Annotated in this window: 52 protein-coding genes and 12 pseudogenes; 33 read left to right on the top strand and 31 right to left on the bottom strand. The window is 38.9% G+C overall.

All coding sequences use genetic code 11. The features are described from left to right. Positions 1 to 494 precede the first annotated feature (494 nt). Both AB3Y88_RS12350 and AB3Y88_RS12345 read left to right on the top strand, forming a co-directional pair. Positions 495 to 1,010 (top strand): annotated as a pseudogene (locus AB3Y88_RS12350) (hypothetical protein); the annotation flags it as partial. 13 nt (positions 1,011 to 1,023) lie between these two features. Next, the gene (locus AB3Y88_RS12345) at positions 1,024 to 1,983 is read left to right on the top strand and encodes a D-2-hydroxyacid dehydrogenase (protein ID WP_261909599.1); all 960 of its coding nucleotides are present in this window, start codon (positions 1,024 to 1,026) and stop codon (positions 1,981 to 1,983) included. A gap of 118 nt (positions 1,984 to 2,101) precedes the next feature. Here the strand turns inward: AB3Y88_RS12345 and AB3Y88_RS12340 are convergent, their stop codons facing one another. Next, positions 2,102 to 3,256 carry a cation:proton antiporter gene (locus tag AB3Y88_RS12340; protein WP_219482742.1) on the bottom strand — a complete coding sequence of 385 codons (1,155 nt, stop codon included), beginning with the start codon at positions 3,254 to 3,256 and terminating at the stop codon, positions 2,102 to 2,104. 384 nt (positions 3,257 to 3,640) lie between these two features. Between AB3Y88_RS12340 and AB3Y88_RS12335 the strand changes: the two genes are divergently transcribed. The 5 genes from AB3Y88_RS12335 to AB3Y88_RS12315 all read left to right on the top strand — a co-directional run bounded on the left by AB3Y88_RS12335 (position 3,641) and on the right by AB3Y88_RS12315 (position 9,540). Continuing rightward, a complete protein-coding gene (locus tag AB3Y88_RS12335) occupies positions 3,641 to 4,837 on the top strand; it encodes a glycine betaine/L-proline ABC transporter ATP-binding protein (protein WP_125554292.1) in 1,197 nt (398 codons plus the stop codon). Further along, a complete protein-coding gene (locus tag AB3Y88_RS12330; RefSeq protein ID WP_044010985.1) occupies positions 4,834 to 5,679 on the top strand; it encodes a proline/glycine betaine ABC transporter permease in 846 nt (281 codons plus the stop codon). The genes AB3Y88_RS12335 and AB3Y88_RS12330 overlap by 4 nt, the downstream gene beginning before the upstream one ends. 9 nt (positions 5,680 to 5,688) lie before the next feature. After that, positions 5,689 to 6,597, top strand: coding sequence for a glycine betaine ABC transporter substrate-binding protein (locus AB3Y88_RS12325; protein ID WP_125554290.1), 909 nt, complete (start codon positions 5,689 to 5,691; stop codon positions 6,595 to 6,597). A gap of 457 nt (positions 6,598 to 7,054) precedes the next feature. Beyond that, positions 7,055 to 7,842 (top strand): IS5 family transposase gene (locus AB3Y88_RS12320; RefSeq protein ID WP_261909600.1). Its coding sequence is split into 2 segments (ribosomal slippage): positions 7,055 to 7,313 and positions 7,313 to 7,842, totalling 789 coding nucleotides; the frame shifts between segments, so codons are not numbered across the junction. A 129-nt stretch (positions 7,843 to 7,971) separates the two neighbouring features. Beyond that, positions 7,972 to 9,540 carry a ClC family H(+)/Cl(-) exchange transporter gene (locus AB3Y88_RS12315; protein WP_261909702.1) on the top strand — a complete coding sequence of 523 codons (1,569 nt, stop codon included), beginning with the start codon at positions 7,972 to 7,974 and terminating at the stop codon, positions 9,538 to 9,540. A 334-nt stretch (positions 9,541 to 9,874) separates the two neighbouring features. On the opposite strand, the gene AB3Y88_RS12310 is transcribed toward AB3Y88_RS12315, so the two are convergent. From AB3Y88_RS12310 to AB3Y88_RS12300, 3 genes are all read right to left on the bottom strand, one after another. Next, on the bottom strand, positions 9,875 to 9,937 hold the full coding sequence (locus AB3Y88_RS12310) for a putative holin-like toxin (protein ID WP_222843308.1): 63 nt from the start codon (positions 9,935 to 9,937) through the stop codon (positions 9,875 to 9,877). Positions 9,938 to 10,422: 485 nt separating this feature from the next. After that, the gene (locus tag AB3Y88_RS12305) at positions 10,423 to 11,796 is read right to left on the bottom strand and encodes an MFS transporter (RefSeq protein WP_261909701.1); all 1,374 of its coding nucleotides are present in this window, start codon (positions 11,794 to 11,796) and stop codon (positions 10,423 to 10,425) included. Positions 11,797 to 11,835: 39 nt separating this feature from the next. After that, the gene (locus AB3Y88_RS12300) at positions 11,836 to 13,365 is read right to left on the bottom strand and encodes a multicopper oxidase family protein (protein ID WP_261909700.1); all 1,530 of its coding nucleotides are present in this window, start codon (positions 13,363 to 13,365) and stop codon (positions 11,836 to 11,838) included. A gap of 126 nt (positions 13,366 to 13,491) precedes the next feature. Here AB3Y88_RS12300 and AB3Y88_RS12295 point away from each other — a divergent pair, with 126 nt between their 5' ends. Next, a complete protein-coding gene (locus AB3Y88_RS12295; protein ID WP_261909699.1) occupies positions 13,492 to 13,683 on the top strand; it encodes a hypothetical protein in 192 nt (63 codons plus the stop codon). Between the two features lie 230 nt (positions 13,684 to 13,913). Here the strand turns inward: AB3Y88_RS12295 and AB3Y88_RS12290 are convergent, their stop codons facing one another. After that, positions 13,914 to 14,843 (bottom strand): IS30-like element ISLpl1 family transposase, encoded by a 930-nt coding sequence (locus AB3Y88_RS12290; RefSeq protein WP_261909698.1) that lies wholly within the window; start codon positions 14,841 to 14,843, stop codon positions 13,914 to 13,916. Between the two features lie 26 nt (positions 14,844 to 14,869). On the opposite strand from AB3Y88_RS12290, the gene AB3Y88_RS12285 reads away from it, so the two are divergent. From AB3Y88_RS12285 to AB3Y88_RS12260, 6 genes and pseudogenes are all read left to right on the top strand, one after another. Further along, on the top strand, positions 14,870 to 15,439 hold the full coding sequence (locus AB3Y88_RS12285; protein WP_261909678.1) for a hypothetical protein: 570 nt from the start codon (positions 14,870 to 14,872) through the stop codon (positions 15,437 to 15,439). A gap of 46 nt (positions 15,440 to 15,485) precedes the next feature. Then, positions 15,486 to 15,983: pseudogene (locus tag AB3Y88_RS12280) on the top strand (nickase); the annotation flags it as partial. A gap of 224 nt (positions 15,984 to 16,207) precedes the next feature. Next, a pseudogene (locus tag AB3Y88_RS12275) lies at positions 16,208 to 16,762 on the top strand (SDR family oxidoreductase); the annotation flags it as partial. Positions 16,763 to 16,803: 41 nt separating this feature from the next. Continuing rightward, positions 16,804 to 17,463 (top strand): flavodoxin, encoded by a 660-nt coding sequence (locus tag AB3Y88_RS12270; protein WP_261909679.1) that lies wholly within the window; start codon positions 16,804 to 16,806, stop codon positions 17,461 to 17,463. A gap of 21 nt (positions 17,464 to 17,484) precedes the next feature. Further along, entirely contained in the window at positions 17,485 to 17,928 is a 444-nt protein-coding gene (locus tag AB3Y88_RS12265) for a hypothetical protein (protein ID WP_261909680.1), read from the top strand. Positions 17,929 to 18,122: 194 nt separating this feature from the next. Next, on the top strand, positions 18,123 to 18,569 hold the full coding sequence (locus AB3Y88_RS12260) for an FAD-binding oxidoreductase (protein WP_261909681.1): 447 nt from the start codon (positions 18,123 to 18,125) through the stop codon (positions 18,567 to 18,569). A 14-nt stretch (positions 18,570 to 18,583) separates the two neighbouring features. Here the strand turns inward: AB3Y88_RS12260 and AB3Y88_RS12255 are convergent. Further along, positions 18,584 to 18,730 (bottom strand): annotated as a pseudogene (locus AB3Y88_RS12255) (IS30 family transposase); the annotation flags it as partial. On the opposite strand from AB3Y88_RS12255, the gene AB3Y88_RS12250 reads away from it, so the two are divergent. Continuing rightward, complete coding sequence (locus tag AB3Y88_RS12250) at positions 18,713 to 19,855, top strand: ISL3 family transposase (RefSeq protein WP_354669256.1); 1,143 nt, start codon at positions 18,713 to 18,715, stop codon at positions 19,853 to 19,855. The pseudogene AB3Y88_RS12255 and the gene AB3Y88_RS12250 overlap by 18 nt on opposite strands. 58 nt (positions 19,856 to 19,913) lie before the next feature. Here AB3Y88_RS12250 and AB3Y88_RS12245 read toward each other — a convergent pair whose 3' ends face one another. Next, complete coding sequence (locus AB3Y88_RS12245; protein WP_261909682.1) at positions 19,914 to 20,219, bottom strand: type II toxin-antitoxin system RelE/ParE family toxin; 306 nt, start codon at positions 20,217 to 20,219, stop codon at positions 19,914 to 19,916. Beyond that, the gene (locus AB3Y88_RS12240) at positions 20,219 to 20,470 is read right to left on the bottom strand and encodes an AbrB family transcriptional regulator (RefSeq protein WP_261909683.1); all 252 of its coding nucleotides are present in this window, start codon (positions 20,468 to 20,470) and stop codon (positions 20,219 to 20,221) included. Before AB3Y88_RS12240 ends, AB3Y88_RS12245 begins: the two co-directional genes overlap by 1 nt. Positions 20,471 to 20,629: 159 nt before the next feature. Here AB3Y88_RS12240 and AB3Y88_RS12235 point away from each other — a divergent pair, with 159 nt between their 5' ends. Then, the gene (locus tag AB3Y88_RS12235) at positions 20,630 to 21,268 is read left to right on the top strand and encodes a recombinase family protein (protein WP_261909684.1); all 639 of its coding nucleotides are present in this window, start codon (positions 20,630 to 20,632) and stop codon (positions 21,266 to 21,268) included. 670 nt (positions 21,269 to 21,938) lie between these two features. Here the strand turns inward: AB3Y88_RS12235 and AB3Y88_RS12230 are convergent. From AB3Y88_RS12230 to AB3Y88_RS12215, 4 genes and pseudogenes are all read right to left on the bottom strand, one after another. Continuing rightward, positions 21,939 to 23,116, bottom strand: a pseudogene (locus tag AB3Y88_RS12230) (IS256 family transposase). Positions 23,117 to 23,532: 416 nt separating this feature from the next. Continuing rightward, a complete protein-coding gene (locus AB3Y88_RS12225) occupies positions 23,533 to 23,946 on the bottom strand; it encodes a MarR family winged helix-turn-helix transcriptional regulator (RefSeq protein ID WP_367293449.1) in 414 nt (137 codons plus the stop codon). Positions 23,947 to 23,963: 17 nt separating this feature from the next. Continuing rightward, positions 23,964 to 24,899: an AEC family transporter gene (locus AB3Y88_RS12220; RefSeq protein ID WP_289980713.1), complete on the bottom strand. Its 936-nt coding sequence runs from the start codon at positions 24,897 to 24,899 to the stop codon at positions 23,964 to 23,966. Positions 24,900 to 24,990: 91 nt separating this feature from the next. Then, the gene (locus AB3Y88_RS12215) at positions 24,991 to 25,941 is read right to left on the bottom strand and encodes a LacI family DNA-binding transcriptional regulator (protein WP_367293448.1); all 951 of its coding nucleotides are present in this window, start codon (positions 25,939 to 25,941) and stop codon (positions 24,991 to 24,993) included. A gap of 151 nt (positions 25,942 to 26,092) precedes the next feature. Here AB3Y88_RS12215 and AB3Y88_RS12210 point away from each other — a divergent pair, with 151 nt between their 5' ends. Then, positions 26,093 to 27,430, top strand: a complete 1,338-nt coding sequence (locus AB3Y88_RS12210; RefSeq protein WP_289980710.1) for an SLC45 family MFS transporter — start codon at positions 26,093 to 26,095, stop codon at positions 27,428 to 27,430. A gap of 26 nt (positions 27,431 to 27,456) precedes the next feature. Then, positions 27,457 to 29,136, top strand: coding sequence for an alpha-glucosidase (locus AB3Y88_RS12205; RefSeq protein WP_289980709.1), 1,680 nt, complete (start codon positions 27,457 to 27,459; stop codon positions 29,134 to 29,136). A 97-nt stretch (positions 29,137 to 29,233) separates the two neighbouring features. Here the strand turns inward: AB3Y88_RS12205 and AB3Y88_RS12200 are convergent. Beyond that, positions 29,234 to 29,440: pseudogene (locus AB3Y88_RS12200) on the bottom strand (IS30 family transposase); the annotation flags it as partial. Next, positions 29,435 to 29,614: pseudogene (locus AB3Y88_RS12195) on the bottom strand (endoglucanase); the annotation flags it as partial. The pseudogenes AB3Y88_RS12200 and AB3Y88_RS12195, both read right to left, overlap by 6 nt. 236 nt (positions 29,615 to 29,850) lie before the next feature. Here AB3Y88_RS12195 and AB3Y88_RS12190 point away from each other — a divergent pair. The 4 genes and pseudogenes from AB3Y88_RS12190 (at position 29,851) to AB3Y88_RS12175 (ending at position 33,184) form a co-directional block, all read left to right on the top strand. Then, positions 29,851 to 30,024, top strand: a complete 174-nt coding sequence (locus tag AB3Y88_RS12190; protein ID WP_134813758.1) for a hypothetical protein — start codon at positions 29,851 to 29,853, stop codon at positions 30,022 to 30,024. A 467-nt stretch (positions 30,025 to 30,491) separates the two neighbouring features. Then, positions 30,492 to 32,395 (top strand): annotated as a pseudogene (locus AB3Y88_RS12185) (heavy metal translocating P-type ATPase). 175 nt (positions 32,396 to 32,570) lie between these two features. Continuing rightward, on the top strand, positions 32,571 to 32,891 hold the full coding sequence (locus AB3Y88_RS12180; RefSeq protein ID WP_003643543.1) for a co-chaperone YbbN: 321 nt from the start codon (positions 32,571 to 32,573) through the stop codon (positions 32,889 to 32,891). 23 nt (positions 32,892 to 32,914) lie between these two features. Next, positions 32,915 to 33,184, top strand: coding sequence for a metal-sensitive transcriptional regulator (locus AB3Y88_RS12175; protein WP_003643024.1), 270 nt, complete (start codon positions 32,915 to 32,917; stop codon positions 33,182 to 33,184). Positions 33,185 to 33,566: 382 nt separating this feature from the next. On the opposite strand, the gene AB3Y88_RS12170 is transcribed toward AB3Y88_RS12175, so the two are convergent. The 4 genes from AB3Y88_RS12170 to AB3Y88_RS12155 all read right to left on the bottom strand — a co-directional run bounded on the left by AB3Y88_RS12170 (position 33,567) and on the right by AB3Y88_RS12155 (position 35,278). After that, on the bottom strand, positions 33,567 to 34,031 hold the full coding sequence (locus AB3Y88_RS12170) for an NUDIX hydrolase (RefSeq protein ID WP_224289080.1): 465 nt from the start codon (positions 34,029 to 34,031) through the stop codon (positions 33,567 to 33,569). A 142-nt stretch (positions 34,032 to 34,173) separates the two neighbouring features. Further along, positions 34,174 to 34,362, bottom strand: a complete 189-nt coding sequence (locus AB3Y88_RS12165) for a hypothetical protein (protein ID WP_265246882.1) — start codon at positions 34,360 to 34,362, stop codon at positions 34,174 to 34,176. A gap of 127 nt (positions 34,363 to 34,489) precedes the next feature. Beyond that, positions 34,490 to 35,044: a DNA starvation/stationary phase protection protein gene (locus AB3Y88_RS12160; RefSeq protein ID WP_057869874.1), complete on the bottom strand. Its 555-nt coding sequence runs from the start codon at positions 35,042 to 35,044 to the stop codon at positions 34,490 to 34,492. A gap of 12 nt (positions 35,045 to 35,056) precedes the next feature. Continuing rightward, positions 35,057 to 35,278, bottom strand: coding sequence for a heavy-metal-associated domain-containing protein (locus AB3Y88_RS12155; protein WP_024272221.1), 222 nt, complete (start codon positions 35,276 to 35,278; stop codon positions 35,057 to 35,059). Between the two features lie 200 nt (positions 35,279 to 35,478). On the opposite strand from AB3Y88_RS12155, the gene AB3Y88_RS12150 reads away from it, so the two are divergent. Next, positions 35,479 to 36,144 carry a Crp/Fnr family transcriptional regulator gene (locus tag AB3Y88_RS12150; protein WP_057869873.1) on the top strand — a complete coding sequence of 222 codons (666 nt, stop codon included), beginning with the start codon at positions 35,479 to 35,481 and terminating at the stop codon, positions 36,142 to 36,144. Between the two features lie 495 nt (positions 36,145 to 36,639). Here the strand turns inward: AB3Y88_RS12150 and mobQ are convergent, their stop codons facing one another. Continuing rightward, complete coding sequence (mobQ, locus tag AB3Y88_RS12145; protein WP_289980696.1) at positions 36,640 to 38,700, bottom strand: MobQ family relaxase; 2,061 nt, start codon at positions 38,698 to 38,700, stop codon at positions 36,640 to 36,642. Positions 38,701 to 38,979: 279 nt separating this feature from the next. On the opposite strand from mobQ, the gene AB3Y88_RS12140 reads away from it, so the two are divergent. Continuing rightward, on the top strand, positions 38,980 to 39,183 hold the full coding sequence (locus tag AB3Y88_RS12140; RefSeq protein WP_057869871.1) for a hypothetical protein: 204 nt from the start codon (positions 38,980 to 38,982) through the stop codon (positions 39,181 to 39,183). Positions 39,184 to 39,199: 16 nt separating this feature from the next. After that, positions 39,200 to 39,478: a hypothetical protein gene (locus AB3Y88_RS12135; protein ID WP_057869870.1), complete on the top strand. Its 279-nt coding sequence runs from the start codon at positions 39,200 to 39,202 to the stop codon at positions 39,476 to 39,478. On the opposite strand, the gene AB3Y88_RS12130 is transcribed toward AB3Y88_RS12135, so the two are convergent. The 3 genes and pseudogenes from AB3Y88_RS12130 to AB3Y88_RS12120 all read right to left on the bottom strand — a co-directional run. Next, complete coding sequence (locus AB3Y88_RS12130) at positions 39,468 to 39,647, bottom strand: hypothetical protein (protein WP_057869869.1); 180 nt, start codon at positions 39,645 to 39,647, stop codon at positions 39,468 to 39,470. The two genes, AB3Y88_RS12135 and AB3Y88_RS12130, sit on opposite strands and share 11 nt — an antisense overlap. A gap of 20 nt (positions 39,648 to 39,667) precedes the next feature. Then, positions 39,668 to 40,399 (bottom strand): Fic family protein, encoded by a 732-nt coding sequence (locus tag AB3Y88_RS12125; protein ID WP_289980690.1) that lies wholly within the window; start codon positions 40,397 to 40,399, stop codon positions 39,668 to 39,670. A 145-nt stretch (positions 40,400 to 40,544) separates the two neighbouring features. Beyond that, a pseudogene (locus AB3Y88_RS12120) lies at positions 40,545 to 40,646 on the bottom strand (site-specific integrase); the annotation flags it as partial. Positions 40,647 to 40,723: 77 nt separating this feature from the next. On the opposite strand from AB3Y88_RS12120, the gene AB3Y88_RS12115 reads away from it, so the two are divergent. Continuing rightward, positions 40,724 to 40,987: a type II toxin-antitoxin system PrlF family antitoxin gene (locus tag AB3Y88_RS12115; RefSeq protein ID WP_001748062.1), complete on the top strand. Its 264-nt coding sequence runs from the start codon at positions 40,724 to 40,726 to the stop codon at positions 40,985 to 40,987. After that, entirely contained in the window at positions 40,987 to 41,334 is a 348-nt protein-coding gene (locus AB3Y88_RS12110) for a type II toxin-antitoxin system PemK/MazF family toxin (RefSeq protein WP_057869868.1), read from the top strand. The genes AB3Y88_RS12115 and AB3Y88_RS12110 overlap by 1 nt, the downstream gene beginning before the upstream one ends. Before the next feature lie 531 nt (positions 41,335 to 41,865). Here the strand turns inward: AB3Y88_RS12110 and arsC are convergent. The 6 genes from arsC to AB3Y88_RS12080 form a co-directional block, all read right to left on the bottom strand. After that, positions 41,866 to 42,282: an arsenate reductase (thioredoxin) gene (arsC, locus tag AB3Y88_RS12105; RefSeq protein WP_004563097.1), complete on the bottom strand. Its 417-nt coding sequence runs from the start codon at positions 42,280 to 42,282 to the stop codon at positions 41,866 to 41,868. 22 nt (positions 42,283 to 42,304) lie between these two features. Then, positions 42,305 to 42,640, bottom strand: a complete 336-nt coding sequence (gene arsD / locus AB3Y88_RS12100) for an arsenite efflux transporter metallochaperone ArsD (protein ID WP_025013532.1) — start codon at positions 42,638 to 42,640, stop codon at positions 42,305 to 42,307. Positions 42,641 to 42,676: 36 nt separating this feature from the next. Next, entirely contained in the window at positions 42,677 to 43,972 is a 1,296-nt protein-coding gene (locus AB3Y88_RS12095; RefSeq protein WP_003582109.1) for an arsenic transporter, read from the bottom strand. A 42-nt stretch (positions 43,973 to 44,014) separates the two neighbouring features. After that, entirely contained in the window at positions 44,015 to 45,745 is a 1,731-nt protein-coding gene (gene arsA / locus AB3Y88_RS12090; RefSeq protein WP_367293450.1) for an arsenical pump-driving ATPase, read from the bottom strand. Between the two features lie 51 nt (positions 45,746 to 45,796). After that, entirely contained in the window at positions 45,797 to 46,120 is a 324-nt protein-coding gene (locus tag AB3Y88_RS12085) for a metalloregulator ArsR/SmtB family transcription factor (protein WP_003582114.1), read from the bottom strand. A 122-nt stretch (positions 46,121 to 46,242) separates the two neighbouring features. Beyond that, entirely contained in the window at positions 46,243 to 46,839 is a 597-nt protein-coding gene (locus AB3Y88_RS12080) for a recombinase family protein (RefSeq protein ID WP_003582117.1), read from the bottom strand. A gap of 178 nt (positions 46,840 to 47,017) precedes the next feature. On the opposite strand from AB3Y88_RS12080, the gene AB3Y88_RS12075 reads away from it, so the two are divergent. The 3 genes and pseudogenes from AB3Y88_RS12075 to AB3Y88_RS12065 all read left to right on the top strand — a co-directional run bounded on the left by AB3Y88_RS12075 (position 47,018) and on the right by AB3Y88_RS12065 (position 50,883). After that, positions 47,018 to 50,011: a Tn3 family transposase gene (locus tag AB3Y88_RS12075; RefSeq protein WP_146971977.1), complete on the top strand. Its 2,994-nt coding sequence runs from the start codon at positions 47,018 to 47,020 to the stop codon at positions 50,009 to 50,011. A gap of 58 nt (positions 50,012 to 50,069) precedes the next feature. Further along, positions 50,070 to 50,279, top strand: a pseudogene (locus AB3Y88_RS12070) (IS1182 family transposase); the annotation flags it as partial. Positions 50,280 to 50,415: 136 nt separating this feature from the next. Then, the gene (locus AB3Y88_RS12065) at positions 50,416 to 50,883 is read left to right on the top strand and encodes a hypothetical protein (RefSeq protein WP_261909596.1); all 468 of its coding nucleotides are present in this window, start codon (positions 50,416 to 50,418) and stop codon (positions 50,881 to 50,883) included. A 92-nt stretch (positions 50,884 to 50,975) separates the two neighbouring features. Here AB3Y88_RS12065 and AB3Y88_RS12060 read toward each other — a convergent pair. Continuing rightward, positions 50,976 to 51,398 (bottom strand): annotated as a pseudogene (locus AB3Y88_RS12060) (EamA family transporter); the annotation flags it as partial. Positions 51,399 to 51,613: 215 nt separating this feature from the next. Continuing rightward, positions 51,614 to 52,318, bottom strand: a complete 705-nt coding sequence (locus AB3Y88_RS12055; protein WP_261909597.1) for a Fic family protein — start codon at positions 52,316 to 52,318, stop codon at positions 51,614 to 51,616. A 1,334-nt stretch (positions 52,319 to 53,652) separates the two neighbouring features. Between AB3Y88_RS12055 and prgP the strand changes: the two genes are divergently transcribed. The 3 genes and pseudogenes from prgP to AB3Y88_RS12040 all read left to right on the top strand — a co-directional run. Next, positions 53,653 to 54,558, top strand: coding sequence for a ParA superfamily DNA segregation protein PrgP (prgP, locus tag AB3Y88_RS12050; RefSeq protein ID WP_057870419.1), 906 nt, complete (start codon positions 53,653 to 53,655; stop codon positions 54,556 to 54,558). Continuing rightward, complete coding sequence (gene prgO, locus AB3Y88_RS12045; protein WP_057870418.1) at positions 54,536 to 54,814, top strand: DNA segregation protein PrgO; 279 nt, start codon at positions 54,536 to 54,538, stop codon at positions 54,812 to 54,814. The genes prgP and prgO overlap by 23 nt, the downstream gene beginning before the upstream one ends. Before the next feature lie 108 nt (positions 54,815 to 54,922). Beyond that, a pseudogene (locus AB3Y88_RS12040) lies at positions 54,923 to 55,039 on the top strand (helix-turn-helix domain-containing protein); the annotation flags it as partial. Positions 55,040 to 55,070: 31 nt separating this feature from the next. Here AB3Y88_RS12040 and AB3Y88_RS12035 read toward each other — a convergent pair. Next, on the bottom strand, positions 55,071 to 55,909 hold an 839-nt coding region (locus tag AB3Y88_RS12035), incomplete at its 5' end, for an IS30 family transposase (protein ID WP_367293447.1).

Here is a 55,909-nt window from a genome sequence, read left to right as displayed (position 1 = left end):
GAAGCGTTTCAATGACAACACGGTTCTGGAATAATAAAATAGTGGTGCTCATCAAGGTCCTTCTTTCTAATGGATTGTGTGGTAACACCATTAAAGACCTTGATGGGTTTTTCTGTCCATTTAAATGTTCAACTTAAATTTTACAGTCTGCCTTTTATCGGTGAAATTAAGATTAATTTTGCACTGATAATTAGTTCATTGAACTAAAAAAACGCCTAAAAAGGCGCTCTCTAAAACAATTAACGAACTAAATTATAACATCCCCCGCCCCGTCTTTAATTCAGAAAGAGCGCACACATTGCAACTGTCTCATCCGTAAGCACTATTTTTGAACACTTTACCCCAGGGGGGTATGTATTACATAACATATATCAAATAACACATAATACTTACAGTCCCAAGGGATACAGTAATAATTTATTTTAACTAGAAGTGATAATGCAAATAAAAACGTGCCCTTTTTAGAGGGGGGGTCGGACTGCGCTAAAAGGGGCCACGAATGTGCGCATAGCCAGCTACACGGCTTAAAATCAGCCTTTAAAGATCGGCCATGAGCCTATCAGGAAACCCAAGCCGAAGCGATCACGTATGTTGCCATGCAAAATATTGGCGTTGATACCAGCAACTACTCACTCGGTTACGTGGCCACCTGGGCCAAAGATAAAGCCGTGATCCATAATGCTTTAAGTGAGATCCAGCAAGTGAGCAACAAAGTGATTGAACTTAGCGATGGCTTAACCAAACAATTAGGCTTACAAGAAGCCCAAAAAGAGCCTGAGCATAATCTAAAAAAGCTATCAGCCCATGATCTTAATAAGTCCTATCAAGGCTTGCAACAACAAGTTCAGCAAGCGACTAATCCACAACAAAAGTTAGGACTAAAAAATAAGTTAAATGATGTACACCATGAAATCAGTAATCGAACGCAAAAACAACTGAAAGCATTTTCTGAACAAAACCCGGCAATTAAACAACCAGAACATAATGCAGCTAAAACATTGAAAAGATAGGGGGGTTAACACTATGAAAATTGTTCTTTTAGATGGATATGAACTAAACAAAGATTTAAATTGGAAAAGCTTGCAAGAATTAGGCGACTGCACTTTATATGATCGTACCCCAGTTAACGATAACGCTGAAATCATAAAACGAATTAAATATGCTGATATCGTCATTACACACAAAACACCCCTAGATCATGAAGTGATTAGCAAAACATCACGATTGAAGTATATCGGAATCATGGGAACCGGTTATGATGTCGTTGATATTGAGAGCGCACACCAGAACAAGGTTGTGGTGACTAACATTCCCACATATGCAAGTGACGCAGTGGCAAAATTTACTTTCTCGTTATTATTAGAAGTGACTAGCCAAGTTGGATTGCATAATCAGCTTGTTCATGAAAACCGATGGGCACAGGCTCCTGATTTTACTTTTTGGGAAAAACCGTTATTAGAATTAAAAGGGAAAACTTTAGGACTAATCGGTTATGGCCATATTGCGCAAAAAGTTGCTAAAATAGGACACGCTTTTTCTATGAAAGTTATTTTCTATAATCATCGTCCTAAAAAGGTTCCTGAATCATGGATTCAGCAGGTTTCATTTGATGAACTATTAAGGCAATCTGATGTGCTTAGTCTGCATGTGATCCAAACACCAGAAACAATTGATTTAATTAATAATGATACGATTGCCAAAATGAAAACTGGGGTTATTATATTGAATACGGCCCGAGGCAAATTGGCTAATGAAGCGGACATCAAGAATGCCTTGAATGAAGGCAAAATTTATGCCTACGCCACTGATGTTGTTAAAGAGGAGCCCATTGCTAGTGATAGCCCATTATTACAGGCCAAAAATTGTTATATTACCCCACATATTGCTTGGGCACCATATGAGACAAGAGAACGGTTGTTGCATATGACTGTTGATAATATAAAAGCATATTTATCAGGAGATCTGAAAAACGTTATCAATTAATGGCAAAGGTCTGTGAATTCTTTTGCCTACATTGAAGTAAAACTGTCTAAAATAAAGCAATTAGAAAAAACGGCTCTGTCAACCTTTAGCTGACAGGGGGATTTTCTTGATAAAAAAACTAATTTTCTTTTAATGAGTAAGCATGTTTGAGCATCAATGGTGCAAGTAATGTTGTCAGAATAATTGCTGTGATTATGGCTGAATAATATTCAGAGGACAGTAAGTGAGCACTATAGCCAATTTGTGCGATAATCAAAGCCATTTCACCGCGGGACACCATGCCGGCACCGACAATGTAAGAATCTTTCCAGGTAAAATGGGCCAATTTAGCTCCTAAACCAGCGCCAACTAATTTTGTCATGGTTGCTAAAATTGTTAGTAAAGCGATGAATAAAAAGTCATCAAGAAAGCCATCAAACGACATTGAAAGACCAATGCTAACGAAAAAAACAGGAATAAAGATGGCGTAGCCAATCGGTTCAATGTTTTGCTCAACCTCGTGCTTTACACTAGTTTGAGAAATTGCAATTCCTGCAAAAAAAGCGCCAACGACTGAACTGAGCCCAATTGAGTCCGCCACTAATGCCATACCTAAGCACAAAATAAGTGCCACAATTGTTGGCCCCCCTGGAATGAATAATCTCTTTCCAATTTGAGCTAAGAAAGGTGCCAGAAATTTAACCACGAAATAAATAGCGATAAAAAACACAATTTGGCTTGCAAAAGTGAACAACAAATTACTGCTATCTGCTGCACCTGCTTTTGTTCCTAGCAAACTGACCATTACACTTAAAATCACCACGGCCAAAACATCGTCGACTACAGCTGCACCAAGAATAGTTGCTCCCGCTTTTCCGTGCAGACCATCTAATTCCTTTAAAACTGCAACTGAAATTGAAACTGATGTTGCTGCAAAAATGACACCAATAAAAATACTTTCTGTTTGGTCTAGTTTAAAGGCAATGCTTAAGCCATAAACTACCAGAACTGGAATGATGACTCCTAGTGAGGCCACCAGAATACTTGGTCGCAAATATTTTTTTAATAATTTGAGGTCACTTTCCATTCCAGCACTGAACATCAAAATGATTACTCCAATTTCAGAAAATAGGTGGGTAAATTCATCACCCTTGATCCAACCAAAAATAGCTGGACCAACAATAATTCCAACTAGTAATTGTCCCACCACTGCAGGTAATCCGATTCTGACACTGTAATGACCAGCAATCGTGGTAGCAATTAAAATTAAACATAGTTCACCAATTGCTTGCATTAATTTTTTCCTTTCAACAAAAAATAAAAAGCCCAAACTTCAAGACTTTCTCACACCCCTGAGAAAGTAAAGTCCTTGAAGCTTGCGCCAACCGATTTGTCCTATTCATTTACTAGTTAAACATTACCATAGTTCCACCTAGCTGTCACATGCTTAGACTTTTTGTGTGGCTGGGGTTGATTAAATTGGTAGTTGAAATAAATGAAAAACAACTTATAGCATGGCATTAATCATTACACATTATTTGACTTATACAGAATATTTTTGTAATAATAGATTCAATTATTTTTTTTGCGTATATCGCATAACCGGTCATTTTAAATATGTTTGTTTTCAAAATGAAAGCAACGCTAAATGTAACTGAATTTAACTAAAGGAGGATGCATGACTAAAAAAGTTGAAGTAAAAAATTTAACCAAAATATTTGGGAAACGTAGTCCGCGCGTCAAAGAATTAATTACACAGGGCAAAACAAAAGCAGAAATTCTAGAACAAACAGGTGCTACTGTCGGGGTTAATCAAGCTAATTTCCATGTTAATCAGGGCGAAATTTTTGTAATTATGGGATTATCTGGTAGTGGTAAATCGACTCTGATTCGAATGATAAATCGGCTAATTGAACCAACTCAAGGAACGATTTCTATTGATGGGCAGGACCTAATGACACTCAATAAAAAAGAGTTACGCGAAGTGCGCCGACAAAAGATGAGTATGATCTTTCAAAACTTTGCGTTGTTTCCTAATCGCACTATTTTGGAAAATACTGCCTATGGTCTTGAAATTAAGGGTGTCGAAAAAAATGTTCGGGAACAAAAGGCCCATGAAGCGTTGGAGTTAGTCGGGTTACATGGCTACGATCATCAATTTCCACAACAGTTATCTGGTGGAATGCAACAACGAGTTGGTTTAGCTCGTGGCTTAGCTAATGATGCCGAAATTCTGCTCATGGATGAAGCTTTTTCTGCATTGGATCCATTAAATCGAAAAGACATGCAGGATGAATTGCTCGATTTACAAGAAAAAATGCATAAGACAATTATCTTTATTAGTCATGATTTGAATGAAGCCCTTAGAATTGGTGACCGAATTTTGATCATGAAGGATGGTGTGATCGTTCAAACCGGGACCCCTGAAGATATTTTGACCCATCCAGCCGATGATTACGTTAAACGATTCATTGAAGACGTGGACCGGACAAGAGTCTTAACCGTGGCCAATGTCATGATTCGTCCTAATACAATTAACATTGACAAGGATGGGCCCCGGCTGGCACTACGACGGATGCAAGAAAATGAAATTTCGTCCGTTTATGTGGTCGATAGTGCGCGTAAATTTGTTGGCTTTGCGGATGCCAAAGATGTTGTTGGCCTGATTAGAAAAGAGAGTCGTGATCTCAGATCGGTCGTTCAAACTAGTGTCCCGACCACTCATCCCGACGTGCCAGTTAACGACTTAATGGATAAACTATCAAGTACCCCAATTCCGTATGCTGTCCTTGATGACGATCACCATCTAGTCGGAATTATTGTGCGTGGTGCCGTGTTAGGTGCCATTGCCGGAAATGGAGTGGCACAAGAATGACAATTTTAATTAGCAAGTTACCATTGTCTGACTGGGTGAACTCATTTGTCACTTGGTTGACGCAATTTACAGGCTTTTTCAATGGGATTACAAGTTTTATTGGTGGAATTGTTAATGGCTTTCAGTGGGTATTTGATTTGTTACCCGTCTGGTTGTTCATTGTGATCGTTTTGGCGATTACTTGGTATGCAACTCGCCATGGTAAAAAATGGGGACTGTTACTTTTTGAACTAGCTGGGTTGCTATTAATTTGGAACTTAGACTATTGGCGTGATATGACACAAACTTTGACGCTGGTCCTTACCTCGAGTTTGATTGCATTAGTAATCGGGATTCCGTTAGGTATTTTAATGGCTAAAAGTCATACATTTGAAGCAATTATGAAACCTATTTTGGATTTAATGCAGACTATGCCAGCCTTTGTTTATTTGATTCCAGCAGTGGCATTCTTTGGGATTGGAATGGTTCCGGGTGTTATTTCATCAGTAATTTTCGCGATGCCACCAACAGTACGAATGACTAACTTAGGAATTCGTCAGGTACCGGTTGATTTAATTGAAGCAGCTGATTCATATGGATCCACTAGCTGGCAAAAATTAATTAAAGTGCAATTACCATTAGCAAAATCAACTCTAATGGCTGGGGTAAACCAGAGTATGATGCTGTCATTATCAATGGTGGTTATTGCATCAATGATTGGTGCATTAGGTCTAGGAACCCAGGTTTACTTCGCTGTGGGGCGTAATAATGCCGGTAATGGATTTACTGCTGGTCTGGCGATTGTTATTTTAGCCATTATTTTAGACCGCATTACACAAGCATTTAATCGTGCGAAACACTAGGAGGTAACTATGACACGTAAACTAAGAATTTTAGTAGTTGGATTGTCACTGTTGCTTCTGACGATCGGGTTATCCGCTTGCAGTAGTAAACCTGCTGCATATAACCCACATAAGAAGTTAGGTCCGCAGATTAACTATACGATTACAGGAATTGATGCGGGTGCTGGTGAAATGGGCGCTGCGCAAAAGGCACTGACTGCCTATGGCTTGAAAAGTAAAAATTGGCAGTTACAAACTAGCTCTACCGCCGCAATGACCAGTACATTGGATAAAGCAATCAAAAATCACCAAGCAATTGTAATTACTGGGTGGCAACCACACTGGATGTTCACCAAGTATCCAATAAAATTTTTGAAAGATCCGAAAAATGTTTTTGGTAAAACAGAGAATTTGCACACCATTGCTAGAACCGGTTTCAAACATGACAATCCTGGCGCTTATAAACTATTGTCACAGTTTCATTGGACTAAATCAGAAATGTCTGAAATTATGTTGAAGGCTAACGATGGGCAAGATCCTGCAAAAGCGGCGAAGAACTATATTAGCAAACATCCAAAACAGGTGGCAAAATGGTTGGCTGGGGTTCCTGAAGGTCATGGAAAAAAGGTCAAACTAACCTACGTTGCCTGGGATTCTGAGATTGCTTCGACTAACTTAGTCAAGCAATTATTAGACAGCAAGGGCTACGATACGACGATTCAGTCACTGGAAGCACAGCCGATGTGGGCTTCAATCGCGACTGGAGCGGCGGATGCGTCTGTTTCAGCTTGGTTACCAACAACACACGGATTGTATGCTAGACAGTACAAGGGTGAGTTTGTTGATGTGCGGGTGAATTTGAAGGGTGCCAAAACTGGTTTAGCCGTGCCAAAGTATATGAAAAATATTAATTCGATTGAAGATCTAAAAAATAAATAACAACAAAGTTGAAGCTTGAAATTTACTTCAGCTTTTTTATTTACTTTTAAAAAGTTACATTCTAGTGGCTGGAGTGGTACGCTAAACTTTATAATAGTTGAATTAAACAGAAAGAAGAGTGATTGTGATGTCAATTTATGATTATGACGTTACCTCGGAAGATGGTAAAAGCTATTCAATGGAAAAGGGGTCTACACTTTCTGGTGTTGAGAAATAATCAGCACTGAACGTTGGATTGAAGTCAATATTTGAGACAGGTTTTAAGAGACATTCAGAACCGCGTTTACCTTCCACAGCTCAAATAAATCATTAATCGCGATTAATAACTTATTTGAACCCTGGAAAGCATTAAATCAGGCGGCCATTTGGCTCGTAAGTGTTGCAATTTCAACTTGTAAGAAGCTGTCCAAGATCTATGATTTTTGATATACTTCTATGTAAAAAGCGAGTTTAAGCTATGAAAAATTATCCCAGCAATATTACTCGGCAACAATTTGAATTAATTCGACCAGCTTTAGAAAATTTTCGTAAGCGAACTAAGCCTCGAAAATATGACCTCTACGAGGTCTTCTGTGCGGTCCTATATGTCTTGAAAACCGGTTGCCAATGGCGTCAAGTCCCCGGTGATTTCCCAGAATGGCGGTCAGTTTACAACTATTACAAAATTTGGTCAACTAAAGCTGAGCCTACGGCTGATTCTTTATTGGAACAAGTTTTAAAAAAATTGTCATTGCTCGGCGAACTTACCAAGGACGTTCAGCTTTAACTTCCTTTATTATCGTTGACGCTCAGAGCGTCAAAAACACCGCTACTGCTGAAAACAAAGGTTACGACGCTGGTAAGAAAATCTCGGGGATTAAGCGCCATCTGGTAGTTGATATCAATGGCTTTCCGCAGGCCATTCACATGACGCGAGCGAACGTCTCTGATCGAGACGGGGCCAGTGCAATGATCGCTTTACATGCCATGCATTTACGCCAGGTTCAAAATGTCTTAGTTGATGGTGGTTATTCAGGCGTTAATTTTCAGCTCGATGTAGCCAGTAATTTAAACGCAACCGTGCAGGTTGCGAAGCGCAATGAGTTGCATCGATTCGAAGTCATGCCCCAACGTTGGGTAGTCGAACGATCTTTTAGTTGGCTAGAGAATTGTCGGCGACTTTGGAAAAATTGTGAGCGTCAATTAACCACCAGTCTGCAAATGGTCGTTTTAGCGTTTTTAGCACTATTACTTAAGAGATTTTAGACAGCTTCTTAGCGGTATGACACCCCTTCTCTGTGAAAAATAACTACTAGATTTCATCGAGATATTGCCTAGTTTAATTTAATTAAGCACTAAATTATATAATATTGGTTATAATGGAGGATTAGTTATTTGATACAGCTTGTAAAAGAAAAATTTGACGTTACTCGTTTGCGATTTGTTTTACTCGGCCTGCTTGTGGGTTTAATGAGTGGCACCGTTGTTAGCTTATTTCGCTATTGTATTGAGATAGGGCTGCACTATAGTCGATTGGTATATAGATACTTACGAATCGCGCCATTTGTTTGGTGGGAATGGGCATTGTTGATTGGCATCAACCTTGGTTTAGCTTTAATTGTGGCTCGACTTCTCAAGAGAGAACCTTATATCTCTGGTTCCGGAATTCCGCAAGTTGAAGGTCAATTGGCTGGCGAATTGGAAATGCACTGGTGGTCAATTCTTTGGCGAAAATTTATCGGTGGTATTCTGGCATTGGGACCTGGATTATTTCTCGGACGAGAAGGACCGTCGATTCAATTAGGTGCGTCAGTTGGTCAAGGTTTCGCTGCTGGGTTTAAGTTATCAGGAACTGATCGCCGACTGCTAATTGCATCAGGCGCCGCTGCTGGATTAGCAGCGGCGTTTAATGCTCCCATTGCTGGAACTCTATTTGTCTTAGAAGAGATTTACCATAATTTTTCACCGCTGGTTTGGTTAACAGCATTAGCCGGAGCAATTGGTTCAAATTTTATCTCGCTGAATGTTTTCGGACTTGTTCCCGTGTTACATTTAAATTATTCACGTAGTTTACCAGTATCAAATTATTGGCACTTAATTTTACTCGGCATTGTTTTGGGATTGTTTGGTTACTTATATCAACGGGTCTTGTTAGTTATGCCTCGGTGGTATCATCAACTGACACATTTGCCACGCCCAATACAAGGTATCGTACCATTTCTGCTGGTAATCTTAGTTGGTTACTTTTCGCCAAATTTACTTGGTGGTGGTAATGGATTAATTGTTGGATTTGGCCAGTATGTTCCACCTTTGTTTGTACTAATTGCAATTTTTATTATACGATTCGTCTTTTCAATGATTTCATATGGTTCCGGATTACCTGGCGGTATTTTTTTGCCGATTCTTTCTTTAGGTGCTGTGATTGGTGCGGTTTATGGCGTCTTAATGAATCAATTAGGATTATTATCGCATGTCTATATCATGAACCTAATCATTTTTTCCATGGCCGGTTACTTTGCTGGAATTGGAAAAGCTCCCTTCACAGCTATCTTGCTGGTAACAGAAATGGTTGGCAATTTAACACATTTAATGCCATTAGCAGTCATATCGTTAACTTCTTACCTTGTTGTTGATTTATTAGGCGGTGCACCAATCTATGAAGCATTGTTTAAGCAGATGACAATGCCTAAAACTGTTCAGCAACTTCATCGACCTGATCATTTGGAAATACCGGTTTTCTTTGGCAGTCCCTTAAACGGCAAAATGGTCCGAGACATGCCATGGCCTAAAGAAGCACTGCTCATTGGAATCCGGCGTGGTGAACAAGAAGTGATTCCACATGGTGACACCTTGATTCATGAAGGTGATACGTTAGTACTGTTAACTGATACAACCCAACGAACCCGAGTTAAACAACGGATTGATGCATTATTAGCAACTTTAGAAAAAAAACACCGAGACTAAGTTAATAGGCAAATTGGTCTATCATAATAATAAATATTAGATTAAGTGGGTCCGTTGCCAGACATAAACATATTGGGAAACTATATACAAATACGGCGAAGTACGAAAAACGCTGAAAAAGAATTAGTTGAACCTATTTTTGAAAAATACAAAGATAAATAATAAGCTGAAAATGCCTTGCTACCCAATTTTTCATAGTCATGCTATAACGAAAAAGAAAAAGGAAGTCCCACGTGAACAGGACTTCCCGTGTAGAGCCGTTAAAGGCGGTGGCAGATATTAAAACAACACTAGTTCGCCCCATAACCGGTCAAAGTTATGTGGGGCGGCTTTTTCATTTGTGGTGTTTGTCGATATAGCTGAGTAGCGCGATTAAAAACGTGCCAAACAGCAACATCAACGAGAGTGTCTGAAAGACGCTCATTGACTGTGAAGCCTTCCTGAAGATTATTCCATGTTCCCATGAGCCTCACCTCGCAAGGGAAAAGACAATCATTGCCATTAAAGCTTCTTGCTTAATCTATTATACAGGGAAATGGGGATAGAATAGTTTCTATGCATAATCAGCTTTCTTTAATCTTCGAGCCATAAATAGCCAAGCTATTAACGAAAACAACGGGACTATAAATACCGTGATGTAACTCGTGTTTCCGTGATAAGTTAAAGATTCGATCCAAAAAAAATTAAGACAACTAGGATATTCACGAGAAACCTTGTTTCCAGATGAAAAAACATTTGATGGTAAATACAGGGAAACGATAAATTCAATTAATAATTCGCACTAAGCTTAAAGGCCAATAGGGTATACTTAGTTGCAACAAAAATGACCGTCTACTTTTTGGTAGGCGGTCATTTTTGTAGATGCAAAGCACGAATTCGCAGCTATACCGCTTTCTTCGCGACTTCCTTTGGTAACGTCAACGCCAACAGCAAGCCAATCAGGCCCACGCCAGCAAACACAGCGAAGGTAACAGCAAAACCGCCAGCATGACTTCGCAGCGTGGTTTGCATGCCATCCAACAACACTGTGGCGAACATGACACCGGCAGAACCGAATAACTGACGAGCCGTCGTTGTAACCGCAGTGCCGTCTGCCACGAGCTCATTCGGCAAAGCATTCGCGCCAGCCGTCACTGAAGGCATCATCACAAAGGCATTGCCGGCTTCAGTCGCCATCGCCAGCATAATTGTCCCAATCAGCGGTAAATGATGGGCAAAGACTGCTAACAGACCAAAGCCGCCAGTAATCAACAACATGCCAATCATGGCCACGACACGCGGTCCAAAGCGATCCAGTAGGCGCCCGCTAATTGGATTCAAAATACTCAGCAACACCGCAGCTGGCACTAAGGACAAGCCAGAAATCAACGGTGACAAACCAAGTAGCGTTTGAAAGTAAAGCGGCATCAGGATAGTGGTGACAATCAAACCGACGTATGAAATTCCGGTCAGAAACACCGCTTTAGTAAACATACCAGTGGCAAAGACTCGCATTTGCAACATTGGTGGTTGGCGATTCAATTGCCGAACAACGAAAATACCAGCTGCCAGAACGCCTAAAATCAACAAACCAACCACGCCAACAGTTAAGCCTTTTTTCGACAAAGCACCCAAGGCATAAAGTAGAGTTGGAAAACTTGCGGATAAAAGGAAGGACACCCAGTCCAGTTGCGTCGGTTGCAATGGCATGACAGACGCAATGGTCACCGTTGAAACGGCCAGCACAAGCAGCGAAACGACCAAGAAGAACAAGAATAAAGCCTGCCAAGGGAACCATGTCAGCAAAACACCGGAAATAATCGGACCGACTGCCAAGGCTGAGCCCATGACCAATCCCGCCGTGCCCATCACCCGACCACGCCCACTATGCGGCGTAATCGTCAGCAACACGGTCTGGAAACTCGGGAAAATGATCCCGACCGCAATCGCTTCAAGCAACCGGCCAATCATGAGCACGGTAAAACTCGGTGCCCAGATACATAAGCCTGTCCCAATGGCAAAAATGAGTTCAATCGCTTGGAAAAGCCGTTGGAAAGTAACATTATGCAACAGCCATGGGCTAACCGGAATCATCAAGGTCATCACCAACATAAAGCCGGTTGTCAGCCAAGCAACTGTATCCGCTCCTAAACCAAAAGCTTTCATAAAAGCAGGATAAGCGGTGCTTAAAGAAGACTGAGAAATTGACATCGAAAAGGTACCTGTCAGTAACGTGGCGACAAAAGCCCCGCGATGTTTGATCGTTGGAGAGTGCATATTAAAATCATCTTTTTCTATATTAATATTGTGGGACGTTTACATTTTCATTCCCATTTTTTCATAAGACTGCATACCGCCCATCCAAATCTCAGATGGTTTGACGCCACGTTCTTTAGCCAAGGCCATCATTAACGTATTCATATCCATCAATTTATATTCTTGCTTTGGCTTGGCTGGATCGAATGTTTCAATCTGTGCCATCATACCGCCATCTTCGTGCTCAATGATATGGCAGTGATACATATAAACCCCTGGCAAATCAAAGCGAACCAGCAGCCGAACCGTTTCACCAGGATTCACGCCAACGGTATCTTTGAAACCATGTTCATTTGGATACGGCGCATGCCCATTCCGCGACAAGACTAAGAATTGGGTTCCATGCACATGGAATGGATGAACCATTCCAGGCGCATCATTGCTATTGGTAACATCCCAGTACTGGGCTTTGCCAATTGGTTGAGTGGCATCAATCCGCTGCATGGCAAACTTTTTACCATCAATCGCAACACCTTCGTCCATCCCCTGCATCACAACGTGGCGAACTGGCAAAGCCGGGTCAACCACTGGTGCCTTCACATCGAACAACTTATCAGGCAAGGTAGTCTGATCCGGTTTGAACGCATGAATGCGGAACTTTAGCAATGGCACATCATCCGTATATAAGGTGACCTCGTCGCTTTCATGGTATTGGCCAAAATCAACAATCACTTCGGCACGCTCAGCACAAGTCAGCATCAAATGGGTAAATTTGACCGGCTCCGGTAACAGTGAGCCATCCCCGCCAATTTGCGTAAATGGCAGGTCATCGGAAAAATGCAACCGCCATTCACGGCGATTAGCACCATCCAGAAAACGCAACCGGACCTTTTGCGTGGTGACATCAAAATAGGGATTGATTGTACCGTTAATCATTGCAGTTGGCCCAGCAACACCGTCAGGATCATAATCAGCCCGGTAGTCCCACTGGTTGTTCTCATGAAAACGCCGGTCTTGCAAAATGACCGGAATATCGTCAACGCCATAGTTCCTTGGCAATGGCAGGCTGGCTTCATGGTCGTCTTTGACAATCACCATGGCAGCCAAACCATGCCAAACCTGCTCGGCTGTGGATGGGCACGGATGCGCGTGCAGCCACAAAGTCGTCGCCGGTTGTTCCAATGTGAAGTCGATATGCTTACTTTCACCCGGATAAACAGGCGCATGGCATCCGCCATCAACATAAGGGCCACTGACATTAGCCCCATGCCAATGAAAAGTGGTCAACTCAGGCAGGGTGTTTTTCAGTGTCACATGCGTATGCTGACCACGGCGATACACAATCGTCTGACCTAACAGACTGGTATTATAGCCCCACGTCTTGGTCTTCGCCCCAGGTAACAGTTGCGTTTCCCCAGCCTCTGCTGTCACCGTGTAATAAACGTCGGTCGCCGTCTCTTTATCCGGTTTCAACAACGGCGGCACATTTAAGGGCTTCTCAGGCGCATCACTGACCTCAAGCGGCATGTACCCGCCATCGTGGAGATCAAACGCTGGCTCATCAAAGAAATAGTCCGTATAGGTTTTCATCGTGATTTCCCCCTCTGACAAGAATTTTAACACTTTTTAGGGTTGCCATAAACATAATTTAGAATTAATCTAAAGTAGTATCGAAAAATGGTATAGGTCTTATCCATACACTTGAGGAGGATTTTCATGCAACAAATGTCGAAAACAATGGGCTGGCTCATGCTGGCGTTAAATGTGGTGCTGCTGATTCTAATTGGTACCAGGCACAATATGGCAGCGATGTGGTTAATGGGTCTGATTATGACTTTGGACGCTGTGACAGGGTTAGTTGCCGCTTATCGGCCCCAGTCAAGTCAACAACACGCCCACCAGCACTAGTTTGTTAAGAAGTTGCTGCAAGACCTTTCAAGGAGTCATTGATCGGCGTTATATGTTGGCATATACATATGTTGAATATATCATGTGTCTGTACTTAGATGAACAGTCACATGAAAGAGGGTCGTTTAATGCAGCAACTGTCAATGACGCAGAAACAAACCATGACGTCAGCCTTACGGGTTGAATATTTTTCAACGGCATGGATGGCATTTGAGTGGTAGATTGCAAATTTAATCCGAATTTTTGGACAAATTTGTCAGCATAACCTGATACGGTGTTTGCCAGTTGAGTATTTTAAGCGGTCGCTGGTTAATTTGGAGTAACGTCGTCGTTAAATCTTGAGCACTAATGTGCTCAAAACGAGTCCCTTTAGGATACAAATAACGTAAATTCCGATTGAAGCGTTCATTACTACCACGTTCAGCTGGCGTATAAGCATGGCAGTAATAGGTCTTAATACCATATTGTGATTCAAGTGATACTAGCCCACTAAACTCAGTGCCACGGTCCACAGTAAAGCTGTGCACCGGACCATTAAAAGTGGTTAGGAACTTAGTTAGTGCTTCATTAACAGTCGCTGTCGTCCGATCTTTTAACCGGTATGCCCAAAGGAACCGTGATTTTCGATCGATTAAAGTTAATAAAACTGCCTTACTATGCCCACGAGGACCAACGACTGTATCTAGTTCAAAATCGCCGATGCGCTTACGTTGATTAATCATCATGGGACGCTGTTCAATTGATCGCCCCAAAGATTGATTATATTTGGATCGTTGGTCAACGTTACGCCGTTGGCGTACGCCATGTTCAGGTGGATCATTCAAGGAGAAACCAATTCTCCCCTGATTTAGCCAATTATAAATAGATTTAGTAGCTAGTTTAAATTCGTGAGCAATCATTCCTGATGACCAGCTTAGACGTAAATGGTTGAGAATTTTTTGCTTTAACTCATCGCTCAGCTTAGTTTTCCGACCACATCGTGATCGCTTGTATTCGGCATCTGTTTGTGCTAATTCAGCCTGATAAGGTTGACATCGAGATAATTCATAAGAAATTGTTGACGGTGATCGGTTCAGCCGAACGCCCATTTGGATATTGGACAGCCCTAGTTCACAAAAGGTTTCGATTTTAATTCGTTCGGAATAGGTTATACTAGACAAAAGATCAGCTCCTAAAAGATGGGTTTGTGGTAAACACCATTTTAAAGGAAGCTGATCTTTTTTGTCCGAACAGCGTTCGGATTAATTTTACAATCTACCAAACGGGATTGTATTTTTATTTAGTAATTAGTTTAATCACTATTATTTGGTTATTTATATCTTTAACAACACCTAAACCGAAAAATATTATAGTTGCTGCACAGAGAAGTCAACTTTCGGTTCAGTATAAAGCTAGACCGGAAACAATACAACCAGGTACGATTTTAACAGAATATGTTAACCTTCATGCCTCCGCCAACTATTTTTCTGTGCAGATTCATGATAAGTCAATGGTGAAAGTATCATTGCAAAATCTTAAAACCCACCAAAAATTTATCTTTGATGATACAGGATCAGTATACAAATTGAGACATCAACTTTCTACTGGATGTTATCAGCTCAAAGTTAGCAACAGCAGTAGCAAGCCACAAGTTATTGATATTGTGCATACGTACCATTACTATTTAAATAAGTATCCACTAGTTGTTAATGGAAAAGCAAGTAAAACAGCTTCTTTTATTTTTACAGCCATGAAAAAAAATAACTTTGTACGGTAAAAATTTAGTCTGTTTATAGTCTGCTTAGGAAAAGGTAATCAGGGTAGTTGAGCAAGTCATTCGAACCGAATACCGTGCTTTTTACAAATGGTAATTTAGATGATTTTTCACTAGTTAGACAATAACAGGGTTATGCAACCGTGATATATTATGATCCAGATTTAAAACCCTGTAAGGTTGAAATGATTGGACAATGGCAAGAAAAACCATCAATGATTTTTAGTACCCAAGAGCATCAACAAGATTTAGTTTATTTGTCTAGTCAACTTAGCTTAGTTCAGCTAGAAAAGGCACCACATACCGTATCTTAAAGCATGACAAAACTAAATAAATTTTTCTTGGTGAATGTAAAACTGATCTTATTATTAAGACTAGTTAGATTGAGAAAATTTAAAAACAATTAAAAGAGCAACAAGATATGGACGATCAGTACGAAAAACAAATATAGGATGTTATCAACCATTAAACTACAAACCGGTTAGCCTAAAGACAACTTTAATGCTGCATTATTAACGCACTAGGTGAAGATTACAAGCAACAAAAATAAAATACAAAGTAGGAAATAACGAAAAAGCGACGGCAACATCAGATTTAACTGATCGGAAATTGGGCAGTTCTAATTCACAAAAGGATGCGATTTTAATTCTTTTAGAATGGTTATACTAGAAAAAATACCAGCCCTTAAAGAATGTGTTTGTGGTAAGCACATTCTTTAAGGGCTGGTATTTTTTCTAAAAGCGTTCAGATTAATTTTACAATCTACCTTGGGAGCTTGAAGAAAATAAAGCACTCGTGTCATTGGCCAAAAAGATTTATGGACATGTTGATGTAATCTTTTTAAATGCTGGCATTATGCCCATCGCTCCTCTATCAGCTTTAAAAATTAATGAGTGGAATAACATGATTGATATTAACATTAAGGGAGTTTTAAATGGTATTGCTGCTGTTCTGCCAGAATTTATAGCTCAGAAGTCAGGACATATTATTGCTACATCATCTGTTGCCGGTTTAAAAGCTTATCCAGGCGGTGCCGTTTATGGCGCAACCAAGTGGGCAGTTCGTGATTTAATGGAAGTTCTGCGTATGGAATCAGCGCAAGAAAAAACGAATATTAGGACCGCTACATTATATCCGGCAGCTATCAATACTGAATTGTTGGGGGCTATTACTGATAAACAATCAGCTCAAGATTTTGATTCGATTTATGAACAATATGGTATCACACCAGATCGAGTTGCATCAGTTGTTGCTTTTGCGATTGATCAACCAAACGATGTCAATGTTAATGAATTTACTGTTGGGCCAACAACACAACCTTGGTGATCAAGTAAAAAAACAAAGATAAGAATGAAGAAGGCAATCAAATGCGAAAAGTAGTTTTTGCTGTACTTTGTTCTTTTCTTTTTATTCTAGTAGTAGTTATCGACATCAATCAAGGTTACACGCATTTTCGAGATTCAAATGATATTCGTTCTGCTACTAAAAGGAAAGGGACGACGTCATCAGCTAGTAGTCAAAAGAAACCTTTAATTATTTATTTTTCACGTTCCGGAACTAATTATCCAAATGTTCATCTCAAAATCGGACATACAAAACAACTGGCGATGTTTATTTCAGATAAGACTCATGGAGACCAATATGAGATTGTTCCTGCCAAACCATATCCCAAAAATTATCAGAGAACTGTTGATCAGGCACAAAGAGAACAGCAAAATAATTTGAGACCATCAATAAAAGGAAAGCTTCATGATGTTTCTAAATATCGAACAATCTTTATTGGTTATCCTATTTGGTGGAATGAGCCCCCTATGATTGTTAGAACTTTTATGGATCATGAGAATTTAAACGGTAAGACTATTATTCCGTTTTCAACAAATGAAGGATCGGGATGGGGTGATTCATTACAAATTATAAAAAGATATTATCCACAATCTCATTTTTTAAAAGGCTTTTCTGTCACGGGATCAGCAGTGGATAATGATCATAGTCGTGTGAATAGATGGTTAGCTAAACTCGGTTATTAAATTGAATAGGGAGTTGACAGTTTGTTAAAAAGATACCCTTTGGCATTATATACTCTTTGGTTCACAGCGATGGTAATATTTCCACTACCTTTAATTCTGTTGATTAACCATACAATGCTTACTTCTAGCATCAATCAATTGTTTTTGATTGACATCGGGGTAATTGCCTATTCTTGGTGGCTTTTTGAAGTTTATTTATCGCTGAGACCTAGATGGCTGGATCAATTAATTGGACTTCCTGCATTATATTTTGTGCATAGTTTTCTTGGCATTGGAGCTCTGTTACTCGGATTTATTCACTGGCATTATTTATTATCTATGGATCAATGGATTACTTTGTCAGGTGAGGCAGCTTGGTATATGGCCTTTGGGGTTGCCCTTTATTCAATCTTCTTTATGTCCGGTTGGATTGTAGATCATTTTAAGATAGCAAATGATATAAAAAGAAAATTACAAGTTTTTTAAAACATGAATTGTCTCTTTGGATCCATCGTTTAAACCTTTTGGCGATTGTATTAATTCGGTTGCATGTTCATCTTATTGGTAGGATTAATATCCATACTTCATTTATGTTGTTATTTGACACGTATACATTTGTGATTATTAGTAGTTATTTGTGGCATCACGTAATTTGTAATAGAAATACGTCTTTAGGATATGTGTTTGATACCGTAAGCATTAGTCCAACAGTAATACAAGTACAAATCAAACTGACAAACAATGATGTAATATATCAAGCCGGTGATTACTTCTTTTTATCTTTTGAAGGTGTTAATGGTATCTCCAGTGAGCCGCATCCATTCTCTGTTACCAATATTCCCAATATAGATCATCCAATTGTTTTTACGATTCGTAAACTAGGGGACTTTACACAGAGCTTAAGTACTCTAAAAAGAGGGGATAAAGTATTGTTGGAAGGGCCTTTTGGACAATTTTCATCAATCATTGAACAAGATAAAAGTCAAGCACCGCTTATCATGATTGGTATGGGCACTGGTATTGCACCATTATTGGGATTGGCACAGCAATATATTAAAAGACGAAAAATTAGAGTCATTTGGACAACTAAAAACAATTTTGAACAGTATATTGATTATCAGTCTTGAAATGTCAAATTAAGTTAGAAATAACATAACTGTTTATCTGTGATATTTTCCATGAATACCTCAATTGGTGTTTTATAATTTAATGATTTTCTTGGAATATGATTACGCCGGCTACTGACTTGTTGAACTAAAGCATTTGGTAAATTGCGAAAATCCATGCTCGCCTTAGTTATCAGTTTTCTCGTTGCCCTCACTGTGGTTTTGCATCGCTGATTAAAAATGGTACTACTTTGACAAAACTCCGTTTGCCGACACTCAATGGCCCAATGAATTTATTGTATCTGCGAAAACAAAGTTATTTTTGTAAATCTTGTCAGACTACTTGTGGTGCCAACACTCCAATCGTTGAAAAGAATCATTCTCTTACCAGAGGTCTCAAATCTGCTGTTGTTAAATTAGCCAAACAATCACTCCCTGTTACGACGATTGCCAAACTAGTCGGGATCTCTCCTAGTTCAGTTACACGGATTTTATATCATGATTTTCAAAGGCCTCAGCGCCTAGCCAAACTTCCTGAACATCTTTGTTTTGACGAATTCAAATCAGTTGCCAGATCGTATTCATTTATTGCCATCGATGCCAAAAAACACAATTTGATCTCAATTCTTGATGACCGCTTGTCTAAAAATATTTGTGCTTACTTTGAAAATCGCTATTCTCTAGAGGAACGTTCAGCTGTCAAATCGGTTGTCATTGATTTAAATGCCAATTACCAGCTTTTCATCAGACGACTTTTCCCGCATGCTAAAATCATTATTGATCGCTTTCACATTGTTCAATTGGTAAATCGGGCTTTCGATCAGCTTAGGGTTACAATTTTAAAGCAACAAAGCGATAAGTATAGCCGGATTTACAAAGCTTTAAAAATCAATTGGCGTTTGTTTCATAAAGATACTGAAAAAATCAATCGTTCAAAAACACAATACTTCAGAGGGCTTAACGAATATATGACGCAACAGAACCTGATTGATTTAGGGCTTAGTACTAATTCAAAGCTTAAATACACCTATGAAACAGCTCACCAAATCCAAGAAGCAATTAAAAAACAAGATTCAAAAAAGCTCAGACAAGTTCTAACTAATTACCAAAAACAACAATCTCCAATGGATACTTCAATTACAACCCTAAAGAAAAATCTAAAATATGTTTCAAACAGCTGTGAATCATCACTTTCCAATGGACCTATCGAAGGAATCAATCGTAAAATCAAAGCACTTAAACGGATCTGTTACGGATTCAAAAACATGGATCATTTTTATGCCAGAATTCTTTTAATTGTAAAATAAAGAAGCCCCCTATTCAGAGGACTTCATGGCTTCACCAATACGATTTGACGGAGACCCCTTAAAAGCTAACTTTCATCTGTTTAGTGTTATATAGTGAACCTATCTCAACTTTTTTCTGGTTAACTCTATAAAAGAACGCGTAACTTTTACCTATGACTACACGGTATGTTGGTTGATTAAAACCATATTTTGTTGCTATATTTTCGGCTAGGTATGGATACCGTTTCAACGCTTCTGTACTTTTATAAATACTAGAAACAAACTCGCTGATTTTATCATCTGATAGTTCAAGTTTTTGTTGCCAATATGATATTGTAGCTTCTAATGATTTTTGAAATGATTCTGAATATCTTAGTTCATACATTATTTGCCCCAACCATATTTTCCAAACTTTTGTTTCATAGCTTCTTCATTAATCCATTTTCCTTTTTCAAAATCCTCAAAGCTTTTTTCAATCATTTCTCGATCACGTTTGATATTTATAGATTCAAGATCTAAAATCAATTTTTGACCATCTTGTTTGTACTCTATTTTATCTCCTTCGTTTAGGCCAAGATATTTAGGGAAAATGCTACCAGTGGAATTTCCAATTCTACGTATTGTTAGTTCAGGCATATTTATGCACCTCTTTTTTCTTTAAATTATAACATGTTATAACATTGCTGTAAAATGGTTAAAAACTAATAAGTGTGCGTTTGGAGTGTACCCTATTGTAACTATCTAGAAAGTGCATTATTATTAGTTACATATAAGTGACCCGGAGGTGCTCTGAAAATGACTAAAATTGGTTATGCGCGTGTTAGTACCCGAGATCAAAATCTAGCACGCCAACTTGAACAACTAAAAAGTGCTGGAGTGACCAAAATCTTCCAGGAAAAAATTTCTGGTAAAGATGCTGATCGTCCCCAGCTGCAAAAAATGCTGAACTATTTGCGTGATGATGATGAAGTAATTGTCGTTAGCTTGGATCGCTTAGGTCGTAACTCTAAAGATCTGACCGATATTATCGAAGCAATCCGCCGCCAAAACGCTACATTAAATGTTTTAAATTTACCAAGCTTTGCTGGCGTTGAGGATCCTAATCTACGAAACCTGATTACTAACATTATTGTTGAGCTTTACAAATATATTGCCCAGGAAGAACGCGAAACAATCCGCGAGCGCCAACGACAAGGAATTGAGATTGCTAAAAAACAAGGTAAGTATAAAGGAAAGGTCCGTGAGTATGGGCCCAATTCCCCTAATCGCCAAAAGCGTTATATTTACAAAGAAGCTTGTAAGCTGTTAGACCAAAAAAAAACCGGCAAAGCTGATCTCACGAAGAGACAGATTGCCAGAATGTTAGGGATTGCTCCCATTACTTTGTATCGGATTGAAAAGTATCATGCAGAGGAGGAAAGGTTATCCCTATAGTTCGTTTTCTTTGGTACACTTGATAAAAAAGTTAATGGAGTTGATTTTATTGAATAATGATCACGTAAGTATACCCTTCTTTTAGAGCTTCAACTTTGCGTTCATCTAATTAATGGTCTTGTTTTTAAAAACCATGATTCATCATTTTCAAAAATCATAAATAGCGCTGAACTATCCAGCAAAACTTGATAACCATCATCAGATTTATCAACTTTAATATCTCTAGATTCAATTTTTAAATTATTGTTTGCTATTACACTTGAAATACAGTTTCTTATTTCTTCTGAAATCTGATCTTCAGAAGCACTATTAAGTGTCCTACTAATGCTTGAATGAACTACACCATACAGTAGACCCTTAACATGGGGGTTTCCGAAAATAGTACCTGAAAAAAGGGAGCATTTGTTGTCTTCTAATATGAAATACAAACTACATAAATGTAAATATATATAGTTCAAATATTGGCCAAGGACTATTAGGTTTATTACCTTAGGGGATTCCCTATCGTCAGTGAAGTCAATTGGTAAATTATATTTACCTCTTACATCAGTTGTGTATCTAAATTCATCACTTTTTGGACTTAGCTTATCAATAGACTCTATAATATCAAAAAGGGAGTGTCAAGAAGTTTGTGTAAATGGGAATCCCTTTCCCCTGTAAAATTAAACTATTAATCGAAAAGTGATTCTAACGTGTCTTTGACTTGACCAAAACCACGATGACTACGATTAAAGTATTTTTCGTTGTAGCTTATGACTTGAACTCCGATAAAATTGTCTAAAGATTTTTCGTTTGGAAACTGTTCTTTGGGTTTGGTCCTGCGTTTAATTCTTTTGTTCAGTGATTCTAAGATATTGGTTGAATAAATTGTTGGTCGAATAGCAGGAGGAAAGCTCAAGAAAGCTAAGAGTTCATTTTCAATGGATTTAAGTTGCTGGATCAGATTAGAATACAGTTTCTCCCAAGCACCATAAAAATCATTTAAGATCTTGTGTGCTGCAGTTACATCGGTCGCTGAATGCAATTCTTTAAAATCATTTAAGATTGCTTCACGATCTTTTAAACGCACATGCGAACCAATATTACGCATAACATGTACTAGGCATCTTTGGAATTTGGCTTTCGGGAAAGCGTGCAATAATGCTGGCTGCAGACCAACCATTCCATCTGCGATGATCAACTGGACTTGCTTTAATCCTCGTTGTTTAAGATCTTCTGCCATTTCTGACCAAACTCCTGCGTTTTCACTTGGAGCGATTCGATAATCAAGAACTTCTTTGATGCCGACAGGTGTAATACCTAAAGCAATATAGACTGCCTCTCTTTGAACTGAATCACGGCGTAGAGGTAGGTAAGTTGCATCTAAGAAAAGACAAACATAGTTTGCCTTAATAGCTCGTTGATGAAAAGCTTCAATCTGTTTTGTTACCTGAGCAGTGATATTAGAAACAGTAGTAGGTGAATAATAAGAGCCATACATTTTTTCAATCAAATCTGCAATTTCACGGGTCGTAACGCCCTTGGAATAAAGCTGAATGACTGTTGTTTCTAAAGCGTCCTGACGACGAGAATAGGCTGGAAGCAGGTGGTTATGAAAATGGCCCTTACGTCACGCGGCACAGCAATCTTCAACTTACCATATTCAGAGTCAATTAAGCGATAATACTGGCCATTGCGAGAATTGCCCGAATTAAAGCCGCAGCGGTCATAAGGATCATAACCAAGCAAAGCTGTTAGTTCAGCTTGCAAGATTCGATTAATAGCTGTTTCGAGTTGTTGACGAAAAAGTTCTTTAACATCGCCATTTGATAATAGAGTTTTGGTTAAATCTTTGGTAAACTGGTCCATGGGGAATCCCTCCGTTTTGGTTTGGTTTGACGATTTAATCATACGGGGAAGGGGTTCCCTTTTCAATAGGATTTTTATTCATTTACACAAACTATTTTATACTCTCCAATCTAACAAAAAATAACTACTACTCATTCTTATCATATAAAATTTTCTAAAGTCCATTTTATTATTAACGACACCAAAGTTTCCAGTCAACATAAATTATTTAGTTGAGATAAAATGCTAAATATAGAGCTAAAAACAAGCACTTCAGGAGGTTTACTATGTATCATCTTTTAAAACTAATTCGTGGCATTCTTTTATTACTACGAGATCTAACCCTTCAACGACCAGTAATTTCTATTGTCATTGCCTTATTATTAATTTTAATTGCCCTTTGGGGATTTTGGCGGCAAAAAAACCACTTTTAAAAATCAGTAATTAAGTTTCTTTACTAAAGATAACAGTTGTTCAACTTCACTGGCTGTTAAATGGCCAAAATAATTAGCAAAAATAGTCGTATCTCGCTTTGACAATTCTTGTAATAAAGAATTACCTTTGTTAGTAATTTCAAGTTGATAAGTTCGGTGATCTGTTGCTGTTTGCCGAGTAATCAACTCTTTATCGACCAACACTTTTAGCGTCCGGCTAACAGCCGCTGGCTTGATATTTAGAATTTGGGCTAATTTCTGTGAGCTTTCTCCATGATAGCGTTTAATATTGACCAAAAGTTGATATTGTGAAGCATAAATATGATAATTTTTCAGTTCCTCATTTAATAAATTATTAATCCTTCGTGCTGATTGATTAAGCGCATGCGTTAAGTCTTTTTGAATTGCTGCTTGCAAATACTCCAGCTCCTTTTTCAAAAAAATTTCCGACTGATAATAAATACTAATGGAATAGTGATCACACTCAACAAAGTTGATAAACTCATTAGAGTGATTGCCGGCGATGGGTCTTCATGTTGCTGCAGTGTAAATAACACAACAATTCCGGCAACTGGACAAGCCATCATCAAAACAACTGCCGCTTGAGCCATTCCGGTAATTCCTAAAAATGAGATAACCACTACTGTCAACAATGGATAAATCAAATTCCGTAAAAAAACTGCTGCTACCAACTCCCAACTCAAACGGCAATCTTTTAAAGTGATATTAGCAAAACTATTACCAATTACCAACATTGATAGTGGTGTATTAATTGCACTGATATCGTTAATCAATTGCTTTAAAATTCCTGGAAGTTGCAGTGAACTAGCAAAAATTAACCCACCTAGCAAAATTGCTATAATGTTAGGATTAAATATGACCCGAAAAAATTCTTGCTTGATTCCGATTTTACTTTCTTCTTTGTTAAATAAAGCAACTCCATGAGTCCAATTAAAAAGATTAAAAAAGACAATCGGTACTACTGCATAAAAAACACCCCGATCACCAAACAACGAACTGACTAGCGGAATTCCAATGAAACCAGCATTTGAATAGATGCTGCCAAATTTTGTAATTCGCTGCAACCGTGGATCCGTAACTGCATGAAAGATCAACTTTGAGCACAAAATCTGCAATGAATAGATAATCAGCATTGAACTGGCAATCAATAATAACTGATCTAAACGCTGAGCTGAATAGTGAATTTCAAAAGATTTGATAATTAAACAAGGTGAAACTAAATATAATAAAATATTAGTTAAATCATTAGCAGTTTGTTCATGAATAAATTTTATCTTGTTGGCCAATAAGCCTAATAACATTAAACAAAACATCAAAAAAATTTGATTAAACAACAGCCCTATATTCATGTGACCGTCTCCCACTTCCAAAAAATTAGTTAACTAGTTAACAGTTGTAATAGTGGGATTTTGAAAACAACTTGTCAAGACCGCATTAGATTCATTTCTCTTCTAATGCTCGAGTTGTTTGTGCAATTGATAATTGTGGGGGAATTAAAGTTGACTTTCCAGGGCGTTTTTCAATCATTCCTAACAGCAGTTCAACCATTGATTGGGCAATTTTTTTAAGCGGTTGCTGTACCGTGGTTAAGTGTTGTAATGAAATCTGATTAATAAAGACGCCATCAAAGCCAGTTACTCCAACGTCAGCGGGAATTTTAATACCCAAGTGTAAAAGTTGTTGTAAAGCTCCAATTGCAATCCGATCAGTGGCCGCAACAATCGCACTATTATCAGTTATAATTAATTGCTCGATTAGGTTGGCTGCTGTCTGTTCAGTATTATCGATCCGAAAAATAGTTGGCATTTTATTTAATTCCGTCATGGCTTGCAAATACCCTTCCTCACGCGAAATCGCAAAAGCCTCGTTCAAATCAAGTCCAAAATAAAGCAAGTTTTGATACCCACACTTTGCTAAATAGTGTGTCATTTGATAGGTGCCTTGGAAATTATCAATATCAACATATTTAATCGTTTGATCAAGCTGACCATAAGATACGATCGGATCAGATGACTTGGTTAATAATGGCAAGTCTTGTTGTCTTGCACCGCTGACAAAGGTTCCATCAACTTGACTAGAATGATCAGTCAAATCATGACTAATCTCCAATGTATAACCTTGTTCACGCAAATAATCTGCAATATATAACAATAGCTTGGCATAGTATGGATCGACTTGTTGAATATCTTCTAAAATTAGAAATTGAATAGCAAATTGGCGTTGCTGTGATAAAGCTTGTCCAACTCGACTAGGCTTATAACCTAACTTGCTAATAGCTTGCTGAACAGCTTGTCTGACTTCATCTGAAACCTGTTCGGGATAATGCAACACTCTTGAGACCGTCATCGTTGAAACATGTGATTCTTTGGCAACATCAGCTAATGTTATCATGAACCTCACCTCCAAAATTATTTTACTATACTCTGTTAGCCGAAAAATCTTGTTAGCGCTAACAGAGTTTTAAGCGTTTTCGAAATAAAATTAGCGTGCTACAATTAATTTGTGAAATCGATTTCAACTATTTATTTTAGGAGTGTCTACAATGGAAAACAAAAATAAAACTACTTTGCCTAATTTGCCATTATCCACCATTTGGATGTTAAGTTTTGGTTTTCTCGGAGTTCAAATGGCGTTTTCTTTACAAAGTTCTCAAATGGGAAGAATTTTTCAAACTCTTGGAGCAGACCCAACCAAGCTTGGCTTCTTCTTTATTTTACCCCCATTAGCAGGAATGGTTGTCCAACCAATCGTTGGCTATTTATCTGATCGAACATGGAGTAAACGCTTTGGACGGCGAATGCCTTACTTGCTAGTTGGCGCTTTAGTCTCAGTTATTGTAATGTTTTTATTACCAAATTCAGGCAGTTTCGGCTTCAAAACTTCAACTGCCTTATGGTTTGGCGCAATTGCTATTTTATTTATGGATTTGAGTTCAAATGTTGCTATGCAGCCATTTAAGATGGTTGTTGGTGATATGGTCAACGAAAAGCAAAAATCATATGCTTATTCAATTCAAAGCTTTTTGTCCAATACCGGTTCTGTTTTAGCAACAATTTTTCCTTACCTTTTGACAGCTATCGGTGTGGCTAATACAGCAGCTGCAGGTCAAGTTCCTGATTCTGTTCGAATTTCATTTTATGTAGGAGCAGTAATTCTGGTTATTTTTTCTTTAATTTCAGTTTTTTCAGTCCATGAATATGATAATGATACTTACAAGAAATATCATGGTGTAGCTTTAAATGAAGACAACGCTAACGAAAAAAGCAAAAGTATGCTGCAGTTATTAAAAGAAGCACCAAAAACTTTTTGGAGTGTTACTTTAACTCAATTTTTCTGCTGGATGGCTTTCCAGTATCTTTGGACTTATGGTGCTGGCGACGTTGCGGCAACAGTCTATCATGCTGCTGATCCAACCAGTTCTGGTTATCAAGCTGGTGCTAATTGGTTTGGAATCTTATCAGCCGTTTATGCAGTTGCTGCTGTTATCTGGTCACTGGTTTTATCAAAAATTCCGGCTGGTAAAAATAAACTTGGCTACACCTTATCATTATTTTTAGGTGCAATCGGCTTTATTTCAGTTTTCTTCATTCATTCACAATTTGGCTTGTTATTCTCATTTATCCTGATTGGTATCTCATGGGCTGGCATGATGGCTTATCCTTTCATTATGGTTACCAACGCACTTGATGGTTATTCACATATGGGAACTTACCTTGGTCTATTCAATGGTTCAATTTGCTTACCACAAATTGTTGCTTCAGTCGCTTCGTTTGCAATTTTTCCAGCAGTTGGAAGTAAATTTCCTGCAATGATTTTAATCTCAGGAATTTTAATGTTAATTGGTAGTCTTTCAGTTTCATTAATTAAAGAAAAAATATAAGATAGAGAAAAAGGGAGCTGATTTAGATGACAAATACTCGTTGGTGGAAAGGTGAGATTGTCTATCAAGTTTATCCACGTTCATTTCAGGATACAAACAATGACGGAATTGGTGATCTACAAGGAGTCATTCAGCATTTAGATTATCTAAAATCACTGGGAGTTACCATGATTTGGCTTTCTCCTGTTTACCAATCACCGATGGTCGACATGGGATACGATATTTCCGATTATCAAGCAATTGATCCGCAATTTGGTACTATGGCTGACTTTGACCAACTGTTGGTCGAAGCCAAAAAAAGAGGAATCAAATTGATTATGGATTTAGTTGTCAACCATACCTCAGATCAACATACTTGGTTCAAACAAGCATTGGCCGATCCAAGCAGTCCTTATCGTAAATATTATATCTTCAAAAAAACTACCGATGGAAAAGTTCCGAATAATTGGCGCAGTATTTTTGGCGGTTCTACTTGGACAGAGGTCCCCAATGAGCCCGGAACTTATTATTTTCATACATTTGCTCCGCAACAACCGGAACTAAATTGGGAAAATCCTAAATTACGGCACGCAATTTATCAAATGATAAATTGGTGGCTCGATAAAGGAATTGCTGGTTACCGAATTGATGCGATTACTCACCTGAAAAAGGATCTTGATTGGGCTAGTCTACCACCAGACGGTGATGATGGTCTAGTTGCTGTAACTAAAAAGGGGCAAAACCGACCTGGTTTAAATAAGTTCCTTGATGAATTAAAGGCAGCTACTTTTGATAAATATAATGCCGTTACAGTAGGTGAAGCCTATGGTGTTCCGGCAGGTGATTTACCACAATTCATTGGTCCTGATGGCTATTTCTCGATGATTTTTGATTTCAGTTACCTTAATATTGATATTGCCAATGTTGACGAATGGTATCGTGGTAAGGCTGACTGGTCGATTAAAGAGTTGAAAGACACCATCTTTTCGGCCCAAAAATCAATTAAGCAAGCTGGTGGCTGGACGGCCAATGTCTTAGAAAACCATGACCAACCTCGCGTTCTATCAAAACTAATTCGCAACAAAGCTGAACAAACTCCTCAAGCTGCCAAAGCTTTAGCGGCCATGTACTATTTCTTACCAGGAGTTCCATTCATCTACCAAGGTCAAGAAATTGGCATGAAGAACTTTCAGCGAACTAAAATTTCTGAGTTTAATGATGTTTCATCAATTAACAATTATCAAATGGCTCTCAAAGCTGGCTTCCAGCCACAACAAGCACTAGAGCTTTTAAATGATCGTTCTCGTGATAATGCTCGGACACCAATGCAATGGGATAATACCAGCTTTGGTGGTTTCTCAAGGACTCAGCCTTGGTTAAGCATGGGAAATGATCGCCAAAAAATTAACGTAACAGATGAAAATTTAGATCCTACATCTGTACTGAACTTCTATCGAGCAATGGGAAAATTACGGCATAATCCGCACTATCGGTCAACCTTAATCGATGGCAAATTAATTGAACTCCCGGTTCCTGATGACGTCATCGCCTATCAACGCCAACTGGGAGAACAAATAATTAGTGTTTTCGTTAATTTGTCTGCCGAAAGTCAAAAAGTCTCCCTTCCTACCGGCTCACTTCTACTTAACAGTCAAACCAACTTAGTTCAAGATGCTACTAATTTAATTTTGCATCCTTATCAAGCGGTTGTTTTTGAAACGGATTAAAATTGTTTTCAAGCGGTAACTACAAAGTCAAACCTTTTAACTTTGTAGTTACCGCTTTTTTAGATTCCTTCTTATTTTTAAAAGGTAGATTGCAAATTTAATCCGAATTTTTGGACAAATTTGTCAGCATAACCTGATACGGTGTTTGCCAGTCGAGTATTTTAAGCGGTCGCTGGTTAATTTGGAGTAACGTCGTCGTTAAATCTTGAGCACTAATGTGCTCAAAACGAGTCCCTTTAGGATAAAAATAACGTAAATTCCGATTAAAGCGTTCATTACTACCACGTTCAGCTGGAGTATACGCCAACGGCAAGAATGTCAACCGCACATAACTAGCATCAGTGACTTGAAAATCGATTTCAGCACCCAAATTAGTGCTATACATCACGTCTCGATCCGCAATTTGCTTGACCGCCCAACGCCCCTGAAAGTATGCCGGCATCAAGGGTTGATTGGCCTGCGTTATTTGATAATCCACGTTTTTCCCTCCTATACCTCTTGTTTACTCAAACTCGATCATCCTATTTATTCTTCCGTTAACTTGTCATGAAACATGGTTAAAACGTGTTATTTAGTTGGCTTACTGTTCGTCAGCCGATGTGCGTCCTATGCCGACTTCCTGGGCTGGGTGCCAATTGCTGGAACGTAAGCCGACGTCGATTTGAGCTAACGCAGGCTTCAGTGGCACCGAGCACGTTTCGGTAAGCCGCTCGAATGGCTGATAAACAACCACCGAACTTAGCGCAATTTATCGTTGACTATTTTGATACTGGAACTTTAAACAAAGTGTTAGGTGCATTAGCACTTTGTCGGGAGATTAAATCTTACTACGCTGATTCAGAATTAGTGAGTTATCTCAATATCAATTTCAGTCTGACAGTCGATTGACACAATTACCGGTTATGAAAAGCAACGACAAAGCCATCAAATGTTAGGTACATCTTTGTCCGCCATTCGAACACTGTCCCGACTGGAAGGCGTTTCGGCCAATGCTCAGCGGTGAAATTCCACTTAGCAAGCGTCCTTGGCTTGGTTAGTGGAAGACCAGTATTTAAGACGTGGTCTTCGGCTTAAATCTGTGTCCACCGCGTTCCAGCAATTGGCAGAAATTCCTGGAAGTCGGTGTAGGACGCGCCAACTAAGCAATTTTACGCTAACTCGGACTTTTTCCAGCGGGCCTAAGCTGGCTGCTTTTGGATTTAAAAAATAGCACGTTTTAATCATAATCACTGTCAGCAATAATCAGCCCATCCGAAATTAATACTGTTATTTTGCAAAACTTGACGCCTATCAAGTTGCCATCAAGCTGAACTCACTATACTAGGGTCATCAAATCAAATAAGGAGTTGCAAATTATGAAATTCCAATTATTTCTCACTAAACATACGAATCAAATTACATTAGTTACGGGGATTCTGATTGTTCTTGGGATGCTCAGTAAATATCTCTTACAATTTACGCTCGGTTACCAAGTCATTTTAGCAGTTGCTTCAATTATTGCCGTCATTCCGATTGCGGTTCGTGCTTGGAGCGCACTTCGGAACAAAGTTTTCAGTATTGAACTGTTAGTTAGTATCGCAGTGATTGGGGCATTCATTATTGGTGAATTCAACGAATCCGCAATCGTTACTTTCCTCTTCTTGTTTGGCTCCTATCTCGAAAACAAGACCTTGCAGAAGACGCGGACCGCAATCAAAGGCTTGACTGACATGTCACCAACTACCGCAACTTTAGTTACTGATGATGGCACCGAAGAGGTCGACGTTGATGATGTGGACGAAGGTGACGTTGTCCTAGTTAAAACCGGGAGTCAGGTTCCCGTTGACGGGATTGTTGTTGAAGGTAACGGCTACCTTAACGAAGCCTCAATTACGGGTGAAGCACGCCAAATCAACAAGCAACTCAAGGACTCGGTTTACTCCGGAACAATGGTTGAAAATGGCTATCTGAAGATCAAAGCGACTCAGGTTGGCGACGACACGACTTTTGCAAAAATTATTGAATTGGTTGAAGAAGCTCAAGATACCAAGTCCAAAGCTGAAAAGTTCATCGACCGCTTTGCTCAATATTATACGCCTGCTGTCCTCGTTTTAGCAGTCCTAGTCTTCGCCTTCTCCCGTGACTTCCGCTTAGCAATCACTGTACTAGTTCTCGGTTGCCCAGGTGCCTTAGTTATCGGCGCCCCAGTGTCAAACGTTGCCGGAATTGGGAATGGCGCCAAGCGCGGTATCCTGATCAAGGGTGGTGAAGTCGTCGATACTTTTGCCAAAGTCGATACCCTGGTCTTCGATAAGACCGGTACTTTAACGGAAGGTAACACTGCCGTTACAACCATGCACACTTACACAAACAATGCGGATAATCAACTAGCTATCGCCGCCGCTATTGAGGGGGTTTCCGACCATCCGTTAGGCCAAGCAATCGCCAGTTATGCCGACCAGCAGTCAGCGGGGGTGCTCCCGTCCTAGATGACACTGAAACCGTTAAGGGCCAAGGAATCTGCGCACAAGTCGGTAAGCAAGAAGTTGTCATTGGTAATCAAAAGATGTTGACAGCTCATAATATCAAACTAAATCCTACCCAACTCAAAGATCTCAATGATTTACAAGCTGTTGGTCAATCAACCGTTATCATGGCAGTCGACGGACAAGTTCAACTCATCTTCGGTATTGCCGATACGATTCGTCCAGGCGTGAAGGATTCCCTCGCCGCATTAAAAGCCCAAGGAATCAAAAAGCTCATTATGCTAACTGGAGACAATGAACTCACCGCTCAAGCCGTTGCTAACGAATTGAACCTAGATGAAGTTCACGCCAACCTCTTGCCAGAAGAAAAAGTCGAATACGTTAAGAAACTAAAAGCAGCCGGTAACACGGTCGCCTTTATTGGAGATGGAATCAACGACAGTCCTTCAATCGCTAACGCCGATATCGGAATCGCAATGGGTAGTGGGACTGATGTTGCCATCGACACATCCGATGTCGTCTTGATGCAATCAAGCTTCCCCGCATTAGTACACGCCCACGGTCTCGCCAAGAAAACTGTCTCGAACACTCGTGAAAACATCTTCATCGCCATTGCCACCGTGGCCTTCCTACTGATTGGGCTAATCTTCGGTTATATCTACATGGCCAGTGGGATGTTTGTCCATGAAGCTAGTATCTTAGCCGTTATCTTCAACGCTATGCGGTTAATCAATTTCCAAACCAGGTTCGACAAGCACCAACCAACTAAAACCATTCAAGCAGCCACAGCTTAATCAAGTCTCCCCAACTTGGTTACAGGCCTAGCCACCAATAGCGGCCCACCAACTAGTCTTCCCAGCTAGTCGGGGGGCCGTTTTAGGACTGGTCACATCTGGACAAATAACTTTCTTATAAATACCCAGGGGGTATATTGTTTAATGAATAATAATTACTAAGGAGTCATTCAAAATGATTAAAGAAATACATGACCAAGATTTTGCCAAAGAAACAGATACTGGTATCGCCGTTATTGATTTTCGCGCAGACTGGTGCCCACCATGTCGCATGATGGACCCAATTCTTAAGTCCCTTTCTGAAGACCCAGCTTACAAGGATCAGGTCAACTTCGTTTCATTGAACATTGACCATGACCAAGCTACGGCCAGTCAATTCCAAGTTCAAGGAATTCCAACCTTCCTGATTAAGAAAGATGGCCAAGTCGTCAGTCACATGGTCGGAGCACGTCCTAAGCCTGATTTTGAAGCCGAACTCAAAAAAGCACTTGCCTAATTACGAAGGGGGCATCATGAATCATGGCAACTACTGAAGAATATGTCACTAGCAAGCAGATCAAGACCCGGCTGAAACGCTCGGCTGGTCAACTGGACGGCGTTTTACGTATGATGGACGAAAATCGTCCTTGCGAAGATGTCTTGGTTCAACTTTCAGCAGTGAAATCAAGTATCGACAAGGCCATGAAACTCGTCATCGCCCGTAATATTAATAATTGTGTAGATGCGATGACCACGGCTGATGTTCAGAATCTTGAACACTCCTTGGATCTACTGCTAAAAACCAAATAACGCAAAAAAGACGGTGTCGTCAATCTCGCGGTAAAGCGAACCCCCTGATCTGGAGTAAATCCAAACTCAGGGGGTTTATTTTATTCCGAAGAAAACAATTTTTTGCTCCAGATTTATCAATCATTCGTCTCGTGAATTCTCACAAATCTACAAATGTGTTCACACTATATTTGCAGGCCTGTCCTATAAAATGAATGATTCTGATCTCTTATAAACATTTTCTTAGCCGGAGTATTCTGTGCAGAAAATCAAAAATATCTACGCTTTCCAAGCCACCATTAAACCCGGCGAAAGAAGCCATAACTGCTCAGAGTAACTATCAAAGTCACAGATTAAACTTTTCTGGGAAACAATATCATGAAAAAAATTCATTTAAATCTTCCTAATCATAATACGGAAATTTTTTGTCAAAATATCGCTGAATGCTTCGATAATGTTGTTTATTAAAGATTTCTGGTAAATCCCCTTGAGCAAAATATTGCAACTTGCTTGTCTCAGGGCTAGTCACATTCTCATGCCCACCAATTAACCGCACAACAAATTCGATAACAACGGCCTGTGCAACATCACCATTTGGATATTCTTGGATGTGATTAGTAGTGACTCCAAGTAAAGAATTGACTTCAACAGAGAGACCAGTTTCCTCTAGGTATTCTCTTTTACATGCTTCTGGGGCTGTCTCGCCAAATTCAATTGCACCACCTGGGAGACCCCATGCATCAAAATCTGTTCGTCTTTGTAAGAGAATCTCATGTTTATCATTTTCTAATATACCACCCGAAAATGCTAAAATAATCGGTTGGTGTCCAACACTTTTTCTCAAAGACCTTATATAATCAGTTCCCATTGAAGTTGCCTACTTTCTATTTGCAATCATCTTTTTGTGAATTCTGTTAGGTGTACTGGAATCTTGTGGAGTTTTGGTTATACCGTCTTTTTAGTACCAGTTGACGCAGTTAAACATCGTATCTGTCAGGCAACTTATCGAGTCAATCTTTCCAATCGCCCTTTTTCCAGTCATCATGGTTCCAATCATCGTCGTCATCACTGTGGGACTGCTCAGCATCCTTGGGCGCTCGTTTTGCTCGTTTCAACAGCACCGCCGTTGAAACCACCGTTACGAACCCAGTCGCAATAATAAAGACAAATGTCCACATCACAATATCGCTAATCGCCATCTCGGGGCTCTCCCATTAATTTAATTGTCGTTAGTATAGCGCAGGCCCGTTGTAATAGCAAAAACGCCCTGGATAGTTTGCCCACACAGTCGCTATCCAGAGCGTTTAATTTTTCAGCGACAACGACCTAATCGTTGTCATCCTCATCTTCTTCCTCCAAACCAGTTCGAGCATCGTTACCAAGATAAGCTTGTAATTCCCGAATATTGCAATTGTTACTGCCACGATAAGCAACTAACCAAGCCGCCAGTGCCGGCCGGGTTTCTTTTTCAGCAAGCTTGATAGCCCGGTCAACGAATAGGTTTTCCGTATCAAAATCCTTGATTGTTGCAGCCACGAGTTCATCAGCAGATTGATACTTGAAAGCCCCATTTTCTTCCAACATGGAATACTTGGTTAATTCAGCCGTTGTGGAAGATGGCTTCTGGTTTTCATCTAGGAGTAATTCGCCTAATTCAGCAAACTGACGGACATTCTGATCTAACAAACGTTGATATGCTGTCCGCAATGCCAATGATTGTGGTCCTTTAACGTACCACTTCACTTGGGTCAACTTAACATAAGCAACCATTAAGTTAGATAAAATGTGATTCGTCATTGCGCCCGCTGTTGGGACATGGTGATCAATGTCACTCTGTTTTAATTCCGCTGCGTATTGTTCGTCGATCGTCAGTTCACTCATCGTTTATTCCTCCTACTTAACCTTGACGTTTTCAACTTCGTAACCAAGTCCGGTAACAACTTGTGCCAAATCATCGGCATTCGTCACTTCAGGATCAAAGTTAGCCTTGACCTTGCTGGCATTGAATAGCACCTTAACATTCTCAACGCCGTCATGGTTAGCAACGGCCTTTTCGATCTTGGTCATGCATGATGGGCAAGTCAACGTTCCTAATTGCATAATAATTTTCATAATCAATTACCTCCGTGTCGTTCATTTGATGGTTCCATCATAACCGGATTTGATTGATCAGAACTTGACGGCCGTCAAGAAATTCAAAAAAGTTTTACGCTACAATATAGTTATTAAAACAGTAGGAAATTTAAAACGTCAAACCCTATCTACCAAGCAAAATCTGTTATAGTTAGGGTGAATTTATTCAGGAGGTGGGCCTTATGGCAGAACATGAATGTGTGCAGTTAGTCCCAATTTTTAGCGAACTCGGTAGTGAACAATTAGACACCATCGAATCGATCGTTCGTCACCACCACTATCCAGCCGGCAGCACTTTATTTGGTGCTGACGATCCACTGGATTCACTGATGATTGTTGCCAATGGGCAGGTTAAAGTCTATCAGCTAGCTGCCAATGGTCGCGAGCAGTTACTATACCTATTACAAACTGGTGATATCGATGGCGAAGCTGCCTTATTTAAAAATCAACGGCGAACCTCATTCGGTGAAGCCTTAGTAACGACGGATGTTTGCAGTATTCGCCGTTCAGACTTTCAAGACTTGATGCAAAAATATCCCAGTATCAGCATCAACGTCTTAAACGTCTTTGGCAAACGTCTCAGTCAACTGGAACGTCAAACAACCAGCACGGCCACTGAATCCGTCGAAGCCCGTTTAGCGAACTATATCACTGAAACAGCGGCAGCGCTCAAAACCGACACGTTTAAACTACCATTAAAGAAAAAGGACCTGGCGACGTTCCTCGGCACCACCCCTGAAAGCATCAGCCGTAAGCTCGCCTTATTCGAGCGTCAAGGCCTAATTACGCAAAAGCCTGGCAAGGTCATCGAAATTAACGATGCCGACCAGCTATTATTAACTGAATAATGACTACTAATTAAATTATCCTTAATCCCCCGGATGACTAGCGAAATCACTGTTAGTCATCCGGGGGCTTTTACGTCAACCATCACGCTGCCTCATAAGGTGATTTACAGGCACTAACAGCTCCTGCATGCCGATAATTCAGAAGTAATCTTGACCTTTACATTAACATTCACAACCCATCAGCTACTAATTCAGGACTATTAAGATGGTAGATTTATGCTGCCAATATTTTTCTTGTTATTGTGCAGTGTATCTGCATTAAATAAGTTAAGAGAGTTCGATAACTCCAGTGTTAGTGTAAAATTTTACTCGGTAGGACGTTCGGCCTTAACAAATTAAAAGAAGACCGTTAATCTTCTAATTGAGTCACTACAAACAATTAGGAAAGAAGAACGGTCTCCATGTCACAAATTGTAGCAGTTATTTTGAATAGTTTAAAGGGCGAATTGTCAAACTAAGTGCAACGGTTTGTCAATTCGCCGTTTTACATTTAAATTACAAGTGCATACCCCCATCTTCATGCCGGTTTCGAGTTTGGTGTTGCCGTTGCTTTTTCGTCATTTCCCACTCAGTCTCTTTTAAGCCGCGTGCCTGTTTTTGTCGTTCGTAATCTTCATCACGAGCATATAGAACAGTCATGATCGCGTCACTAAAGGCCGTCTTTAAGTAATAGTCTGGACTAACTGGCTTGTAATTTAGCGGTTGATAATGCCCCATATTTGCTTTTCTGTACTGGTCGTCCTTGGCTTGTTGCTCTTTTAACTGCTTTTGGATTTTCTCGATTTGACTGTTCTTAATCGTCGGATCAGCTTTGCATTCGCCAAAAAAGAGTTGTTTAGTACCATCATGCTTTAAAACCCGTTGTAGGTGATGATTCTCTAACTGATCTAAGCTCAGCTGTCCCGATAAATAAGCTAGTCCTTGTTGATGTTCTTGGGGACTGAACACCTGTGGTGGATTTGCTTGCCACTGTTCAATTGTTTCAGCCTGACATGGCTTTAAAACAGGATCATAGTACATCACGGCTGTATAGGCTTGTTCCTGTTTAATCATTGGTAATTCATTAAAATTGCCGTTAGGAAAGGCTCTTCTTAAAACTTCCTGGTATTGGGTTTGAATAACTTGCTTAACAGCCATGATTGTTCGCAAATCTTTGACTGCGCGAGTAATCTTTTGCTGCTCGGTTGGTGAATACTTTTCTAGTAGAGCTTGATCAACGTGTTCTAGACTTTCTAAGCTATCATCATGAATCATCAGCGTATATTTAAGCTCGATTTTGACTTCCTTTTCTTGTTGCATTAATAACTTCCAGCCAACGTATGGCCGTTTGGTAAAGGTCAATAATTGTCGGGTCAATAAATCATCACGAATATTCATTAAACGTTCGTTTAATTCACTGCCTTTGAAAATCGTTTGTTCACTATTAGTTTCTTTAATCAATTCCCGTCGTTCAGCCGCGGTTGTCTGTTCAAAATCAAGCTCTGGATAAAGTTTTTTAGTCGTGCGATCAACTACTTTATTTAAGAGCTCATCTGCTTTTTTTAGTGAACTTTCTTGTTGGTTAATTGTCAATAATTGCTTAGTGACATCTTCACCAACAGCGTGCTTAATTAAGGTACTGTTTTTCCAATTAAATAGCATGCGCCGCTTATCATCTAAACTTTCCAAACTAATATAAGTTTTCAGTTCGTGGCTTAACTCTTTGACCACTTTTTTCTCGTTAAACGAGAAGTGTTTACTTAGGCTATCTAAGTGACCTCGATTAGCTACTTTTTCCTGCATATTTTTATAGCTAGCTTTGGACTTACGATAGTTCTTAACTTGTTGATTAAATGCCTTTCTTTCATGCCGTTTGCTATTGATTCCCTCGTGTTGCATTGGTGTGTCAGCTATTCCCTGTTCCACAAATGATTTTTCACTGATCCGATCAGGAATGTTTTTTTGCTCTAAAGCCTGATTTACACTTGCCGCCCAATTGTGCCGCCATTCAGTTATTTTTTCTTTTTTATCCCAATCAACCAACCAAATTTTTCGGTTTCTCACATTCCCTGCAGGGGTCTTAGTTTTATTACCATGACTATCTAAAATGTATTCTGTTTTTGTTTTCTGTCCCCAAGTACCATCGGGGTTAAATGGGCGATTGGTTAACATCACGTGTGCGTGTGGATTATCTGGGTGATCACGATGAATCGCTACATCGGCTACCATGCCTTGATCAACAAAGTTTTCTTGCACGTATTTAGTTAATAATGTTTTTTGTTCATCTACACTTAACTCAATTGGTAAAGCCACGTTAAACTCTTTTGCATACCGTGAGTTTGATTTACGGTCTTTCTTTTCAACTTCATTCCACAACTGCTCTCGATCACTCGCCCATTCAGGTGAATTTTTTGGCGTCAAAATAAAGCTTTCTGGCATGATCGATCGGGCATAAAAATAGTGGCGACCTTCCTTATCATCAAATAGCTTTTCACCACTTCGATAAGCAGCACTGGCAATGGCACTTCGTCCTTTACCGGCACTAATATTACTAAAACTCATATGAAAGATTGCCATATCAGTCACCTTCTCACTTTGGTTCTATGGGTTTAACTTTGTTGTCGCCATCGGCGACTTCTAATACAGGTTTTAATGGGTTTAGCACAACGTCATTTTTGATGACGTGTAAGTGCGCATTGACCTCGCATTGACCTCGTTTAACTCGAACAATGATTCCTTAATATCTATTATTATTTTACTATTTTTTTAGTGGGTATTCAACTAACCAGTTGTCATTAATTATTTTTAGTGATAATATTTAAGTGACTTTACTAAGCGATTTAGGAGGAAACTGTTATGTCATTAACCAAATTTCAAAAACAACAACAACAATTTGAAGAACTTAACCGAAAAATAAAGGCTGAAAAAGTTAAGATTGAACAGAACTTAGGTAAGCAAATTATTAAGCAAGCTAATTTAGACTATGCTAATTTATCTAATGCTGAAATAAAAGCCCTCGCTCAAAAAGTTTCTAACTTTCTAAAAAATAATCAAGCCTAAATTGGTGGTGTTTCAAATGACTAATCAATATGAAAAGTTGGTCAACCAGCAAGCACGTTTAAAGAAAAAAATAGAACAAGAGAATTTCAAACTTCGCCAATCAGAATATTATGAAAATGCTAAAAAAAGAAAAGAACGAACTAGATTATTAATTCAAAAAGGAGCACTCTTAGATAAATACTTTGAAATCGACAATCTTAATACTGATGAAACAGAACAATTTTTGAAAATTTTTTCTGACTATGTGAAAAACAAAAAGCCTGATAAGTTCAAAAAAGACAATCCTACAAACTAGGGCTGTATTTTTTGTTCTCTTTGTTTTTTTGTAAGCCTATTTCTGGATTCTTTTTAGCAAACTCTTTAAGTTGATTTTGAGTTCTATTACTGATTTCTTTTCTAATTAAATCTATTTCTTTTTGTTGCTTAGTATTTGCCTGATTCAGCTTAGTATACTCTTCATTCAATTGGGTATCATTTAATTTCTTTATTCGTTGTTCTTTAGAAACGGCTTCGTGGTCTTTTGAAGTAAATTGAACTCTTTCTTTTGAAATGCTTTTATCCTCTCGGACGTTTGATAAAAATTTAGCATACGTTCTCGTTCATTAGTTAATTTGTTTTTTGCATATTCAACTAGTCCTGGTACATCTTCGTTAACTTCATATTGGATATATTCATCACGATTTTTTCTTTCAATAACCAATATCGGTTCTTTTTTTAGAACCAAGCCATAATCAATCAACATCCTTCCTGTTCTACCATTACCGTCACTAAATGGGTGTATTCTTTCAAATTCAATATGTTTTTCCATTAAAGTAGTCAAAGTATCATCAAGGCTTTTATCAGTTTGAAATGCTTGATTAAGTTGATCACACCAGGCTTGTATTTTGTTAGATACCTCAAAGGGTTCTGCCGTTTTAAACTCCGCACCCTGAATATAGTTCGGCAGACTCTTATACTGTCCGCCGTCTGGTAGTATGTGATCGGTTAATAATCTGTGAAAATTACGCACTATTAACGGCAAAAAGGGTCTTTTGTCTGTTGCTTCTTTAAAAAGATAGTCAAAAGCTTGTCGGTGATTTTCTACCTCAAAAACCTCTTTTAAAGAATGCCCTTTTTCACTTGGAAGTTGGCCATACGCTAAAATTAATCTAGTATCATTTAAGGTTAGTGTATTTCCCTCAATTCCTGTCGAATGATACGCAAAACGAATTAGCACATCTTTTAAGTATTCTTCACTTTATGGACTATACATAATCTTCTACTCCCTTTTATTCTTGCTTTAAAGACCATTCAGCAAATTTTAGATTCGTCACATCCTTTTAATAGAATCAAATAAGAACGTCGCTACGCTACATTTTTTAGATTGTATAGTTACGCTGGCCAGCTTTGAAATTATTGAGTAACGAATCTTGAACCTCTTTGAGAACATTTGAATCTTTGATTGGTAAGACAACTTGTTGCATAGTCTTTTCTCCTTTTCTTGAAATATTAAAGCAGTTATGTTATTATTTTTGTAAGGAAAAAGTAAGGAGATGATATTGTGAGTGCAGGCAATGTAACTAAGGTTAGCTCGAAGATCACAAGTAAAAATCAGATTACAATTCCTAAAACAGTACGTGAACTGTTAAAAGTTCGGTCTACTGACACAATTGAATGGCAGATTGAACCAAATGGTAAAGTAATGATTGTTCGTAGTAAACCGGATCTATGGCAACTTGTTGATGAACAAGAAAAAAAGTTTGGAAATCTCAGTACAACAGAAGTTGATTGGGGTAAAGACGTAGAAAGTGAAGACTTTGATTAATGAAATTAAAACAAGGCGCTATTTTGTGGATTAATTTAGATCCGGCTAAAGGCACTGAAACTAAGAAAAAGCGACCGTGTTTAATTGTGAGCAACGATCACTATAATCGCTATTTTAATACGATCCTTGTTGTACCAATAAGTACATCTGATAAATATCGTACCCTGGAAAAGTATGTTAAATCACCGTTATTTATCGGGGTAGACAAGGAAGAAATTCACGGCACAGCATTATTGCAACATGTTCGTGCCATCGATCCAACAAAACGATCAGATGGCGAAGTTGTGGCCACTTTATCTCAGCAAGAAATTAGTTCAATTAGTACAAAGATCCAACAATTTTTCTGAAAAATAGACGTTATTTGTTAATGAAAGAAAAATAATAACACCCTATATATACATTATAGATATAGGGGTGCTATTTTAACAATGTTTTTAAGGGGTTATTTAATTACTTATAGACCCTCTTAAACTGCTTATTGGAAATTTATCTATCGCTCAACGCCCAAGTTACGTTAAATCCAAGATTTTCTAGGTTACGTTTAACGGTTTGCAAATAATGGAATAGTGTCCTTTTTATTATTTGCTTTCATAATTAAGAAAATAATTTCCCTTCTCAGTTGAACTAGTCGGTGCTAAATCCTTCTCTGTTAGTAAATTATTTATGGAATCAATAAAATCTGGTTCAATTTACGGTCGACGTAAAATAGACGTTGAATCAGTTTTTGGTGGATTGAAGGCTTGTTTAGGTTGGGGTTAATGGAACATCCATACGAAAAGTAGCGGTAGGAAGCCGAACACTCAGAATGTTTGTTATCTGAATATACGGTTTTCTACCGCTATTTTAAAATTCGTATTGGTTACGGACCTACTGATTCCTCAGAGGTTACCGACTTTTGCTAAGTCAATAATCTGCTGCTCAATTTGATCTCTGACCTTCCGAAAAACTACTATTCTATCCTGTTCGGATCCAGCTGCTAAAGCCGGGTCTGGAAGTGGCCAATGCTTTTTCTTGACCGTTGGTGGGGTGACTGGACAGCGATCACGAGCGTCTCCACATAAGGTGACAACTAGGTCACTGTGAAGCAAATAATCGGGATCAATTAACTTTGATGTTTGCTGGGAAATATCTATTCCTTTTTCAGCCATAACTTTAACAGCCAATGGATTCAAGCCATGCACCTCGACTCCCGCACTGGCAACGCGCCAATCATTGCCTAAAATTTTTTTAGCGAATCCTTCAGCCATTTGACTTCGACAAGCATTTCCAGTACATAGAAAATAAATTTGTGTCATCATTAATCCTCCATCTAAACTATTAGTGAACCAAAGCAGCTACTAAATCCATGTCTAAGTAACTGCTAAACTCGTTAATGGTTGGGTATTCACCGGTTTTTACCAACTGACCATCCACTAACGTAATTGGTAAAGCATTTATACCCTGACGTTTTAGTTCTTGGGCAACAATCGGATTTCGAACAAAGGCATCGGGGTTCTGGGCTAAATTACGACGAATGAACATGGCCTGCCCCTGTGCATTCACACTGACATACCGCTGAATGGCCGTTGTTTGAATCAATTCCTTATCAACGCTGGGACCACAAACACCGGTTGAACAACACATTGCTGGTTCAAAAAGCTCTATTTTTTTCATTCTATTCATCTCCAAAGTAATTGTGATTTATATTTTCTAACCAAAAATCGATAATGATAACCAGAGGCCACATAGGGTAATAAACAACACTGGGATCGTGGTTACAATTCCAATTTTAAAATAAGTCCCCCATTTAATTTTAACTCCCTTTTGAGCTAACACATGTAGCCAGACTAATGTAGCCAAAGAGCCAATTGGGGTAATCTTAGGTCCCAAATCTGAGCCGATTATGTTTGCGTACACTAACGTATGATGGATGAGCCCTGAAACGTCAGCGCCTTTGATTGATAGTGCATTAATCATGACGGTCGGCATGTTATTCATTAATGACGATAAAAGTGCTGCTAAGTAGCCCATGCCCATTGTGGCAGCAAACCGACCACCTTTTGCGATTTCGGTAATGACACCTGATAATAATGTTGTTAGACCAACGTTCTGAAGGCCGTAGACTACGACATACATACCGATTGAGAAAAAGACAATGTTCCAAGGAGCTCCTTTAATCGCTGCCATCGCATTAACATGGGAACTTCTTTGACCAACTATCAGAAAAATAGCCGCAATACTCAGTGCGATAAAGGAGACGGGGATTCCTAAGAAACCGCTACTAAAGTAACCAATCAATAGGAGGATTAAGACGACCCATGAAAACTTGAAAAGTCGCTGATCTTTTAGTGCAGAACTGGGTTCCGCAACCTGAGTGGCATCAAATTTTCGTGGCAATGCTTTTCGAAAGTAAAGATACAGGATACCAATACTACCTAACAGCGAAAATAGATCAGGAATCCACATTCTTAACGCATACGCTGAAAAGGAAATTCCAAAAAAGTCTGCAGAGACAATATTTACCAAGTTACTAACAATCATTGGTAAAGAAGTGGTATCGGCAATAAAGCCACTGGCAATAATAAAAGGGAAAACTTGCTTTTCATCAAAGTGTAAGGCACGAACCATTGCTAAAACAATGGGGGTAAGAATCAGAGCAGCCCCATCATTAGCAAAAAGGGCAGCAACGACGGCGCCTAAGGTGGTCACCAAAATAAACATGCGAATACCGTGACCGTTTGCCCAGCGAGCCATGTGTAAGGCGGCCCATTCAAAAAATCCGATTTGATCTAAAATGAGTGAAATCAGAATAATAGCCACGAAAGATAAGGTGGCATTCCAGACAATTCCGGTAACCGTTCCAACATCTTTAAAACTCACCACGCCAAACAATAATGCTAAAATTGCACCACCAACGGCTGTCCATCCAATTGATAATCCTCTAGGTTGCCAGATAACGAATAATAATGTGAGTAAGAAAATTCCAACGGCAAAAAAGACTTGCATGATACCTCCTAAACTGATTAATTATTTTTTTCCTTTAATTAATTAAACCGTTAAAAGCGTTTTTTCGTAATTTGGTTGCCATTGCATAACAGCAAAATGATTATTCGAAAGCTCTTTTACCTGATCAATCCATTTAACTTCGCTTTGCACTCGAGCCAGCAAACATGGATCAGTGGTTTGAGTTGCCAACATACTTTGGTTGACCACCCACCAAGTATGAGCTAGACTGGCTCGCTTCAAATCGTCATCTAACCGCATTGATTCATAAACCGGCGTGGCTTCTGGTAGCGTTACCATAACAATTTCAGTTTGCTTAGGATCTTGTAGTCTTGGTAACAGATTAACGACTGCTTGTGGGACGCTGCCGGAGGTATGGGCAACTTCTTGAGCATAGCTTTGGGTCGAGTTTAACAGTAAGAGTGTATGACCAGTCGGAGCCGTATCAACCACAACGACGTCACTATCATTTTGGGCGACTAACTCAGCAAAAGCTCGGAAGACAGCAATTTCTTGAGTACATGGTGAACGCAAATCTTCAGCGACATAATCAACATCATTAGACTTCATGGTCTTTTTAGCAGTAGTGAGAACTTCGTTTTGATATTCTTTTAAAGACTTTTTCTCATCAATATGGCTCACCTTGATCAGCGGACTTGTGATTTTGAAGTATTTCAAATGATCAGCTGGGTCAGTGGTAGCCAAGTGCACGGTTTTGTGTTGAGCAGCTATCTTTTGGGCAATTTGAACGGCAACGGTTGTTTTACCAACGCCACCTTTGCCCATGGTGAAGATAATTTTTTTATTTGACTGCACTAAATTCTTCACGACAACATCCAGATCAGGAAAGTGACTAGCAGTAACCGGTTCCTCAGTGATTTGCGGCTGCTGGTCTTTCAATAGTAGTCGTAAATTAGCTAATCCCAATACGTTGTATGCTCGCAATGGGATTGCTAACTTGGGTAGCTGGTCTAAAGTGACTGGCATATTCTGCAAATCAGCTTGCTGTTGTTTAAAAATAGTCTGAGAAACTGCGTCGGTTGGCTGATTTAAGATACCGTTAATGATTAGTTGCTGGTTCTTAATGTTTAAGGCTGCCAACTCATGTGAAGCGCGTTGTGCCTCCAGAAGGGCGCCTTTTTGTGGTCGGGTAACTAAAAACAAAGTCGTCGCTTGAGGATTGCCTAAAGTTTCAACCGCTTTTTGATACATAGCTTTCTTATCATTTAAGCCAGCTAGTTGGCCGAGACAGGATGCACCACGATCATTCTTATCCAGGTAATTACTCCAAGCAGAAGGCAATTGCAGCATTCTTAAGGTATGGCCGGTCGGCGCGGTAACAAAAATAATATAGTCAAATTGCTGATTAATCTTGGAACTAGTTAGAAAGTTGGCAAATTCATTAAATGCAGCAATTTCAACCGTACACGAGCCTGATAATTGTTCAGCCATATTCTGAATGGCTTCTTTGGGCAACACGCCTCGATAAGGTTGAATAACCTGCTCGCGATACTCGTTCGCAGCAATGACCGGATCAAAGTTGGCAGCAAACAAACCGGAAATGTTTGGAATCGGCTTTGGCTGATTGGTTAAACTAACTTTAAAAACGTCCTGCAAGTTACTAGCTGGATCAGTGGAAACGATCATAACTCGGTGACCAGCATCAGCTAAGCTAATTGCAGTGGCACTGGCAACCGTGGTTTTGCCAACCCCACCCTTGCCGGTAAAAAATAGGTACTTGGTTAAATTAATCTCTTGTGGCGAATACTTTTCCATCATTTTTCAGCTCCTTATATAGACACGCGTCTATGTATTGCTTAAAAAAACTTAATTGGCAACATCTTTTTCACAATCAGACCGTTGGCAAAGGCAGTGCTCATCAGCGGCTAACAGTTGGTCGGTATTCTGTTTAAACTCTTGGACAAACCTTTTTTGTAGGGAATAGTGTTGCCATTTCCCATCCTTTACCGCAAACACAATACCTGCATTTTGCAAAACCTTCATATGATGAGACAAAGTGGGTTGAGAAAAATCAAAATGCTGGAGGATATCACAAGCACAAAGTGATCCACATGAAAGCAGATCAATGATTTTTAGGCGGTTCGGGTCAGCCATTGCTTTTAGCATTTGAACGTAATTTTGATAATCCATTTTTTCTCCTTCCATTACATAGACAATCATCTATGTATAGTATAAGAGCTACTCCAATGGCTTGTCAACTTTGTTAAAACTAAAGGTCGTAAATCTTTTTTGGAATCCATAATATTTAGAAGTCAGTTGTGAGAAGCAGATGGGTCATCTTTTCTTTTAAGCTTTTTTAGTTTTAACCGATTCACTTCGCGGTAAAAAGTTCCTGAGGAAATTTGGTTGGTGGCCAAAATTTCTTTAACTGAATAGTCACCACTTTGATACATCCGAATGGCAATATCCAACTTTTCTTGGGCGATTCGTGGTCGGCCAACTGTCACGCCACGCCGACGACTGGCCGCAATCCCTTCTTTAACCCGATCAGCTAATAAATTCCGCTCCAGTTCCGCAATCACACTCATCATTTGCAGCATGGCTCGACCAGTTGGGGTCTCGGTGTCCATCTGCTCCTTTAAAGAAACAAACTTAATTTGTTTTTGGTGCAGTAATTGAATCAGATTTAAAATGTCCAACGTATTGCGGCCCAAGCGGGAAATACTTTCAACGACCACGACATCATGAGCCCGAATGGTTTGGAGAAGCTGGGTAATTCCCGGTCTTCTTTGCCGGGTCCCGGTAAACTTTTCTTGAATGATTTTTTCGGCACCATAAGCCATTAATTGATCAATTTGGCGATTGAGATTCTGATCATCTTTTGAAACCCGTGCATATCCAATAATCATGAGTGACTCCTTAGTTTTTTGATAGCCAGGGTAAATTTAGCTATCTTTTGGCAATGGTTTATTATAAACTTTTTGATAATGAGTTTTTGAAAACTCAAAACCCGGTTAAATCAACCTAATCAAAGTATAGCGAAACCTTTCCAAAAACTATAGTTTTTTAAAAACATTGGAGAATAATATGCCGACTAACCCGCATCACCAACAAAGCTTCGGAACTTTTGAGGGCATCTCTTCTGCCGATCAACTGCGGCTGTATTTTCAATTAACTGATTTTGATCGCGCGTTAATTGATGAAATGCGTTCCGCAACGACTAAATTAGGCTTTGCCGTTCAATTGAGCTCAGTTAGATTTTTAGGAACTTTTCCAACTAATCTACAACAAGTCCCAGCTGAGGTAATTGATTATTTAGCTAAACAGTTAACTATTGATGGTCGGGCATTAGCAGGCTACACGCGAAAAATGACCATTAGCCAACATATGGCGCTGATTAAGCGAAAATATCATTATCAAGCCTTTACTGATCCCGCGGTCAAAGCGAGCCTGAACGACTGGCTGCTTGAGCGAGCGCGTTTTACAAACGAAACCGAAAAACTACTTTTTGATATGCTGCTAAAAAAATGTTTGGATGAAAAAATTCTCTTACCAGGGGTGACCACCTTTGAACGCTTTGTTAATGGGGTCACGGAGGTTGCCGCCGACCTTTTGGATAGTCAATTAGTGGCCGTCCCTTCAGCGGAAGAAACGGACCGACTTTTAAATCTGTTAACTGCCGTTGGGGAACCCATCTATGGGGCCACCATTAAAATGGATCTCTTAAGAAATCCTTTGATGGATGAAAGCCGCAAAGAAATTAACCGTGGCTTTACTCGATTAAAACAGTTTCAACAATTTAAAACTGAGGATTGGCAATTAGGCGCAATTCCAGCAGGAAAGTTAAAGAATCTGGCCAACTATGCTTTTAAAGCCAAGGCCAGTCTGATTAAACGGATGTCCGTCAAAAGACAAACGGCGTTATTGGTCGCTTTTGTTTCCGAGTATCGCAAACGAGCGATGGATGAACAATTACTAGCTCTTTCACGCTTCTACGAGACGCTTTTTAAACGGGCCAAAAATAAAGAAGCCAAGGAACGGCTGCGAACCATTAAAGATTTTGATCATGCAGCTTTAACGCTCTCCCAGATTGTCAGGTTATTGATGGACGAAACGATCAGCAGTCAAGATCTCAGAAACAAAGTTTTAGCAACTTATCCACCTGAAATAATTGAGTCAGCCGTTACCCAGGTTAATCAGTTAGTGCGTAATGAGCGAGAACCAATTGCCATTGAAGAACTGTTAAATGCTTATCGAAAATTCCGGAAATTCATTCCGGATATTTTAGCCACTATTGTTTTTGAAGGGACTACCAATGGCCAAGATTGTCTGATGGTTGGGGAGTTTATTCGCCAACGGTTTCCGCGCCCGGTTACCTATCGGATGTTTGAACAGATCGTCGAAAAACTACCGAAAAAATGGCGTTATTATATTCGTGAGAACCCCCAAGTAACCAATCAGTGTGTGTTGATTGCCGGCATCGAGCTTCTGGTTCATGGTCTTAAGCGTCATGATATTTACGTCCGGCAAAGTAATCGCTATCTTGATCCCATGGCCTGCTTAATTGATAAGTCTACTTGGCGTCAACAAAAGGCCGTTTTGATTCAACAACTTGATTTACCGCAGACTGGTCAAGCAGCCGTTGAAGCGGTGAAACAGGATTTAGCTTTATCCTATGCCGAGGCCCTAAAAAATTGGGCTGATTCAGAAATGGCCCAGGTCAAAGAGGTTGACGGCCAAGAAAAAATTATTGTGGCCAAATTACGCAAAGTCCGTGAACAAAAGGACGAAGCGGCCTTTAAAAGTCGGGTTCGGCATTTAATTCCCAAAATTGATTTATCGGATATTCTCTTGGAGGTTAACCAACAGTTACAGTTAACACAATGTTTTAGTCACGTTAGTGAAAGTGGGACGAAGATGAAACACGTTGATATTAGTATTTTAGCGGTTTTATTAGCTGAGGCTTGTAACATTGGCCTTTCGCCAGTGGCTAAAAACAGTTCAAATAGTCTAAAATACGATCGGTTAATGTACGTGGACCATCAATACTTGCGAATTGATACCCTTGCCGCCGCCAATCGCCGCATTATTAACGCGCATAAAAAATTAAAAAGTGCGCTCATCTGGGGCGACGGTCAAATGGCTTCGGCCGATGGCATTCGTTACGTTACCCCCCAAAGGTCTTTATATTCTCGTAGCAATCCAAAATACTTTGGCCGCGGTCGCGGGGTTACTTTTTACAATTTTGTTTCTGATCAATATATCGGCTTTCATGGCATGGTGGTTGCAGGGACCTTACGAGATTCTCTCTACCTATTAGAAGGCTTTTTAAATCAAGGCAGCAGTTTGGAACCCACTCAGATTATGACCGACACCGCCGGTTATAGCGATTTAGTCTTTGGCTTATTTGGCCTATTAGGTTTTCAGTTCAGTCCCCGAATTGCTAATAGTCAGGGAACCAAGCTATGGCGGATTGATTCGACCGCTGATTATCAAGTCTTAAATGGGGTGTCTCAAAACCGCATTAATTTAAGGTTGATTGAAGAACATTGGGAGGATATTTTACGCGTGGCCGGTTCGTTAAAGTCTGGTAAGGTCAATGCGACAGAATTAACTCAGGCCTTGCAACGTGAAGGCCACCCAACCGCTTTGGGTAAAGCGATTACTGAATACGGCAAAGTCTATAAAACGAAACATCAATTACGCTATCTTTCAGATGAGATTTATGCGCGTCAAATTTTGGAACAGCTAAATAAAGGTGAAGCTCGGCACGCGCTTTGTCGAAACATCTTTTATGGTCGGAAAGGGAAGCTTTATCAAACGTATTTTGATGGTATGGAAGAACAACTAAACGCTCTCAGTTTAGTCACGAATGCCATTATTTATTGGAATACCGTTTACCTGGAAAAGATTGTGACGCAGATGCAATCAGAAGGGTTTGATTGTTCTGACGACATGATCGGCAAATTATCGCCACTGATGTTTGAACACATTAACTTTGTCGGTAAGTACACGTTCCAATATAATGAAGCGTTAGAAAATGGTCATTTAAGACCATTGGATGAAGCAGACGAAAAATAAGATTGTTCGGTTTTTAAAGTCTACCGCTACTTTTCGTATGGATGTTCCATTGACCCCAGGTTTTAGAAGATTTTCAGTTAGGGGGCTTGAAAAGGTAAAAAGGGAGGCTGGAATTGCCTTGATGGCAATGAATATTAGAAAATTGGTGGCGAAGAACACCAATTATAATTATTTTATAACACAAAAGAAGAGATTAGTGAAAATCAAAGAACGATTTTCACTAATCTCTTTTGTTTTGAAGGACTTATGGCACGGACCCTCTTCATAACGTGTAACCCTAAATAAAAATGCTCCTATGATGATATTTTACCAAACTAGCAAAACTAGTCCGGAATCTCATCATAAGAGCATGTATACTTGTGTATAGTAAGTTTGCTGAACTGCAACAAATACAGGAGGAACAAATGTTTTTAGCAATGAGAGAGATTAAAAAAGAAAAACTACGGTACGGCTTGATTCTAACAGTCGTCGTCTTAATCAGTTATTTGATTTTCATTTTAAGTGCCCTGGCGCTCGGGCTGGCAACAGCTAACACCGCTGCGGTGGACAGCTGGCAGTCTAAGTCCTTTGTAATGACCAAAGACGCTAATGGCAATGCCGGACAGTCATTACTGACAACGAAACAGGTGGATCAGTTAAGCGACGACAAAACCGCAACACTTGGCATTACACCAGTTAATATGAAAATTGGCGGAAAACGTGAATCCGCACAATTCGTTGGGATGAATAACGACGAGTACATCGCTAAAAACCTACAATTAACCAAGGGGCACTTGCCAAAGGCAGCTAACGAAGTCGTCCTCGCTGACTCAGTTGATAAGGATATTAAGGAACTAAAGTCACTCAATAATTTTTTTGGAACTAAAGTATAGGACGCTTGACTAAGTCCAGCCAATAACCCCCAAAAAACAGCCATAGGTGCTAAAGATAATGTATTTAAATGTCCTTTGGTTACCAACAAAATTGTACCGATCATTGCAATAATAATTGAAATACAGTCTATTCTACGGGGAAACTTTAATTGTCTTAATGCAATAAAAATTATAATGAACAGTGGACCAGTGAATTGTAAAATAGTAGCAGTTGCAGCATTCCCATACTTAATTGCCATAAAATATGTGAACTGTGATGGAAGCATTCCCAAAAATGAAAAGGCTAACAGTAACATAACACTATTTTTATTTTGCCAAATATTTAATATAGGCTCCTTTTTAATAAATAATACAAACGCCAATAGTAAAAAACCTGATGTTAATAATCTTATACCTACCAACCACTGTGGAGATAGACTATAATTATTAAATAAAAATTGAGCTACCGTCCCTGCAGCGCCCCAAAAAAATGCACCAATGATTGCTAACCAAATGCCTACTGTTCTATTTTTCACTATTTATTCTCCAATTAATATTATTACGTTTAATTCAATTTCCACTTGATTTTATTTATTTTGTTTTTTTTGGTCGTGATACGTTTTTGACTAACTAATTTCATGGATATTTCTTCGCAATTAATTGGCTTAGTATCAAATAATCAATATCAGTATCTTTATATCCCAACCTATTTAGCTGTTCTTTTTTAACTCTGGGTTGTTTCAAATCTGGGTTAATCTTTTTCTTTGTTTTTTCGCACATCTAAACCTTGAATAGCATTATCATACGTCCACTGTTTAATTTTTGTCATATCATTGGTACGATAATAATCAGCAATTAACTCATTCCATTTATCCCACTTATCCAAAGGAACGTTAATCAAACCAGCACCACCATCAATCATAATTTTATTAGCACTTAAAGTAGCTGTTCTTTTGTTACCATCCCAAAAGATTTGTTGGCGCATATTATGATACATGACTGTCAGAGCCTTATCAGTAGTTGTTATCTGTGAATCAGTCAATATTTTTTGTAAAAAAACTTGTTCCTGTTGTTCATCAATTAATGGTGGTTCAAAAAATTCTTCACCACCTAAATTAACCCCACCTTGACCCTGTCGTAAATCACCAGGAACTAAGGCATCTTCCGCCGCCACAATTTTGTTAATCTGCTTTTCCATTGCTAACGTTAAAGGTTCATCTTGGACAGTCACATACTGCCAACCACGCTTTAAATTAACAATAGTTAAAACATCTTCTACTGGCACCCCTGCAACACTCATACCATCCATAATAGTTTGTGTTTGCGGTAAAGTGGTATTAACCCCCTCAAAACGAGCATTCGTATGCACTAACTTTGTAAAATTCGAGCGTGCAAAACGTCGGTTCTCTTCAGAAGTAAAACAATACTTATCGATATACTTTTGTATTTCATTCATCTTCTAACCCCCTTTCTACGTTATAATTTCCATATAAAAAAAATGAAAAATAAACTTACTATCTTTATACAATGTATTGAATTTTTATTCTGTTGAAATTTAAAAGTTTACATAATCCCGATTAGAAAAAGTAACTATATCCCTATTACCAACCTCTATCTAACAATTTAATTCATTCTATTTTTTCACAAACTAAACATAAATTGGTATACCTCTAAACTACTTAATTTAACAACCTTTTGACTTTGTGAATTTCATTATATATTTGTTCAAATTTTTTCAATATATTCAACAATATTCATTGACAACTGGAATGTAGACTGCTTTACTTTTGAGATGGTAGTTCTGAACGAAAGCAAAATTTTTCCCTTGTTTTTGAAAGAGAAAAATTTAATCTACTTTACTTTCTCGAAGTATAGTCGTCACTCATTTAACAATCAATTTCTAGCATTTCTGCTAATCATGTAACTTTCAACTGCGTATCTATCTACTAAAAAACGCCCTAGCAGACGTCATAATCATTATTTTTATTTGTTCGATCATGACAGTTACATGATTCTGTATTTCTACCGTTTTACCACCAACCTTTTAATAGTAGTTTCTAGCCTACAAGCAAGGTCAAGCTTGCCCTTAAAACTGGATTGTTCAATCTTAAGAGCACTCAATTTTTTTTGTGAAGTAGTCGCTGAGTTCACGACTTGTCTACTTGAATTACTTTCAACTGTAAGCAGCTGTCACATATCGAAATATGAAACCTACAATATACTAGCATTACCTACTTAGCTTGTCTCCTAAGTCTTTGAAATCACACACATTTACAATATCGGTAAAATATTGTATAATACAACTACATAATATTGAATTTGGTTGCTGTCTGATACGCCAATATCAGGTGGCTTTTCTTTTTATGAAGGTTATCTCTTTTGAGATAGCCTTTTTTCTATGCTTAAAATATACACCCTTACAGCCTTTTTGTAAAGCTAAAATGCAAAAAATCTCCTTTTTACAAAAAGTGTACTAATCTCTTATTCTCCTAATCTCTTTTTCTCCTAATCTCTTTTTCTCTTAAGAGACTATTCTCCTTTTCTCCTAATCTCCTTTTCTCCTTTTTTTATTAAAAAAGCCTATCTAAGAACAATTACAAGCCGAAAAGTCTCCTTTTCTCCTAATCTCCTTTTCTCTTAGTGTATTATTCTCCTAGTCTCTTATTCTCTTTTTCTCCTAAGAGACTATTCTCCTTTTCTCCTTTAGACAAAAATATCAAAAGGAGATTTATTACATTTTATTTTACATTCCCTTATAATTGAGTTATATTTATTTTTGGAGGTGGCATAATGACATATACGATCATAAATGCCCAGCAAAAGGGCGGAGTAGGAAAAACAACTGATACTGTAATGGAAGCTATAGTAGCTGCTACTATATTTAATAAAAAAGTTCTAGTTATAGATACTGATCTACAAGGAAATGCAACTCAATTCTTGTCAAAAACATTTGGAAATCCTGAAATACCGAATACATTAATGGCTTGTTTAGAAAAAGAAGATTTATCTCTAGGCATTGTTAATTTATCACCTAAAATTGATATGATTGGTTGCGATTATGATATGCGTAACTATACAGAGTTTTTAGACAAAAAATTTAAATCATTAGCTGACAAAACATTTTATCTGAAAAAGCTTTTAGACAAAATAAAAGATTCTTACGACTTCATTTTTATTGATGTTCCACCATCAACGGATATTAAAGTTGATAATGCAATGGTTTGTGCTGATTACGTTATCGTTATTCAAGAGACCCAACAATTCTCTTTTGATGGTTCAAAACGCTTAATACTTACATATTTACAAACACTAGTTAATGATTTTGGAGATTTAATCAATGTACAAGTTGCTGGTGTGTTACCAGTCTTATTGCAGGCACGTAGGCCTCTACAGCAAAAAATAGTTGATGAAACTATTGAATATTTTGGACGTGATAATGTATTTAATAATATTATTAATAACCATGCCAGATTAGAATGGTATACAGCTCAAGGGGTTCAATTTGAAGATTATCATGATAAGCGAATATTTTCACTGTATGCTGATATATTTAATGAACTTCTAAAACGTATTGAATCGTTTGAAAGCACTGGAGATGTTGAAGGTTTCCATTATGAACATGAATTCATTAATGGGAATAGACTAACTGAAAAGGGAAAGAAGTTGAAATTAGATGGCTTTACTGAAAAGGGATAATAATGTACAACCGAATATCAAAAACACTGCTGATGTTAGTAGAGACTTGTCAATAAAAAAAGAATATAAAGCTACTGAACGAAAAACAATTAAAGTTGATCCACCAGTTTATGATTTAATCAAAAGTATGTCCATTGTTACAAACACAAAAATGTATGATTTAGTTAAACAAATGTGTGAGGTTTATCTGGACAATAATGTATCGCAACGCCAAAAAGAAACAATATTACTAATGATCAAAGAAAACGAGAAATAACCTTTATATGGTAGATTGTAAAATTAATCCGAACGCTGTTCGGACAAAAAAGATCAGCTTCCTTTAAAATGGTGTTTACCACAAACCCATCTTTTAGGAGCTGATCTTTTGTCTAGTATAACCTATTCTGAACGAATTAAAATCGAAACCTTTTGTGAACTAGGGCTGTCCAATATCCAAATGGGCGTTCGGCTGAACCGATCACCGTCAACAATTTCTTATGAATGGCAGATTGCAAGAAATAATTTGAACGAATTTAATGACGTAAATTAAGCAAGAAGATCTCGATTGGTGTATGCCAATTAAGACATTTAAGTGGCCGTGAATTCAGATACCAATTAATTTGAACCAGTTGGTAATCACTTAGTTCTTCAATGGCTTGGCCTTTGGGAATAAAGCGCCGCAAAACTCGGTTACGGTTCTCATTACTGCCTCTTTCAAGCGGTGAATAGGCATGGGCAAAATAAACCTGTGTACCAGTTCGCCGTTCAATTGTCTGATAGTTAGCGAACTCTTTACCATGATCTACGGTAAGCGTCTTGAGCTTGTCTTGAAGTTGACTAGCTAGTTCAAGTACGGCTTGAGTCATGGACTGACTGTCGCGACCATGGAGCCGTTTAAGAATTGTCAGGCGACTCTTACGCTCCACAAAAGTAGCCACAGCTTGACCTTTACGTTTACCAGAAAGTACGGTATCAGCTTCAAAGTGGCCGAATTCCTGGCGAGTTTCGACTTTATGAGGCCGCTCCTCAATGGAGCGGCCGTGATTGAACGTACCACGCTTTTCTTTAGCATGATGACGACGAATTCCATGATCAGGCAAATCGGGCAACTGTATATCAAGCCATCCTTGATTAATCCAGTTATAGACCGTCTTGTAGGCAATCCCCACCACATGGGCAACTCGTTCAGGGGACCACTTCTGGACTTGAATCTTTTCCTCGATCAAGTGTTTAAGGTTTTTAGTGAGCGAAGACTTCCGCCCCCGTTGACTAACCTTTCGTTCAAAGTCAGTTTGCGCTAGCTCAGCCTGGTACTCACCATTTAGTCGGTGAAGTTCGTTAAAGATGTATCGCAAGGGACGTCCTTCATTAT

The organism is Liquorilactobacillus satsumensis, assembly GCF_964065465.1.
In the GTDB taxonomy this organism is placed as follows: domain Bacteria; phylum Bacillota; class Bacilli; order Lactobacillales; family Lactobacillaceae; genus Liquorilactobacillus; species Liquorilactobacillus satsumensis.
Note: the sequence above shows the minus strand (reverse complement) of the source record. Positions and strands in the feature narration are given on the sequence as shown.

What these genes read in the sequence shown, in the direction of transcription:
- AB3Y88_RS12345 (WP_261909599.1), top strand. Translation starts at nt 1,024, where the DNA reads ATGAAAATTGTTCTTTTAGATGGATATGAACTAAACAAAGATTTAAAT.
- AB3Y88_RS12340 (WP_219482742.1), bottom strand. Translation starts at nt 3,256, where the DNA reads ATGCAAGCAATTGGTGAACTATGTTTAATTTTAATTGCTACCACGATT.
- AB3Y88_RS12335 (WP_125554292.1), top strand. Translation starts at nt 3,641, where the DNA reads ATGACTAAAAAAGTTGAAGTAAAAAATTTAACCAAAATATTTGGGAAA.
- AB3Y88_RS12330 (WP_044010985.1), top strand. Translation starts at nt 4,834, where the DNA reads ATGACAATTTTAATTAGCAAGTTACCATTGTCTGACTGGGTGAACTCA.
- AB3Y88_RS12325 (WP_125554290.1), top strand. Translation starts at nt 5,689, where the DNA reads ATGACACGTAAACTAAGAATTTTAGTAGTTGGATTGTCACTGTTGCTT.
- AB3Y88_RS12305 (WP_261909701.1), bottom strand. Translation starts at nt 11,796, where the DNA reads ATGCACTCTCCAACGATCAAACATCGCGGGGCTTTTGTCGCCACGTTA.
- AB3Y88_RS12300 (WP_261909700.1), bottom strand. Translation starts at nt 13,365, where the DNA reads ATGAAAACCTATACGGACTATTTCTTTGATGAGCCAGCGTTTGATCTC.
- AB3Y88_RS12295 (WP_261909699.1), top strand. Translation starts at nt 13,492, where the DNA reads ATGCAACAAATGTCGAAAACAATGGGCTGGCTCATGCTGGCGTTAAAT.
- AB3Y88_RS12270 (WP_261909679.1), top strand. Translation starts at nt 16,804, where the DNA reads ATGCGAAAAGTAGTTTTTGCTGTACTTTGTTCTTTTCTTTTTATTCTA.
- AB3Y88_RS12245 (WP_261909682.1), bottom strand. Translation starts at nt 20,219, where the DNA reads ATGTATGAACTAAGATATTCAGAATCATTTCAAAAATCATTAGAAGCT.
- AB3Y88_RS12240 (WP_261909683.1), bottom strand. Translation starts at nt 20,470, where the DNA reads ATGCCTGAACTAACAATACGTAGAATTGGAAATTCCACTGGTAGCATT.
- AB3Y88_RS12235 (WP_261909684.1), top strand. Translation starts at nt 20,630, where the DNA reads ATGACTAAAATTGGTTATGCGCGTGTTAGTACCCGAGATCAAAATCTA.
- AB3Y88_RS12220 (WP_289980713.1), bottom strand. Translation starts at nt 24,899, where the DNA reads ATGAATATAGGGCTGTTGTTTAATCAAATTTTTTTGATGTTTTGTTTA.
- AB3Y88_RS12215 (WP_367293448.1), bottom strand. Translation starts at nt 25,941, where the DNA reads ATGATAACATTAGCTGATGTTGCCAAAGAATCACATGTTTCAACGATG.
- AB3Y88_RS12210 (WP_289980710.1), top strand. Translation starts at nt 26,093, where the DNA reads ATGGAAAACAAAAATAAAACTACTTTGCCTAATTTGCCATTATCCACC.
- AB3Y88_RS12205 (WP_289980709.1), top strand. Translation starts at nt 27,457, where the DNA reads ATGACAAATACTCGTTGGTGGAAAGGTGAGATTGTCTATCAAGTTTAT.
- AB3Y88_RS12190 (WP_134813758.1), top strand. Translation starts at nt 29,851, where the DNA reads ATGGCTGATAAACAACCACCGAACTTAGCGCAATTTATCGTTGACTAT.
- AB3Y88_RS12180 (WP_003643543.1), top strand. Translation starts at nt 32,571, where the DNA reads ATGATTAAAGAAATACATGACCAAGATTTTGCCAAAGAAACAGATACT.
- AB3Y88_RS12175 (WP_003643024.1), top strand. Translation starts at nt 32,915, where the DNA reads ATGGCAACTACTGAAGAATATGTCACTAGCAAGCAGATCAAGACCCGG.
- AB3Y88_RS12170 (WP_224289080.1), bottom strand. Translation starts at nt 34,031, where the DNA reads ATGGGAACTGATTATATAAGGTCTTTGAGAAAAAGTGTTGGACACCAA.
- AB3Y88_RS12165 (WP_265246882.1), bottom strand. Translation starts at nt 34,362, where the DNA reads ATGGCGATTAGCGATATTGTGATGTGGACATTTGTCTTTATTATTGCG.
- AB3Y88_RS12160 (WP_057869874.1), bottom strand. Translation starts at nt 35,044, where the DNA reads ATGAGTGAACTGACGATCGACGAACAATACGCAGCGGAATTAAAACAG.
- AB3Y88_RS12150 (WP_057869873.1), top strand. Translation starts at nt 35,479, where the DNA reads ATGGCAGAACATGAATGTGTGCAGTTAGTCCCAATTTTTAGCGAACTC.
- mobQ (WP_289980696.1), bottom strand. Translation starts at nt 38,700, where the DNA reads ATGGCAATCTTTCATATGAGTTTTAGTAATATTAGTGCCGGTAAAGGA.
- AB3Y88_RS12140 (WP_057869871.1), top strand. Translation starts at nt 38,980, where the DNA reads ATGTCATTAACCAAATTTCAAAAACAACAACAACAATTTGAAGAACTT.
- AB3Y88_RS12135 (WP_057869870.1), top strand. Translation starts at nt 39,200, where the DNA reads ATGACTAATCAATATGAAAAGTTGGTCAACCAGCAAGCACGTTTAAAG.
- AB3Y88_RS12110 (WP_057869868.1), top strand. Translation starts at nt 40,987, where the DNA reads ATGAAATTAAAACAAGGCGCTATTTTGTGGATTAATTTAGATCCGGCT.
- arsC (WP_004563097.1), bottom strand. Translation starts at nt 42,282, where the DNA reads ATGACACAAATTTATTTTCTATGTACTGGAAATGCTTGTCGAAGTCAA.
- arsD (WP_025013532.1), bottom strand. Translation starts at nt 42,640, where the DNA reads ATGAAAAAAATAGAGCTTTTTGAACCAGCAATGTGTTGTTCAACCGGT.
- AB3Y88_RS12095 (WP_003582109.1), bottom strand. Translation starts at nt 43,972, where the DNA reads ATGCAAGTCTTTTTTGCCGTTGGAATTTTCTTACTCACATTATTATTC.
- arsA (WP_367293450.1), bottom strand. Translation starts at nt 45,745, where the DNA reads ATGGAAAAGTATTCGCCACAAGAGATTAATTTAACCAAGTACCTATTT.
- AB3Y88_RS12085 (WP_003582114.1), bottom strand. Translation starts at nt 46,120, where the DNA reads ATGGATTATCAAAATTACGTTCAAATGCTAAAAGCAATGGCTGACCCG.
- AB3Y88_RS12080 (WP_003582117.1), bottom strand. Translation starts at nt 46,839, where the DNA reads ATGATTATTGGATATGCACGGGTTTCAAAAGATGATCAGAATCTCAAT.
- AB3Y88_RS12075 (WP_146971977.1), top strand. Translation starts at nt 47,018, where the DNA reads ATGCCGACTAACCCGCATCACCAACAAAGCTTCGGAACTTTTGAGGGC.
- AB3Y88_RS12065 (WP_261909596.1), top strand. Translation starts at nt 50,416, where the DNA reads ATGTTTTTAGCAATGAGAGAGATTAAAAAAGAAAAACTACGGTACGGC.
- AB3Y88_RS12055 (WP_261909597.1), bottom strand. Translation starts at nt 52,318, where the DNA reads ATGAATGAAATACAAAAGTATATCGATAAGTATTGTTTTACTTCTGAA.
- prgP (WP_057870419.1), top strand. Translation starts at nt 53,653, where the DNA reads ATGACATATACGATCATAAATGCCCAGCAAAAGGGCGGAGTAGGAAAA.
- prgO (WP_057870418.1), top strand. Translation starts at nt 54,536, where the DNA reads ATGGCTTTACTGAAAAGGGATAATAATGTACAACCGAATATCAAAAAC.